General features: G+C 61.8%; 40 protein-coding genes and 2 pseudogenes. 15 read left to right on the top strand and 27 right to left on the bottom strand.

Translation table 11 applies throughout. The annotated features are described in order from the left end of the window. Positions 1-103 precede the first annotated feature (103 nt). From LVS58_RS21090 to hmpA, 10 genes are all read right to left on the bottom strand, one after another. Positions 104-487: a YkgJ family cysteine cluster protein gene (locus LVS58_RS21090; RefSeq protein WP_003248590.1), complete on the bottom strand. Its 384-nt coding sequence runs from the start codon at positions 485-487 to the stop codon at positions 104-106. Between the two features lie 160 nt (positions 488-647). Further along, positions 648-1,775, bottom strand: coding sequence for a hypothetical protein (locus LVS58_RS21085; RefSeq protein WP_233692666.1), 1,128 nt, complete (start codon positions 1,773-1,775; stop codon positions 648-650). Between the two features lie 112 nt (positions 1,776-1,887). Next, a complete protein-coding gene (alaC, locus tag LVS58_RS21080) occupies positions 1,888-3,096 on the bottom strand; it encodes an alanine transaminase (protein ID WP_021781745.1) in 1,209 nt (402 codons plus the stop codon). A 302-nt stretch (positions 3,097-3,398) separates the two neighbouring features. Then, entirely contained in the window at positions 3,399-4,286 is an 888-nt protein-coding gene (gene cyoE, locus LVS58_RS21075; protein WP_003248596.1) for a heme o synthase, read from the bottom strand. Positions 4,287-4,297: 11 nt separating this feature from the next. Then, a complete protein-coding gene (gene cyoD / locus LVS58_RS21070; RefSeq protein WP_003248599.1) occupies positions 4,298-4,630 on the bottom strand; it encodes a cytochrome o ubiquinol oxidase subunit IV in 333 nt (110 codons plus the stop codon). Next, positions 4,630-5,253, bottom strand: coding sequence for a cytochrome o ubiquinol oxidase subunit III (cyoC, locus tag LVS58_RS21065; RefSeq protein ID WP_010952048.1), 624 nt, complete (start codon positions 5,251-5,253; stop codon positions 4,630-4,632). The genes cyoD and cyoC overlap by 1 nt, the downstream gene beginning before the upstream one ends. Positions 5,254-5,256: 3 nt before the next feature. After that, on the bottom strand, positions 5,257-7,275 hold the full coding sequence (cyoB, locus tag LVS58_RS21060) for a cytochrome o ubiquinol oxidase subunit I (RefSeq protein WP_233692665.1): 2,019 nt from the start codon (positions 7,273-7,275) through the stop codon (positions 5,257-5,259). A 3-nt stretch (positions 7,276-7,278) separates the two neighbouring features. Continuing rightward, positions 7,279-8,220: a ubiquinol oxidase subunit II gene (gene cyoA / locus LVS58_RS21055; RefSeq protein WP_003248605.1), complete on the bottom strand. Its 942-nt coding sequence runs from the start codon at positions 8,218-8,220 to the stop codon at positions 7,279-7,281. Between the two features lie 559 nt (positions 8,221-8,779). Next, positions 8,780-9,286 (bottom strand): disulfide bond formation protein B, encoded by a 507-nt coding sequence (locus LVS58_RS21050; protein WP_003248609.1) that lies wholly within the window; start codon positions 9,284-9,286, stop codon positions 8,780-8,782. Between the two features lie 454 nt (positions 9,287-9,740). After that, complete coding sequence (gene hmpA, locus LVS58_RS21045) at positions 9,741-10,919, bottom strand: NO-inducible flavohemoprotein (RefSeq protein ID WP_233692664.1); 1,179 nt, start codon at positions 10,917-10,919, stop codon at positions 9,741-9,743. Positions 10,920-11,073: 154 nt separating this feature from the next. Between hmpA and norR the strand changes: the two genes are divergently transcribed. The 7 genes from norR to LVS58_RS21010 all read left to right on the top strand — a co-directional run bounded on the left by norR (position 11,074) and on the right by LVS58_RS21010 (position 18,489). Beyond that, complete coding sequence (gene norR, locus LVS58_RS21040; protein ID WP_233692663.1) at positions 11,074-12,630, top strand: nitric oxide reductase transcriptional regulator NorR; 1,557 nt, start codon at positions 11,074-11,076, stop codon at positions 12,628-12,630. Between the two features lie 172 nt (positions 12,631-12,802). Next, entirely contained in the window at positions 12,803-13,702 is a 900-nt protein-coding gene (locus LVS58_RS21035) for a chemotaxis protein (protein WP_233692662.1), read from the top strand. Between the two features lie 88 nt (positions 13,703-13,790). Beyond that, positions 13,791-14,102 carry a hypothetical protein gene (locus LVS58_RS21030; RefSeq protein ID WP_233692661.1) on the top strand — a complete coding sequence of 104 codons (312 nt, stop codon included), beginning with the start codon at positions 13,791-13,793 and terminating at the stop codon, positions 14,100-14,102. Next, a complete protein-coding gene (locus tag LVS58_RS21025) occupies positions 14,099-14,833 on the top strand; it encodes a YkgJ family cysteine cluster protein (protein ID WP_233692660.1) in 735 nt (244 codons plus the stop codon). Before LVS58_RS21030 ends, LVS58_RS21025 begins: the two co-directional genes overlap by 4 nt. Positions 14,834-15,033: 200 nt before the next feature. Next, positions 15,034-15,258 (top strand): hypothetical protein, encoded by a 225-nt coding sequence (locus tag LVS58_RS21020; protein WP_233692659.1) that lies wholly within the window; start codon positions 15,034-15,036, stop codon positions 15,256-15,258. 205 nt (positions 15,259-15,463) lie between these two features. Beyond that, a complete protein-coding gene (locus tag LVS58_RS21015) occupies positions 15,464-16,798 on the top strand; it encodes an OprD family porin (RefSeq protein WP_233692658.1) in 1,335 nt (444 codons plus the stop codon). A 200-nt stretch (positions 16,799-16,998) separates the two neighbouring features. Beyond that, the gene (locus LVS58_RS21010) at positions 16,999-18,489 is read left to right on the top strand and encodes a sensor domain-containing diguanylate cyclase (RefSeq protein ID WP_233692657.1); all 1,491 of its coding nucleotides are present in this window, start codon (positions 16,999-17,001) and stop codon (positions 18,487-18,489) included. Here LVS58_RS21010 and LVS58_RS21005 read toward each other — a convergent pair. Continuing rightward, complete coding sequence (locus LVS58_RS21005; protein WP_233692656.1) at positions 18,486-18,962, bottom strand: ferritin-like domain-containing protein; 477 nt, start codon at positions 18,960-18,962, stop codon at positions 18,486-18,488. The two genes, LVS58_RS21010 and LVS58_RS21005, sit on opposite strands and share 4 nt — an antisense overlap. 201 nt (positions 18,963-19,163) lie before the next feature. Between LVS58_RS21005 and LVS58_RS21000 the strand changes: the two genes are divergently transcribed. Continuing rightward, on the top strand, positions 19,164-19,385 hold the full coding sequence (locus LVS58_RS21000) for a DUF3820 family protein (protein WP_233692655.1): 222 nt from the start codon (positions 19,164-19,166) through the stop codon (positions 19,383-19,385). A gap of 58 nt (positions 19,386-19,443) precedes the next feature. Here LVS58_RS21000 and LVS58_RS20995 read toward each other — a convergent pair whose 3' ends face one another. From LVS58_RS20995 to ptsP, 3 genes are read right to left on the bottom strand one after another with little or no spacing between them, the layout of a single operon-like run. Next, entirely contained in the window at positions 19,444-21,186 is a 1,743-nt protein-coding gene (locus LVS58_RS20995; RefSeq protein WP_233692654.1) for a PTS fructose-like transporter subunit IIB, read from the bottom strand. Then, the gene (gene pfkB / locus LVS58_RS20990) at positions 21,183-22,130 is read right to left on the bottom strand and encodes a 1-phosphofructokinase (RefSeq protein WP_233692653.1); all 948 of its coding nucleotides are present in this window, start codon (positions 22,128-22,130) and stop codon (positions 21,183-21,185) included. Before pfkB ends, LVS58_RS20995 begins: the two co-directional genes overlap by 4 nt. After that, positions 22,131-24,983: a phosphoenolpyruvate--protein phosphotransferase gene (gene ptsP / locus LVS58_RS20985; protein WP_233692652.1), complete on the bottom strand. Its 2,853-nt coding sequence runs from the start codon at positions 24,981-24,983 to the stop codon at positions 22,131-22,133. 284 nt (positions 24,984-25,267) lie between these two features. Here ptsP and cra point away from each other — a divergent pair, with 284 nt between their 5' ends. Further along, positions 25,268-26,263, top strand: a complete 996-nt coding sequence (gene cra / locus LVS58_RS20980; RefSeq protein WP_233692651.1) for a catabolite repressor/activator — start codon at positions 25,268-25,270, stop codon at positions 26,261-26,263. A gap of 2 nt (positions 26,264-26,265) precedes the next feature. After that, positions 26,266-27,042 (top strand): TatD family hydrolase, encoded by a 777-nt coding sequence (locus LVS58_RS20975; RefSeq protein WP_233692650.1) that lies wholly within the window; start codon positions 26,266-26,268, stop codon positions 27,040-27,042. Positions 27,043-27,068: 26 nt separating this feature from the next. Here LVS58_RS20975 and ampE read toward each other — a convergent pair whose 3' ends face one another. The 3 genes from ampE to LVS58_RS20960 all read right to left on the bottom strand — a co-directional run bounded on the left by ampE (position 27,069) and on the right by LVS58_RS20960 (position 30,716). Then, positions 27,069-27,899 carry a regulatory signaling modulator protein AmpE gene (gene ampE / locus LVS58_RS20970; protein ID WP_233692649.1) on the bottom strand — a complete coding sequence of 277 codons (831 nt, stop codon included), beginning with the start codon at positions 27,897-27,899 and terminating at the stop codon, positions 27,069-27,071. After that, positions 27,896-28,468, bottom strand: coding sequence for a 1,6-anhydro-N-acetylmuramyl-L-alanine amidase AmpD (gene ampD, locus LVS58_RS20965; protein ID WP_004575862.1), 573 nt, complete (start codon positions 28,466-28,468; stop codon positions 27,896-27,898). Before ampD ends, ampE begins: the two co-directional genes overlap by 4 nt. 88 nt (positions 28,469-28,556) lie before the next feature. Then, positions 28,557-30,716 (bottom strand): DUF1631 domain-containing protein, encoded by a 2,160-nt coding sequence (locus tag LVS58_RS20960; RefSeq protein WP_233692648.1) that lies wholly within the window; start codon positions 30,714-30,716, stop codon positions 28,557-28,559. A 241-nt stretch (positions 30,717-30,957) separates the two neighbouring features. Here LVS58_RS20960 and nadC point away from each other — a divergent pair, with 241 nt between their 5' ends. Beyond that, the gene (nadC, locus tag LVS58_RS20955) at positions 30,958-31,806 is read left to right on the top strand and encodes a carboxylating nicotinate-nucleotide diphosphorylase (protein WP_233692647.1); all 849 of its coding nucleotides are present in this window, start codon (positions 30,958-30,960) and stop codon (positions 31,804-31,806) included. A 77-nt stretch (positions 31,807-31,883) separates the two neighbouring features. Here the strand turns inward: nadC and trxB are convergent, their stop codons facing one another. Next, on the bottom strand, positions 31,884-32,846 hold the full coding sequence (trxB, locus tag LVS58_RS20950) for a thioredoxin-disulfide reductase (protein WP_233692646.1): 963 nt from the start codon (positions 32,844-32,846) through the stop codon (positions 31,884-31,886). Positions 32,847-33,175: 329 nt separating this feature from the next. Here trxB and cysZ point away from each other — a divergent pair, with 329 nt between their 5' ends. Continuing rightward, positions 33,176-33,904 carry a sulfate transporter CysZ gene (gene cysZ, locus LVS58_RS20945; protein WP_233692645.1) on the top strand — a complete coding sequence of 243 codons (729 nt, stop codon included), beginning with the start codon at positions 33,176-33,178 and terminating at the stop codon, positions 33,902-33,904. A gap of 175 nt (positions 33,905-34,079) precedes the next feature. Here cysZ and LVS58_RS25380 read toward each other — a convergent pair. Further along, positions 34,080-34,493 (bottom strand): annotated as a pseudogene (locus tag LVS58_RS25380) (methyl-accepting chemotaxis protein); the annotation flags it as partial. 180 nt (positions 34,494-34,673) lie between these two features. Next, positions 34,674-35,267 (bottom strand): annotated as a pseudogene (locus LVS58_RS25375) (PAS domain-containing protein); the annotation flags it as partial. A 307-nt stretch (positions 35,268-35,574) separates the two neighbouring features. On the opposite strand from LVS58_RS25375, the gene LVS58_RS20935 reads away from it, so the two are divergent. Next, positions 35,575-36,747: a glycosyltransferase family 4 protein gene (locus LVS58_RS20935; protein WP_233692643.1), complete on the top strand. Its 1,173-nt coding sequence runs from the start codon at positions 35,575-35,577 to the stop codon at positions 36,745-36,747. Here the strand turns inward: LVS58_RS20935 and LVS58_RS20930 are convergent. From LVS58_RS20930 to LVS58_RS20920, 3 genes are all read right to left on the bottom strand, one after another. Further along, a complete protein-coding gene (locus tag LVS58_RS20930; RefSeq protein WP_233692642.1) occupies positions 36,744-37,553 on the bottom strand; it encodes an RHS repeat-associated core domain-containing protein in 810 nt (269 codons plus the stop codon). The genes LVS58_RS20935 and LVS58_RS20930 overlap by 4 nt on opposite strands. A 125-nt stretch (positions 37,554-37,678) precedes the next feature. After that, the gene (locus LVS58_RS20925) at positions 37,679-38,161 is read right to left on the bottom strand and encodes a glutathione peroxidase (RefSeq protein ID WP_233692641.1); all 483 of its coding nucleotides are present in this window, start codon (positions 38,159-38,161) and stop codon (positions 37,679-37,681) included. A gap of 145 nt (positions 38,162-38,306) precedes the next feature. Next, entirely contained in the window at positions 38,307-38,792 is a 486-nt protein-coding gene (locus tag LVS58_RS20920; protein WP_003247325.1) for an FKBP-type peptidyl-prolyl cis-trans isomerase, read from the bottom strand. Between LVS58_RS20920 and LVS58_RS20915 the strand changes: the two genes are divergently transcribed. Next, positions 38,791-39,093 carry a DUF3565 domain-containing protein gene (locus LVS58_RS20915; RefSeq protein ID WP_010952015.1) on the top strand — a complete coding sequence of 101 codons (303 nt, stop codon included), beginning with the start codon at positions 38,791-38,793 and terminating at the stop codon, positions 39,091-39,093. The genes LVS58_RS20920 and LVS58_RS20915 overlap by 2 nt on opposite strands. 31 nt (positions 39,094-39,124) lie before the next feature. Further along, entirely contained in the window at positions 39,125-41,212 is a 2,088-nt protein-coding gene (gene pta / locus LVS58_RS20910) for a phosphate acetyltransferase (protein ID WP_233692640.1), read from the top strand. 79 nt (positions 41,213-41,291) lie between these two features. On the opposite strand, the gene LVS58_RS20905 is transcribed toward pta, so the two are convergent. From LVS58_RS20905 to LVS58_RS20890, 4 genes are all read right to left on the bottom strand, one after another. After that, entirely contained in the window at positions 41,292-42,011 is a 720-nt protein-coding gene (locus LVS58_RS20905) for an OmpA family protein (protein ID WP_233692639.1), read from the bottom strand. Between the two features lie 109 nt (positions 42,012-42,120). Beyond that, positions 42,121-42,765, bottom strand: coding sequence for an MBL fold metallo-hydrolase (locus LVS58_RS20900; protein WP_233692638.1), 645 nt, complete (start codon positions 42,763-42,765; stop codon positions 42,121-42,123). Between the two features lie 334 nt (positions 42,766-43,099). Next, positions 43,100-43,792, bottom strand: a complete 693-nt coding sequence (locus LVS58_RS20895; RefSeq protein ID WP_010952009.1) for a sensor histidine kinase — start codon at positions 43,790-43,792, stop codon at positions 43,100-43,102. Beyond that, positions 43,789-45,396, bottom strand: a complete 1,608-nt coding sequence (locus LVS58_RS20890; RefSeq protein ID WP_003247330.1) for a tetratricopeptide repeat-containing response regulator — start codon at positions 45,394-45,396, stop codon at positions 43,789-43,791. The genes LVS58_RS20895 and LVS58_RS20890 overlap by 4 nt, the downstream gene beginning before the upstream one ends.

Below are 45,396 nucleotides of genomic sequence, written 5' to 3'. Positions count from 1 at the left end.
AGTATCTACATTTGTTTCGGGCCAGTGCGGCCTCCGCCAACGTGCACCACCGCCTTGTTAGGCGTTCGCCCGCGATAGGCCGATGCAGGCTAACGAAATACGCTCAAGCCACCTCAGCCCCATCATCCGGCCAATGCGGCTCGTTGGCCTCTGGCGGAGTCAACGGTGGCAGGCCATACGCCGCCCGCGCATCATCACAGCTTGGGTTATGCACCCCACCCTCCCACGACGCATCAAACTCGCGGCACGGGCTGGAACGGTTGGCGTAAATCGTACAAGCCACCTCTTTACCGATCTCGCCCTGAAGGCTGACGCAGCGGCAGGGCTTGGCATCGGTGCCGATCATGGCAACGCGCGTGGGGTTGATCTGTACCACCAGGTCGTCCGGCACTACGCCCCCGGCAGACTGGCATTCGCCCCAGAAGAAGGACACACGGAAATACCCGCAGCAGGCGCCGCAGTCAAGGCAAGGGTTATATTCAGACATGATGTCACGGAGGGAAGGTTGTTGTTATCGGGGCTGGCCCGCGGCGCCATTTTTAATCTAACAAGGGGCCGCTGGATAGAGGGGGAATGCAAAAAAAATGGCCGCTGATCCGGCCACTGAGCAAGGGCGACCAGTGCGTTCACCGGCCGCCTCCCTTCAGCTAGCAGATGGGCTGGTAGGTTTCAGCGTCCCAGCGTTGTAAACCCAGGCCTGCGCTCGGCTTGTAGTCACCTCCCTGTACCTTGCTGAACTGCGTATGCACCTCACCACAATGCACCAGACGATCATTTTTATCGCCCTCGGTAAGCACCGTGTAGGACTCACTGCGCATGGCCTGATACTGCCTGTCGGCAGCTGCCATGACCTGGTGATACGTCATCAACTGGCCGATGCTCAAGGCCAGACGTTTGACCAGGTGCACGCCCCAGCGGGTCAGGCAAACCTCGGCAAAGTGGCGAACGATCAGCCCAGGTTCGGCCAGCACCTTGCCATTGCCTGCGCCATCAGCCGAGGCGTTGCCCACCAGCGTGGCATGGCGGCCCGGCATCGGATAAACGCATATCCGTGTCCCCTTGGCGACGGAAGGGATCACGCAGGCAAAACCTTTGGAACGCTCATCCCTCGAGTAGAAGCCTACATACTCTTTGACGTTTTCCGACAACGTTACGCGCTCGGCTTGCACGTTACCGACGCCAGGCACCGGGTCGATGGCAAATATGTTCACCGGTATGCCCCGCAATACAGGGTCTTGCGCCATGGCATTGGCCAGCATGTGGCAGCTGATCCCTCCCCTGCTCCAGCCCACCAGGTTGACCTGGGTTGGCAGGCGCGGTTTGCGGAACATGCTGATGATGCGCTCCTGCAGTTCCTGCGGGGTTGGGTGACGATCGCCGTAGTCGTAGGTTCGCCAGAACCATGAGGCGGTGGAGGAAACATCCGGAATCGGTACACCGGCAGCTTTCAGCCGCTCGTATTCTTGCTCACTGAGTTTGGTGCGCCGCCAGCTGCTTTCGCCTTTGATGACCTGCAGCACATGGTTGACGTTCTCCTCCCAGCCACGGCCAAACAGCTGGCCGGTCCAGTTGAAATAGCCGCCGGGCTCGACGAACAGGTTGTCATCCTGAAGGTTGCCGCTGCCTGGGCCGTCGACGGCGATCCAGTGGGCGAATTCCCGGCTCTGGTCATTGCTGGCCAGGGTCGAGACCAGCTCGCCATTCCAGAAGTTGGGATTGGCGTCGTCGAAACGGTGCGAGCCAGTGCCGCAGAAGTAGGCGGTGAAGACACTCATGGGGGATCTCTTTGGTGAGAAATGAGTGGCGAAGGTAGGCGTGCGGGTAACCAGAAGGCAGGCGGAAAGCCCACCCAGGAGGCAGAGGGGGCTGCTTCGCAGCCCCATGGGCTTACTTGCGAGCCAAACCATCAGCCCGGAACATTTGCCGGATCCCGCGGATGGCCTGGCGAATACGGTCCTGGTTCTCGATCAAGGCAAAGCGCACATGGTCGTCCCCATAGTCACCAAAGCCGATCCCCGGCGAGACACAGACCTTGGCCTCGGCCAGCAGCTTCTTGGAGAACTCCAGCGACCCCAGGTGCGCATACTCCGGCGGGATCTTCGCCCACACATACATCGACGCCTTGGGGTTCTCGACCATCCAGCCCAGTTCGTGCAGCCCTTTGACCAGCAGGTTGCGACGCTGGCGATACTGCTCGGCAATGTCGCGCACGCATTGCTGGTCGCCTTCCAGCGCGGCAATGGCTGCGACCTGTAGCGGGGTGAACGTGCCGTAGTCGTGGTAGCTCTTGATCCGCGCCAGGGCGCTGACCAGCTCGGGGTTGCCGACCATGAAGCCGATGCGCCAGCCGGCCATGTTGTAGCTTTTGGACAGGGTGAAGAACTCCACCGCAATGTCCTTGGCACCCGGCACCTGCATGATCGACGGGGCTTTCCAGCCGTCGTAGACGATATCGGCATAGGCCAGGTCATGCACCACCAGCACGTCGTATTGCTTGGCCAGGGCTACCACGCGCTCGAAGAAGTCCAGTTCCACGCACTGCGCGGTCGGGTTGGACGGGAAGCCCAGGATCATCATTTTCGGCTTGGGGATGGACTCGCGAATGGCCCGCTCAAGCTCGTTGAAGAAGTCCACGCCAGGCACCAGCGGCACCGAACGCACCTGGGCACCGGCGATCACTGCGCCGTAGATGTGGATCGGGTAGCTGGGGTTGGGCACCAGCACCGTGTCGCCCTGGTCGAGGGTGGCCAGCATCAGGTGGGCCAGGCCCTCTTTCGAGCCGATGGTGACGATGGCTTCGCTTTCCGGGTCGATGTCGACCTCGTAGCGGTCCTTGTACCAGTTGGAGATGGCCCGGCGCAGGCGCGGGATGCCGCGCGAGGTGGAGTAGCCGTGGGTGTCTTCACGTTGGGCGACCTGTACCAGCTTCTCGACGATGTGCGGCGGGGTGGCGCCATCGGGGTTGCCCATGCTCAGGTCGATGATGTCCTCGCCACGTCGGCGGGCGGCCATCTTGAGCTCGGCGGTGATGTTGAAGACGTAAGGGGGGAGACGATCGATGCGCGCAAAGCGGCGCGGCGAACCTGGGTTGGCCATGGCTTCCTCTGAGGACGTAAGCGCCCGGAACCGTCCGAGCGACGTTGGCCGATGTGGCGGCCTGAATCAGAAGATAGTGCCGAAACATGATGCCTGTAAAGGGTAATTTCCTGTTTTGTTAGATTTTTTCAGATCTATTATTTGAAAATTAGAAATTATTATTTTTCTGTGCTGGCAACTTCGCGGGTAAACCCGCTCCTACAGGTTTCCCACTGTCCCCGAGCGAAGAGGCCTGCACAGGAAAAACACCCAAAAAAAACCCCGGCGCAGAGGCCGGGGCTTTCGTGAAACAGGCAGCAGTTTCAGCGTGCGTAGGTCATCAGCACATCCGCAGCAGTCTGGCTGTCCACGCCCATCATCACGCTCAGGGCAGTGACGGTAAGGATGGAGAAGCCGAATACCTTGCGGGCCCACTTGCTGTCGTCCTCGGCCTTGTAACCACCCCAAGCCATGTACAGCCAATACAGGCCCATGGCAGCGGCCACGGCCAGGTAGCCGAGGCCGGCGTAACCACCGAGGGTGAGCATCAGGGTGGCGAGCACGAAGGCCAGCACGTACAGCACGATCTGCTTTTTCGCCGCGAGGATGCCACGTGCCACCGGCAGGACCGGAATGTTGGCAGCGCTGTAATCCTTGAAGCGGAAGATCGCGATGGCAAAGCTGTGCGGCATTTGCCAAAGGCTGAACATCACCAGCAGGGTTACCGCAGCCAGGTCGAAGCTGTTGCTCACGGCGCAGTAGCCGATCACCGGAGGCATGGCACCCGACAGGCTGCCGACCAAGGTGCCGTGCACCGATTTACGCTTCAGCCACAGGCTGTAGAAACCGACGTAGACGACAAAGCCAATCAGTGCGCAGAACGCAGACAGCGGGTTGGCCTGGACATACAGCAGGCTGAAACCCGCCACCCCGAGCAGGGTGGCGTAGATCAGCGCGAGGGGCAGCGACATGCCGCCCTGGACCATGACGCGGTTCTTGGTGCGCTCCATCTTGTGGTCGATGTCACGGTCGATGCAGTTGTTGAACACGCATCCGGACGCAACCACCAGCGAAGTACCGATCACCACCGCCAGGAACAGGGCGAAATCCACATGGCCCTTCGAGGCAAGGAAGAAACCGCCTGCCACGGAAAGCACGTTACCGAAAATGATCCCCGGTTTGGTGATTTGGATAAAGTGCTTAACGGACATGCAGTCTTACCTCACTTGGCCAACATTTCGAAGTGGATGCTGAACATGATCCACAGCGACAGGCCGACAAGCAGAGCGATCACCAGGGTGGTGAACAGGAACGTCGAAACGTTGTTGCGTTGCTCTTTCGAGCGGTCCATGTGCAGGAAGTAAACCAGGTGAACAACTACCTGGATCACGGCCATGGCAACAATGATCAGAACGGTCAGGTTCTTCGGCAGGCTGGCGGTCATGGCCAGGCCGAACGGGATCGCAGTCAGGATGATCGACAGTACAAAACCGATCATGTACGACTTGACGCTGCCGTGATTACCTTCGTGATGAGTGTCGTGTGCGTTAGCCATTACAGAACCCCCAGCAGGTAAACGACGGTGAATACGCAGATCCAGACCACGTCCAGGAAGTGCCAGAACAGGCTCAGGCAGCTCATGCGGGTCTTGGCGGTCGGCGTGATGCCGTGCTTGTTGATCTGGTACATCATGATTGCCATCCAGATCAGACCAGCAGTCACGTGCAGACCGTGGGTACCTACCAGGGCGAAGAAGCCCGACAGGAAGCCACTGCGCTGCGGGCCGAAGCCCTCGCTGATCAGGTGATGGAACTCATAGATTTCCATCGCGATGAAGCCTGCACCGAACAGGAAGGTCACAGCCAACCAGCCCAGTACGCCAGCTTTCTTGCCATCGAACATCTTCAGCATGGCGAAGCCGAAGGTGATAGAGGACAGCAGCAGGAACAGCGTTTCAACAGCTACGAAATCGAGCTGGAAGATGTCATGACCCGACGGGCCGCCGGCAAAACTGCCGGACAGCACCGCGTAGGTGGCGAAGAGCGACGCAAACAGGATGCAGTCGGTCATCAGGTACAGCCAGAAGCCCAGTACGGTCATCTGGCCCGAGTCGTGGTGGTGGTCGTCGTGCCCATGGTCGTGACCATGAGCAGCGCCGTGCATTACTTGACTGGACATTGATTACACCCGCTCAAACGATTCGACACGTGCGCCGGCAGGCAGAGCACCTGCTTTGGCCAGCGCTTTCATACGCTCGCCTTCGATGCGCGCCACTTCTTCGGCCGGAACCATGTAGCCCTGGTCGTCACGTGCAGCGTGGCGAACGAAGACAGCGATGGTTGCAACCAGGCTCGCGCCAACCAGCCACCAGATGTGCCAGATGAAGGCGAAGCCGAAGACGGTCAGGAACAGGCCCATGAACAGACCGGTAGCGGTGTTGCTCGGCATGTGAATGGCTTCGTACTTGGCCGGGGCCTTGTACGCAACGCCTGCTTCCTTGGCTTCGTGCCAGCTGTCCAGACCAACTTTCTCAGGCATGTGAGCGAAGTTGTAGAACGGAGGTGGCGAAGAAGTCGACCATTCCAGGGTACGGCCGCCCCATGGGTCGCCGGTCACGTCCAGGTTCTGGTTGCGGTCGCGGACCGAAACGAAGATCTGGATCAGCTGGCAAGCGATACCGAACAGGATCAGCACAGCGCCGACAACGGCTACGTACAGGTAGGGTTCCCACAGTGGGTTGTCGGAGTGGTTCAGACGACGGGTCATGCCCATGAAGCCCAGGGCGTACAGCGGCATGAACGCAACGTAGAAGCCCGACAGCCAGAACCAGAAGGCAGCTTTGCCCCACTTCTCGTTCAGGGTGAAGCCGAAGGCTTTCGGGAACCAGAAGGCGAAGCCGGCGATGTAGCCGAATACCGCGCCACCGATGATCACGTTGTGGAAGTGCGCAATTACGAACAGGCTGTTGTGCAGGACGAAGTCAGCACCCGGAACGGCCAGCAGTACGCCGGTCATGCCACCGATGGAGAAGGTGACCATGAAGCCCAGGGTCCAGAGCATTGGTGCGGTGAAGCGCACACGGCCCTGGTACATGGTGAACAGCCAGTTGAACAGCTTCACACCGGTCGGAATGGAGATCAGCATCGTCGCCAGGCCGAAGAAGGTGTTGACGCTGGCGCCGGCACCCATGGTGAAGAAGTGGTGCAGCCATACAGCAAAGCCGAGGATGGCGATCGCGCCCGATGCGTAAATCATCGAGTGGTGGCCGAACAGGCGTTTGCCAGAGAACGTCGAAGTCACTTCCGAGAACACGCCGAAGGCCGGCAGGATCAGGATGTAAACCTCAGGGTGACCCCACGCCCAGAACAGGTTGACGTACATCATCGGGTTCCCACCAAGCTCGTTGGTGAAGATGTGGAAGTCCAGATAACGGTCAACAGTCAGCAGAGCGAGTGCAGCAGTCAGGATCGGGAACGAAGCGACGATCAGTACGTTGGCCCAGGTGCAGGTCCAGGTGAAGATCGGCATGTCCATCAGCTTCATGCCAGGTGCGCGCATCTTCATCACGGTGACGAGGAAGTTCACGCCGGTAAGCGTCGTACCCAATCCGGATAGCTGTAGCGCCCAGATGTAGTAGTCGACACCCACCCCAGGGCTGTACTGAATGCCCGCGAGCGGCGGATAGGCAACCCAGCCGGTCTTGGCGAATTCACCAACGCCCAGCGAGATGTTGACCAGCAGCACGCCTGCCAGCAGCAGGTAGAAGCTCAGGGAGTTCAGGAACGGGAAGGCAACGTCACGTGCACCGATCTGCAGAGGAACCGCCAGGTTCATCAGGCCGGTGAAGAACGGCATCGCCATGAAGATGATCATGATCACACCGTGAGCGGTGAAGATCTGGTCATAGTGTTCAGGCGGCAGATAGCCTTCGGAGCCGCCGGTTGCGGCAGCCAGCTGGGTACGCATCATGATGGCGTCGGCAAAGCCGCGCAGCAGCATGACCATCGCGACGATGATGTACATCACGCCGATCTTTTTGTGGTCGACAGTAGTCAGCCACTCGCTCCACAAGTAGGTCCACTTGCGGAAATAGGTGATAAGACCGACGACAGCGATACCGCCGAGCGCGATCATGGCAAGCGTCACCATGACTATCGGCTCGTGATAGGGTATCGCCTCCAGGCTTAATTTACCGAACATCTCTTACTCCTCTGCACCGGCAGCTGGTTGCATACTCGATTCCACACCCTTGGTTGTGGCCAGATCTTTGCTGCCTGCTTCTTCGTGGCTACGACCGCGGTTCATGCCTTCGTACTTGTCGACGATCAGCTGGAACTGCTCTGGCGAAGCCTCGCTATACAGCGCGACCGGGTTGTTTTCGCTTGGTTTGGCCAAGGCGTCGTATTCGGCCTTGTCCAGCTTCTTCGGCGACTGCTTGACCTCAGCGACCCACTTGTCGAAGTCTTCCTGAGAGGTGGCAGTAGCCTTGAATTTCATGCCGGTGAAGCCAGCACCGCTGTAGTTGGCGCTGATACCGTCGAATTCGCCATTTTCGTTGGCGATCAGGTGCAGCTTGGTGGTCATGCCGGCCATGGCGTAGATCTGGCCGCCCAGGCCCGGGATGAAGAACGAGTTCATCACGGCGTCGGAAGTGACGCGGAAGTTGACCGGAGTGTTAGCTGGGAAGACGATCTTGTTGACCGTGGCAATGCCCTGTTCCGGGTAGATGAACAGCCACTTCCAGTCCAGCGCGACCACGTCGATCTGAATCGGCTTAACGTCCGAATCCAGCGGACGATAAGGGTCCAGCTTGTGGGTGGAGTGGTAGGTGACGTAACCCAGGGCGATGATGATCAGGATCGGGATGATCCATACCGCGGCCTCGATCTTGGTCGAGTGCGACCAGTCAGGGGTGTAGGTGGCTGCCTTGTTGGAAGCACGGTACTTCCAGGCGAACGCCAGGGTCATGATGATCACAGGGATTACCACCAGCAGCATCAGGCCGGTAGCGATCAGGATCAGGTTCTTTTGCTCAATGCCGACCTGGCCCTTCGGGTCGAGCAGGGTCCAGTTGCACCCACTGAGTAAAAGCATGCCTAAAAAGGGCAATATGCCAAACAGTCTGGGGTAACGCTTTTTACTCATCTCACGACCTCTAGATCAGCTTGCTTCAATGCAATTTGTGTTTTGGTAGCCAACACTTCGTCCTGCCAAGTGAGGCATTTCGCGCCCGTACTCGCTCCTGCCTGGGGTCCGACTGCAGGACCTTGGCTTCAAGCGTGATAGCGGTGCTTATGGTTTCGTAGGCAACAGGCCTGTACTTCAGACCAAGTCCATTTGGTGCGGGAAAACGCGGAGGGGTGTCCGCCCGGTATCGCCGTTGGGCGAAACTTGACGAAGTCAGCAAAAAGGAGCGCTGAGGCTTCCTTCAATCCTGCGACTCGCAAGCAGTGCCGAACGGAAATTGGGGGCGATTGTAGATAGGTCGCCAACCCTTGACTATGACTTATTGAGCAACAGTCTTTTACAGAATACGTAACAATGCTGCTCAATAATTCAACTTCGCGACAGTTTGTCGCACCCCGCTTGCTAGGCCTCAAAGCCGCATTCTGCAAGGCTTCCGGGTTGATCTGGATCAAGCGGTGCGCAACTTTTCCCTCTTCGCATGCGGTGCAAAAGACCCCAAGCAATTCGGTACTTTTGTCTAAGCCTGGCGCCGATTGCGGTAGATACCGAGCGGGACCAGGACGGCGGTCAGCACGAACGCCACAAGTGCCCATTGCGCCAGCGACAGGCCGAGGATCGGCGGATACGGCGTGCTGCAGAAGCCGTCGACCTGAAACGCCAGTGGCCACAGCTTTGCCAGTGGCAGGTCATCCACGATCGGCTGCAGGGTATCGATACCGCAACTGACCATGGGGTTGGCGAGTATATACACATGGTTGCCAGCCGCAACGATTCCGCCAATTGCACTGAGCACCACCAAGGCCTCGAAGAACGTCAGGCTGCGGCGCCCGGGCATCGCCGCAGCGATGAAGGCAAACACCGCAATGAACAGCAACGCATAACGCTGCAGGATGCACAACGGGCAGGGTGCCTCGCCGAGCACCACCTGCATGTAGAGGGCGCCCCCGATCAGTGAAAGGCAGATCAGCCCCAACAGCACCAGAAAGCGCCGTTCCCGATTCAGGCGCGATGTTTGTTCGTTCATTGCCGGTTCCTTCGATGGATAGTGGCAGCGTGGTCCGCCTGCCTGGGCGCAAGTCTACACGCTGGGCATGGCCTGTGAGCATGCCGAGGGAGCGTCGCGCAAGCACTGCGCAGGGCTATCCAGTGTGGCTGAGACCGGCCGTAACGGCGTCGGTTCAACGGCGGGCGGCAAAAAAACGGCTGCCCAGGTGCCGCGCAGGGGCAAGCCCCTCGACACCCGGGAGTGAAGGATACCGTGATTAAAGGATGATTAAGGATGAAAACGCAGCGCCCGGTTTCATCTTTCCTTTATATATAAGCAGAAAGGTGTGCTGCAGCGGGGGACGAGTACTTATAAGCCTGTACCGGCCCCTTCGCGGGTAAACCCGCTCCTACAGTTACGGCACCACATTCAAGACCGGTGCAATGCCTGTGGGAGCGGGCTTGCCCGCGAAGCGGCCGGCACAGGCGCTACATCACTCCAGCGCTGCCGCCGGCCCGAAGAACTCGTAGCGGCTCTGCTGCTCGGGCACACCCAGGCCCTTCAGCTGGCGCTTGACCGCCGCCATGAAGCCCTTGGGCCCGAGGAAGTAGGCGTCCACGTCACGCTCCTGCGGCAGCCACTCGGCAAGCAGGTCTTCACTGAGCAAACCCACGGCATCGGCCACAGCGCCACCTTCCGGCTCGGCATAGCAGTAGAAGCGCTTGAGCTGTGGATGACGCGCCGCCAGGCCATCGATCCAGTCCCGGAAGGCATGCACCGCGCCGTTACGCGCACAGTGGATGAAATGCACCTCGCGCCGGGTTTGCAGTGCTGCCTGCAGCATCGCCAGGGTCGGGGTAATGCCCACCCCTCCGCTGATCAGCACCAGCGGCTTGTCGCTGGCTGCCAGGGTGAAGTCCCCCGCAGGCGGGAACAGTTGCAGGGTATCGCCCACCATCAGCTCATCGTGCAGGTAGTTGGAGACCTTGCCGCCCCCCTCGCGCTTGACGCTAATGCGGTATTCCTTGCCGTCGCACAGCGCCGACAGGGAATAATTGCGGCGCTGCTCGGCACCGTCAATGTCCAGTTTCAGACCGATGTACTGGCCAGGTTCTGCCTTGAGCACCGGCATGCCATCCACCGGGGCGAAGTAGAACGAAACGATCTCGCTGCTTTCCTGCTCGCGGCGTACCAGGCGGAATTCACGGGTACCGCGCCAGCCACCCTCGGCCTCTTCCTTCTCTTTATAGAGGTTTTCTTCAGCGCCAATCAGAATGTCGGCCAGCTGACCATAGGCCGCGCCCCAGGCGTCGATTACCGCAGGGGTGGCAATGTCCTTGCCCAGCACTTCCTCGATGGCGCGCAGCAGGCAGCTTCCGACAATCGGGTAGTGCTGCGGCAGAATCTGCAGGGCAACATGCTTGTTGATGATCTGCCCGACCAGGCCGCCCAGTTGCTCCAGCTGGTCGATATGGCGGGCATACATCAACACGCCGTTAGCCAGCGCACGCGGCTGATCGCCACTGGCCTGGTGGGCCTGGTTGAACAGCGGCCGTACCTCAGGGTACTCGCTGAGCATCATCTTGTAGAAGTGGGTGGTCAGCGCTTCGCCGCCGCTTTCCAGCAGCGGTACAGTGGCCTTGATGATTGCACGTTGTTCGGCATTGAGCATTGCAACAACTCCTGAGCCTGTGGCTTCAAATGACTGCCCCTGCCATTACAGCAATCGTGCCAACTTTTATCGCCAGTAAAATCAGGGGGTTGATGCAGGTCATGTCAAAAAGACACGCCCTTGCGTATAGTCATATCGACCCATAGGAGTCCATATGACTACAAAGCCACTGCTCACCACCCTGCTGCCTCTGGTCAGCGACCTGTCCCGCGATTTGCCCGACCAGGAACGCTACCGCCGTCTGTTGCAAGCCATGCGTGGCCTGCTGCCGTGCGATGCTGCAGCACTGCTGCGACTGGATGGTGAATGGCTGGTGCCGCTGGCAGTGGATGGCCTTAGCCCCGACACCCTCGGCCGGCGCTTTCGGGTCAGCGAGCACCCGCGTTTCCAGATACTGCTCAGCCGCCCGGAACCCACCCGTTTCGCCAGCGATTCCGAACTGCCCGACCCCTACGATGGTTTGGTCAATGCCCCCGATGCCGACCTTGAAGTGCACGACTGCATGGGCTGCCCGTTGATGGTCGATGAGCGCCCATGGGGCCTGGTCACCCTCGACGCCCTCACCCCCGGGCAGTTTCAGAGCCTGGAGCTGGATGCCCTGCAGGCCTTTGCCAGTCTGGCTGCCGCTACCGTCACCGTGGCCGAGCGTATCGAACACCTGGCCCTGCGCGCCGAAGACGAACACCATCGCGCCGAGCTCTACCGCCAGGCCAGCGGCCAGGATAGAGAGCTGATTGGCCAGAGCCCCGCGCACAAACGCCTGGTGGAGGAAATTCGTCTGGTCGGCAGCAGCGACCTGACCGTGCTGATCACCGGCGAAACCGGAGTTGGCAAGGAGCTGGTGGCCCAGGCCCTGCACCAGGCCAGTAACCGTGCCGACAAGCCGCTGGTCAGCCTCAACTGCGCCGCGCTGCCCGACACCTTGGTGGAAAGCGAACTGTTCGGCCATGTGCGCGGCGCCTTCACCGGCGCGCATGGCGAGCGCCGCGGCAAATTCGAGCTGGCCAACGGCGGTACGCTGTTCCTCGACGAAGTGGGCGAACTGCCACTGACGGTGCAGGCGAAACTGTTACGCGTGCTGCAAAGCGGCCAGCTGCAGCGCCTGGGTTCGGACCGCGAGCACCGGGTGGACGTGCGCCTGATCGCCGCCACCAACCGCGACCTCGCTGCCGAGGTGCGCATGGGCAACTTTCGCGCCGACTTCTACCACCGCCTTAGCGTATACCCGCTGCACGTGCCGCCGTTGCGCGAGCGTGGGCGAGACGTGCTGCTATTGGCGGGCTACTTCCTCGAACAGAACCGTTCACGGCTGGGCCTGAACAGCTTGCGCCTGAGCCATGAGGCCCAAGCCGCGCTGATCGCCTACGACTGGCCAGGCAACGTGCGCGAACTGGAACACCTGATCGGCCGCTCGGCACTCAAGGCGTTGGGCCAGCACCCTCATCGGCCGCGTATCCTCACCCTCGAAGCGATCGACCTGGACCTGCGTGTGTCGCCAGCGTGGCCAGGCACGCTGCCCTCCCCCGCTGCACCGCTGCAAGTGGTCACCCCGCCTGAAGGCGGCTTGCGTGAAGCCGTTGATATTTACCAGCGACAGGTGATCGAAGCCTGCCTGCAGCGGCACCAGGACAACTGGGCAGCAGCGGCGCGCGACCTCGGTCTGGACCGCGCAAACCTGAGCCGTTTGGCCCGCAGGCTAGGGATTCGCTGAGGCCTTTCTGAAGGCGTTGCGCGAACAGTGGTCGTCATAGGCCATAGCAGGGGCAGCCTTGTGCTGCTCCAGGGGTCATGAGAAAGCCTGAGCGATTGACCAGTAACCGTCCTAAAGCCCGACCAAAACAGGCCGATAACCGGTTATCCCCTGCTCCCCACCGAAGGTCACCATGGCCACGCAAAATGCCCGCGCGGATTCGCTATCCCTGCTGCTGTTCACCCTGCGCAGCGGCAAGCTGATGGCAATCAACCTGCTCAAGGTCAGCGAGATCATCCCCTGCCCGCCGCTGACCAAGCTGCCCGAGTCGCACCCCCACGTAAAAGGTGTGGCAACCCTGCGCGGCCACTCACTGTCGGTCATTGACCTGTCCCGCGCCATTGGCGAACAGCCACTGGTCGACCCGCAGGGTGGCTGCCTGATCGTTACAGAGATCAGCCGCTCGCGCCAAGGCCTGCATGTACAGGCAGTCAGCCGCATCGTGCATTGCCTGAGTACCGACATCAAACCGCCACCCTACGCCTCGGGCACCCGCTCGTTCATCACCGGTGTGACGCGCGTGGACAACACCCTGGTGCAGGTGCTGGACATCGAAAAAGTCATACACGCCATCGCCCCGCCTGTCGCCGAGCCAGCGCATGGCACCTTGAACGAAGAAGACGCCAGCCTGCTGGCCGCGGCCAACATTCTGGTGGTGGACGACAGCCAGGTGGCCCTGCAGCAGTCGGTGCACACCCTGCGCAACCTCGGTATCGAATGCCACACCGCGCGCAGCGCCAAGGACGCCATCAACGTGCTGCTGGAACTGCAAGGCACCGCGCAGGAGATCAACATCATTGTCTCCGACATCGAAATGAGCGAAATGGACGGCTACGCCTTCACCCGCACGCTGCGTGAAACCCCTGACTTCCAGCACCTGTACATACTGCTGCACACCTCGCTGGACAGTGCCATGAGCAGTGAGAAAGCGACCCAGGCCGGGGCCAATGCCATCCTTACCAAGTTCTCCTCGCCAGAGCTGACCGATTGTCTGGTGGTGGCTGCGCGTACCGTGGTGTTCGCCGAGCACTGATATATTCAGCGACAAACTCCCCGGCTTGCCGCCGGGGGTGACTCGGGCATAATTCGCGCCCCTCGCAAGAAAATTGCCGGAATCGCGTATGAAGCTTCTCAGCCCTATCTTGATCAGCTGCGCCCTCTTCAGCGGTATTGCCCAGGCCTCCAGTAGCCAGGCCTGGAACGAGCAGCGTCAGCAGATGCTCAAGGCTTGCCTGTCCGCCAGCCAGTTCAAGGACGCCCATGCCCGCGGTAAGCCCGCCGAGTTTGATGACCAGGTAGGCATGAGTGCCCTGCTGATCGAAGGCGTCTACCCACAGAAGCACATGCAGCAGCGCACCGGCACCGAACTGTGCCTGTACGACCGCCAGCACCAGCGTGCTTTCGTCAGTGAATGGAGCCCGGAAGCCAAGTGACCGACCGCTTACGTTTCGGCTGTACCGGCTGCGGCAAATGCTGCACCGGCCACCACGTGCCCTTGACCCTGGCCGAAGCGCGCCGTTGGGCGGACGATGCCGGCCAGGTGGTGGTACTGATCGAGGCCTTCGTCATGGACGGCCCCGGCATGCCGCCGGAGCAGCGTGACCATGTGCTGCGACGCTCCCATCCAGTGCATTGCGGCGAGGGCGAGGCACGCGTCTCGGTCACCTTTGCTGCATTCAACCCTGGACGTTGCCGTAACCTGGACGCCAACGACCTCTGCACCATCTATGAACAGCGCCCGCTGGTCTGCCGCATCTATCCGGTAGAAATCAACCCGCATATCCCACTGCGGCCAGACAGCAAGGACTGCCCGCCTGAGGCCTGGCAACAGGGGCCGGATCTGATTCATGGCGCGCAGCTGGTCGACGTGGAACTGCAGGCGCTGGTACAGGCTTCGCGCCAGGCCGACCGCGATGACATTGCCGCCAAGGTGGCGGTGTGCCAGGCGTTGGGCATGACGACCAGTGCGCTCAAGGGTAACGGTTTTACCGCCTACTTGCCGGATATGGGTGCGTTTGCTGCGGCGCTGGCGCAGGTACAGGGGAATGAAGGGGCGCAGTGGACCTTGCATGTGCAGGATGAAGCGCTGACGGCAAGCTTGCAGGCACTCGGTTTGCGCACAACCCATGAAACTCCGGTTTATTACGCGTTTATCGGTTTCTAACCTGACCACTTTGACCAGGGCGGCGCACTGTGCAGGCGCTCTAACACGGGACTTTCGCCGAAGGTCCTATTGATTTCTGCAATGATCGTTACCTTTTGCGCAACAGTGCTTATCGCACTTCGCTCTGTATCGAGTGCATTGAAAGGGCTAACTTTACCCCTGTCCTCATTAGCACTTGCACCGCAAGAAGGTAGTTTCAAATGTCCAACAGTATGGGTATTGCCAGCGTCTTCGTCCTGTCTTCCCTGTTGTTGTCGCCCCTGGCCATGGCCGAAGAATCCCCGGCTTTCGTTACCCGCAATGCAGCATTCGCGGCTGTCCACCAAGAGGCCCGTGACGCTGTAGCCGCAAACAAGGCAGATACCGCAAAAGACGCGAAACAGACAGCCTCCAAAGAAACCGTCGATGCCAATGCCGACAGCTGATCAAGCGCTGTCGCTGCTCTTATTTTCCCTTGGCTACGCCGTGGGCACCTCCGGTGCCGATATGTTAGCCTTTTAAAGCCGCTGCCGATCAGCGGCTTTTTTTATGTGCTTTAACGCTCAGCCCGGCTGTAACGTGTACCTATAAAAAAGACGCACATTCAAATATAAAAACTGCCCCACCGTCAGACCAAAGGAGCTAGTACCGGTGCCTTCCGCGTTTCGTTTTACCCCGCTTTTCATTGCGTTGACTGCAACGATCCCTTTCGCCGCCCAAGCAGATGAAGACAAGGCTGATGGCTTCATTGAAGGCTCGTCCTTCAACCTGCATTTTCGTAATGCCTACTTCAACCGCGACAACCACAACTCCGGCGTGCGCGACACCCGCGAGTGGGGCCAGGGCGCGGTAGCGCGTTTCGAGTCGGGCTACACCCCAGGTGTGGTCGGCTTTGGCTTGGATGCTCATGCCATGCTGGGCCTGAAGCTCGATGGCGGTGGCGGCCATGCCGGCACCAGCATCCTGCCCGAACACATCAAGGACGACGGCGAACTGGGCGCTGCCCCGCATTCGTTCTCCACTGCCGGTGCTGCGGTCAAGCTCAAGGCCTTCGACACCGAGCTCAAAGCCGGTGACCTGTTCCTCACCAACCCGGTGATCGCCGGCGGCGAAACGCGCATGCTGCCGCAAACCTTCCGCGGTGTAAGCCTGACCAACACCAGCATCGACGGCCTGTTGCTCGAAGGCGGCCAGGTCAGCTTCACCCACCCGTACAACCAGAGCGGCCACCGCCGCATCGACACCTACTACGGGTCACTGGACGAACACGACAAGAGCAAGCACCTGAACTGGGCCGGCGCGTCGTGGAGCGGTACCGAGCACATCACCGTCAACCTGTACGCCGCCGAGCTGAAGGACATCTGGAACCAGTATTACGCTGACTTCGACTACACCTATGTGGTCAATGACCTGGTCAGCCTGAACCCAGGCGTGCACTTCTATCACACCCAGGACACCGGCCAGGCCCTGCTGGGCAAGATCGACAACAACACCTACAGCGTGCACTTCACCGTCAACGCAGGCTTCCACAGCGTTACCGCCGCCTACCAGCGAGTGAACGGCAACACGCCATTCGACTACATCAACCTGGGCGACAGCGTGTACCTGGACAACTCGCGCATGTACTCGGACTTCAACGCGCCGAACGAGCGTTCGTGGAAACTGCAGTACGGCTATGACTTCGCCGGTGTCGGCATGCCTGGTTTGACCACCTCGCTGTCGTACTCGCGCGGCGAGGCCGACCTGACCAAGGCTACTCAGGACACCTCTCACTACGACTACTACCGTGAAGATGGCAAGAACGCCATGCACTGGGAACGCGACCTGGACGTGAAATACGTGTTCCAGGAAGGTGACCTCAAGGACCTGTCGGTGCTGGTGCGTTATGCCACCCACCGCGGCAGCCAGGGTTATGCGTCGATCGACAGCAACAGCGACAACGATGAAGTGCGGGTAATCGTCGATTACCCACTGAACGTGTTCTGATCTTTTGCTGCCAGTGTAGGTGCGGGTTCACCCGCGAAGAAGGCTTCGCCGATATTCGCGGGTAAACCCGCTCCTACAGGGGCACACGGCAAATCGAAAAGAACAGTACACCGTGCTTCCGTCGGACAAATCTTGTCCAACAATCCCTGCTTCCCTAGAATACTGCCGCCGCGAATGGCCCTGCCCACGCAGTAGCGAGCATGCCCACCCAATCCCCGCGTTTCGCAATCTACAGGTCGCACCCCGAGCTGATCCTCAACCTGGGCAGTTGCCTTGCCGTGGTCGCCATCGTGGCCATCGTCAGCTACCTGCTCGCCCGCGAGCGCGAAAGTGTCGAGCAGTCGGCGGTACGCTCGTCGAACAACATCGTCCAGCTGATCGAAAGCGACATCCTGCGCAACGTCGAACTCTACGACCAATCACTGCAAGGCCTGATCTGGGCCGTGGGGCGTAAGGAACTGCCGGAAATCCCCGGCCCGATACGCCAGCGCCTGCTATTCAATGAAGCCTTCGTGGACCGCAAGCGCGGTGACGTGCTGTGGCTGGACAAGCAAGGCAATATCGTCGGCGACTCCACCAGCAGCGTGCCGCGCAAGGCCAACTTCGGCGACACCGGGGTGTTCAAGGCCCACCAGCACAATGCCCACCTCGGCTTGCTGGTGGGGCCCCCTTTCAAGGCCAAGCTTGGCGACCTGGACTGGTGTATCAGTTTCAGCCGACGCATCTCCGGCCCCAATGGCGAGTTCGCCGGGTTGGCAGCGGGTGCGCTGCGCCTGTCGTACTTCAATGAGTTATTCCAGCGCCTGGACATTGGCAACGACAGCAGTATCAACCTGTTCAATACCGACGGGCAGTTGCTCGTCCGCCAGCCCTCCCGCGCGCAGGACCCGCTGATTGGCACCTACTACACCGAACGGCCCAATTTCAAACGCATCCTCAGTGAACAGAGCGGTAACTTCACCGCCCGCTCCCACAGCAGCGGCAAGCCGCGCATATTCACCTTCGCCCGGGTCGCGCAATTGCCCCTGATCGTACTGGTGGTGCACTCGGCCGACGAGGTGTTTCAGTCCTGGCGCCGCACCGCCATTCTGGTCAGCGTCGCCACCGGCGGTCTGTGCGTGGGCATTCTGTGGTTGACGTTGCTGCTTGGTCGCGAACTGCGCCGCCGCCACGAAGCCGAAGAAAACCTGGCCATGCTCGCGTCCACCGATAGCCTGACTGGCCTGGCTAACCGCCGCAGGCTGGACCATGTGCTGCGCCAGGAATGGGCCCGCGCCCAACGCAACCGCAAGCCGCTGGCGATACTGATGGTGGACGTGGACCACTTCAAGGCATTCAACCAGCGCCATGGTCATGCCGGTGGCGACCATGCCTTGCGCGAAGTGGCCAAGGCCATCGAGGCCTGTATTCGTCGCCCCGCAGACCTGGCTGCGCGCTATGGTGGGGAGGAGTTTCAGGTAGTGCTGCCAGAAACCGACCTGGCCGGGGCCCAGCTACTGGCTGAACGCATCCGCGCCAGCGTCGAGGCGCTGGCGCCGTTTGCAGATGATGCCCACGCTGTGACCGTGAGCATCGGTATTGGTCTGTCCGACACCCAGCACGACCTTGGCAGGGTGCTGGGTGCCGCAGACGAAGCGCTCTACCGCGCCAAGGCCAAAGGCCGGAATCGGGTAGAGGGCCCGCTCGATTAGGAGCGGGCGCGAGCAGCGTTGCGCAGGGCCTTGACCTGGTCATGGTTGCGCTGCACGCCTTGCAGCTGCTTTTCCACCAGGCTGTAGGTCATGTCGCTGGCAGTGCGGCCCAGTTTCACCAGCTTTTCGCGGGCTTCCTTGTAGGCCTTGAGGGCGTGGTCCTCGCCTCGCTCCACCTCGTTCAGCACGGCTTCTTCGTCCTTGCCGGTGACCATCGACTTGAGGTTGACCCAGCCGCGGTGCAGGTCGCCACTGATGCTGGTAGAGGTTTCCGGATCGCCGCCCAGGCGGCGCACTTCGCCCTGCAGCTCACTGGCAGCGTTGGCGCAGTCGCCCGCACGCTGAACGAAGAACGCTTTCAGTTCGGGGTTCTTCACATCATCGGCCGAGGCCTTGAAACCTTTCTCGCCATCCTTGCTGTACTCGATCAGGTCGTTGAGTACGTCGATCACGTCTTTGTTGGGGTTGCTCATGGTCGAACTCCTTGGCAGGTGATAGTCCCTTAGAGAATTGCAGTGTTCGTGCCACGCTCTCAAAAAAAATAAATTTCTTGTTAATCAATAACTTATTGATAGGTTGGCGGCGATCGGTAACGGCGTTCTGCATGATTGCCGCTTGGGGCTTCGTGCAGATTGCAGTATGGTCGGCGCCTTTCCACAGCCAGGTGCGCGCAGATGAAGCCGGAAACCCTCGAACTACTGGTGACCCGCAGCATGCCGTTCGGCAAGTACCAAGGGAGGATCATTGCCGACCTGCCCGGTGACTACCTGGCGTGGTTTGCGCGCAAAGGCTTCCCGGCAGGGGAACTGGGCGGGTTGCTGGCGTTGATGCATGAGATCGATCACAACGGGCTGGGTGATCTACTGGTGCCGTTGCGGCACAAGCATGGGCGCTGAAAGGCCAGCGCGGGCTCTGTGGGAGCGGCCTTGGGTCGCTCCCACAGACGAGGTTTGCTCAGACACTTTTAGCAGGCGCCACCGCCAACTCTACCCGCTCGCTCTTCTTGATCACGGCGTACACCACCGCCGTCAGCAAGCTGCCCGCCACGATCGCCAGCAAATACAGCAATGCATGGTTGATCGCGTTGGGGATCAACAACACGAACAAGCCGCCATGCGGCGCCATCAGCTTGCAGCCAAAATACATCGACAATGCTCCGGTCAACGCCCCCCCGGCGATACTGGCCGGGATCACCCGCAACGGGTCCTTGGCGGCAAACGGAATCGCCCCCTCGGAGATGAAGCACAGCCCCAGCGCCAGCGCCGCCTTGCCCGCCTCGCGCTCGCTCTGGGCGAACTTGCGCCGGGCCAGGAAGGTGGCGATACCCAGGCCGATCGGCGGCACCATGCCGGCGGCCATGGTGGCCGCCATTGGCGCGTAGCTCGACGAGGCCAGCAGCCCTACCGAGAAGGCATAGGCGGCCTTGTTGATCGGCCCGCCAAGGTCGACGCACATCATGCCGCCCAGCAACAGCCCCAGCAGGATGGCATTGGTGGTGCCCATGCTGTCGAGGAAGTGCGTCAGGCCTTCAAGCATCGCCGCTACCGGCTGGCCGATCACGTAAATCATTACCAGGCCGGTGAACAGACTGGCCAGCAACGGAATGATAAGGATCGGCTTGAGCGCTTCCAGGCTGCTAGGCAAGCGCGCCCATCGGGCAATGGCCTTGGCGCTGTAACCGGCGAGGAAACCGGCGACAATGCCACCGATAAAGCCGGCACCCAAGGTACTGGCCAGCAGGCCGCCAATCATGCCGGGGGCCAGCCCGGGGCGGTCGGCGATGGACCAGGCGATATAGCCCGCCAGTAGCGGAACCATCAGTTTGAAGGCCGCTTCACCGCCAATCTGCATCAACGCCGCCGGCAAGGTACCCACCTCTTTGTAGGCCTCGATACCGAACACGAACGACAGGGCAATCAGCAGGCCGCCGGCCACCACCATCGGCAGCATGAACGACACACCGGTAAGCAGGTGCTTGTACACACCGGTTTTCTCGCCCTTGGTCGGAGTGGTCGCCGCTGCAGCGTCGGCACCGTTTTCCACCGTCGCTTGCGCCAAGGCTTTGTCCAGGGTGGCGCGGGCCTGCTTGAGGGCAATGCCGGTACCACAACGGTAAATACGTTTACCGGCGAAACGTGCAGTGGGTACTTCAATGTCGGCGGCCAGCAGCACCACGTCCGCCGCAGCGATGGCCTCAGCGGACAAGGGGTTGCGCGCACCGACCGAGCCCTGGGTCTCGACGGTGAGCTGGTGGCCCAGTTGCTGTGCGGCTTGCTGCAAGGCTTCTGCGGCCATGAAAGTATGGGCTACGCCAGTCGGGCACGCAGTGACGGCAACGATGCGAGCGCCAGCACTGCCAGCTGCGGCGGGGGTGCCTGTCACAGCGGCCAGCAGCTCGGCGTTGGCCGCCGCTTCGTCGAGAAAGCCTTCGCGATCAGCCAGCGCCTGGGACGGCGTGCTTTGGTACAGGCGCTTGCCAACGAAGCGGGCCAGGTCCACCGGCCCGGTGCTGACCACAAGCACCCAGTCAGCCTCGGCGATCTGCGCAGCGCTCAGTTGCCGCTCGGGGTGTTCAGTATTCTGCACTTCGACGCTGGTGCTCCAGCCACGCCGCTGGGCAGCGGCGGACAGCAAGCGTGCGCTCAGTACACTCGATACCTGGCCGTTGGGGCACGCGGTGACTATGGCAATGTTCATCGGCAACCCTCTTGTTGTTCTGTCAGTTGCACGGCCGCTTCCAACTGCGCCAGGTGCTCGCGGTCATGGATGCCGAAGCCAACCTGGGTAACGGCCTGGGCGGCGATGGCAGTGGCCCGGGTCAACGTCTGCGCAGGCGCCTCGGCCAGCAGCAGGCCGTGGACCATGCCGGCCACCAGCGAATCCCCCGCCCCCACCGTGCTGGCAACCCGCACCTTGGGTGGGCGGGCATGCATGGCCAGATGGCGACTGAACCAACTGACGCCCTGCTCGCCCGCAGACACCACCACGTGTTCAACGCCACTGGCCAGCAGGCGCTTGGCGGCGGCGCGCTGTTGCGCCAGGTTATCCACAGCCAGGCCCAGCACTTCGCCCAGCTCTTCGGTATTGGGCTTGACCAGCCAGGGCGCACTCTGCAAGCCGACACGCAGGGCTTCACCACTGCTGTCCAGTACTATCTTCAGGCCTAGGGCCTTCAACCGTTCGAGCAACTGGCGGAACCAGTCGGCACTGATTCCACGCGGCAGGCTACCAGCCACCACCACGGCATCGTGACCTGGGGCAATCTGTTCCAGCCTGTGCAGCAGGGCGCTGCGTGCCGCCTCGTCGACCTCCGGGCCCTGCCCGTTGATGTCGGTAACACGGCCATCGGCCTCGACCAGCTTGATATTGCTGCGGGTTTCGCCCGGCACACGGACAAAGCAGTCGGTAAAACCGCGACGGTCGATCAGCGCCTCGAAGGGCTGCAGATTGTCGCACCCGAGGAAACCGCCCACGGTAACGCTGTGCCCCAGGTCGGCCAGTACCTGGGCAACGTTCAGCCCCTTGCCCGCGGCGTGACTGTGTTGCGCCTGGCTACGGTTGACCTGCCCTGGACGCAGAGTGTCCAGGCCGATGGTGATATCCAGCGCAGGGTTCAGGGTAAGAGTGAGGATCTTGGCCATTCAGTAACGCTCCACCAGCGCGCGAACGGCTGCGGCGCTGTCCTGTTGCAGGGCCTCGCGCGCCAGGGCGCGGGCTGTCTGATGATCGGCCTGGCGAACCAGTGCCTTGACTTCGGCAATGCTGCGCGCGGAGACGCTGAGTTCGTCAACGTCCAGCCCCAGCAGCACGGCCACCGCCTGCGGGTCGGCCGCCAGCTCGCCACACACGCCCACCCACTTGCCATGGGCATGGGCGGCGCGCACGGTCATGTCGATCAGGCTCAATACCGCCGGGTGCAGGCCATCGGCCTGTGCCGACAGGCTGGGATGGCCACGGTCGATGGCCAAGGTGTATTGAGTCAGGTCGTTGGTGCCGATGCTGAAGAAGTCCACTTCGCGCGCCAATTGCGCTGCCAGCAGGGCCGCTGAAGGCACCTCGACCATAATGCCCAGTTGCAGGTCGGCTACCGGGATTTCTGCACGCAGGCGCTCCACCATGGCCCGGGCCTCACGCCACTCGTGCACCTGGCCAACCATGGGGAACATGATACGCAACGGGCGCTGGTCGGCGGCCCGCAGCAACGCGCGCAACTGGTCTTCCATCACTTGCGGGCGCTGCAGGGTCAAGCGCACGCCGCGCACGCCGAGGAAGGGATTTTCCTCGGTAGCGATCGGCCAGTAGGGCAACGGTTTGTCGCCGCCAACGTCCAGGGTACGCACCACCAGCGGGCGCCCATCGAGGCCATCGAGCACGCGGCGGTACTCGGCTTCCTGGGTAGCCACATCCGGCGCTTGGGGGTGGGCCATGAAAATCAGTTCGGTGCGCAGCAGGCCTACACCTTCGGCGCCCTGCTCCACCACCTTGGCGATACCGTTGCTATCGCCGATGTTGGCAAACACCTCCACGGCATGCCCATCACGGGTAATGGCCGGCTCGAAGCGGTTGGCCCAGGCGGCCTGCAGGCGTTGCTCGCGCAGGTCGCGCTCGGCCAGCGCCTGCTGCAGCTCATTCGCTGGCGGTGCAACGCTAACCACGCCACGCTGGCCATCGAGCAGCAGCGGCGTCCCCCCCTCCAACAGCAGTATCGATGCACCCGCGCCGACCACTGCTGGGATGCCCAAAGCCCGGGCGACGATGGCACTGTGGGCCGTGGCGCCGCCCTGGGCGGTGACAATGCCGGCAACCCGGTTGGGGTCCAGGCGGGCGACGTCGGATGGACCGACTTCGGTCATCACCAGCACATAGGGTTGCTCAGGTTCAGCCTGCGCCTGCACACCACACAACTGCGCCAGCACGCGGCGGCCAATATCGCGCAGGTCAGCGGCGCGCTCGGCGAGCAGCGCATCGTGCAGGGCCTCTTGCTGACGGGCCGCAGCTTCGATCACGGCCATCCACGCGGCCGCAGCGCTTTCGCCCTGGGCCAGGCGTTGTTCGACATCGTCGGTGAGGGCCGGGTCGGCAAGCATTTCCTGGTGGGTGACGAAAATTTCGCCAATGGCCTTGTCGCTGCGCAGGACCAACGCCTGCAATTCGCCATTGACGGTAGCCAAGGCTTCGCGCAGTTTCTGCCGCTCCAGCGCGCACGACTCACCCCGCAAGGGATAGTCGAACTCCCGCTCGACACAGACATGCGCCGGGCCGCTGGCAATGCCGGGGGCGGCGCCTACACCCTGGATACGGCTGCCGGCCGCTGGCGCTTGCAGTACCTCAGGAACGTCATCGGCAATGGGCGCGACGCTCTGCGGTAGCGGTTCCACCTCTTCACCCAGGCCTTGTTCGATAGCAGCCAGCAGCACCGGCAAGGCATCGGCAGCGATGCTCGGTTCGGCGACCAGTTCCAGTGCCTGACCACGACGTGCGCCGAGGCTGAGCAGCTTGCTCAGGCTCTTCACCGATACGGCTGGCTGCGCGCTATCGACCAGGCGCACACGGATTTCCCCTTCGAAGCCTTTGGCCAGTTGTGCAAGCACCTTGGCCGGTCGCGCATGCAAGCCATGTGGGTTGGCCAGCACGACACGTGCGCTAGGCCAGTCCGCCGGCACTTCGCCGCCCAGCACTTCCAGTACCGCACGGCTACTGGTGGCCTGGTAGAGCACCTGCCCGCGGCCTTCGATCAGCACTTCGCACAGACGCTCAAGCAGGGCCTCGTGAGCAGCACCAAGGCTGGCCAGGCAGAACAGACCGTTGAGCGGCTGGTCGCGGTAACGCAGCGGCTGCTGCGGGGTGATGAAGGCGAGGCCCGGCTGACGAACCTGGCGCTCGCTGTGCAGCCACCACAGGCCCTCACCCAGCGGCAGCGGCTCGGCCTGCTGCAGCACGGCGGCAAAGCCACTGTCGACACAGTCGGCACGTTGCAACAGGCGAGCGCCGCGCCACGCCAGTTCGTCGAAGTCTTCTGCCGGCACGTTCAGCCCGACCAGTTGCGCATCCAGCGCCAGCGCCTGGGGCGCGCCCTGCAGCAGCTTGAGCAGCGCTTCGGCAGAGCTGGCCCGGCGCAAGGCTTCGGCCAGGTCAGTCTCGCCCAGCGCACGGGTCAACAGTTGCAGCAGGCGCAGGTGTTCGTCGGAGCGGGCGGCAATACCAATGGCCAGGTAGACCATTTGCCCGTCACCCCAGTCGACTCCCTCGGGGAACTGCAGCAGGCGTACGCCGGTGGCATACACCAGGTCACGTGTTTGCGGCGTACCATGGGGAATGGCGATGCCCTGGCCAAGGAACGTGGAGCCTTGTGCCTCCCGGGCCTGCAGCCCTTGCAGGTAACCCTCGGCGACCAGGCCGTCCGCAACCAGCCGATCCGCCAGAAGGCGCAATGCCTCGGCCTTGTCGGCGGCCTTCTGGCCCATGGCTATCTGCTCATTGGCGAGCTCGAGCATGACCTTCTCCTTTTGCAGTTCCCGTTCGGGTACTGGAGTATTGTTGTGAAATTCACATAAAGGGCCAGTTCAGCAGCCTTGCGCGGGTGGCAGCCGAGGCAGAAAATTCGGCAGCTGAAACGTTTAATCTGACCAGGCGGCCACGTTACTCGATAATCTGCCCAGTAAAAAGCCCCATCCTGTCGGACAATTGCGACAATGGTCGTCTGCGCGTGATGCCTGTACCGGGTCAAACTACCCGGTCCGGCCTTACAGCCAGTCCCGGTAATAACAAGGAAAATTCGGTGAAACTCAGCGATATCGCCCGTCTGGCCGGTGTGTCCGTGACCACTGCCAGCTACGTCATCAATGGCAAGGCTGAACAGCAGCGCATCAGTAACAGTACTGTCGAGCGGGTACGCGCGGTGGTCGAAGCTCACGGCTTCACCCCCAACCCGCAGGCTGCTGGGCTGCGCAGCCGGCATACCCGCACCCTGGGCTTCATTCTCCCGGATCTGGAGAACCCCAGCTACGCCCGCATTGCCAAGCAACTGGAGCAAGGCGCCCGCGCCCGCGGCTACCAGCTGCTGATCGCCAGCAGCGACGACCAGCCAGACAGCGAGCGCCAACTGCAGCAACTGTTCCGTGCGCGCCGATGCGATGCGCTGTTCGTTGCCAGTTGCCTGCCGCCAGAAGATGACAGCTACCGCGAGCTGCAGGACAAAGGCCTGCCGGTGATTGCCATCGACCGCCGTCTGGACCCCGCACACTTCTGCTCGGTGATCAGCGATGACCGCGATGCCAGCCGCCAGCTGGCGGCCAGCCTGCTCCGCTCGGCCCCTCGCAGCATCGCCCTGATAGGCGCACGCCCCGAACTGTCGGTTAGCCAGGCGCGTGCCGGCGGATTCGACGAAGCCCTGCAAGGCTATACCGGCGAAGTACGCCGCTATCAGGGCGAAGCGTTCAGCCGTGAGTGCGGCCAACGCCTGATGCAGCAACTGATCGACGACCTGGGGGGCCTGCCGGATGCTCTGGTGACTACTTCGTACGTGCTGTTGCAGGGCGTGTTCGACACCCTCCAGGCGCGCCCGGTCGACTCGCGCCAACTGCAGCTGGGTACCTTCGGCGACAACCAGTTGCTCGATTTCCTGCCGCTGCCGGTCAATGCCATGGCCCAGCAGCATGGCCAGATTGCCGCCACCGCGCTTGAACTTGCACTGGCCGCCATCGAGGAAAAACGCTATGAACCCGGCGTGCACGCTGTTGGCCGCACCTTCAAGCAACGCATCTCTGCGGCTTGACCATGCGCCTGATCGACACCCACACCCATCTGGACTTCCCCGACTTCGACGCCGACCGTCCGCGCCTGCTGGCCAACGCGACGGCGCGTGGGCTGGAGCGGATGGTGGTGCTGGGGGTGTACCAGGCTAACTTCCAGCGGGTGTGGGAGCTGGCCTGTACCGAGCCGCGCCTGTTCGCCGCGCTTGGCCTGCACCCGGTCTACCTCGACCAGCATCGCCCTGAGCACCTGGTGCAACTGCGCGAGTGGCTGGAGCGCCTGCGCGACAACCCGCGGCTATGTGCCGTGGGTGAGTTTGGCCTGGACTATTACCTCACAGACCTTGACAAGACCCGCCAGCAGGAACTGTTCGAAGCGCAACTGCAGATGGCGTGCGACTTCGAACTACCGGCCCTGCTGCACGTGCGCCGCAGCCATGCCCAGGTGATTGCCACACTCAAGCGCTACAAGCCAGCGCGGGCGGGGGTGATTCATGCGTTTGCCGGCAGCTACGAAGAGGCCCGCGAGTACATCAAGCTAGGGTTCCTGCTTGGGTTGGGCGGTGCGGGTACCTGGCCGCAGGCGCTGCGCCTGCGCAAGACCCTGGCGCGGCTGCCACTGGACAGTGTGGTGCTGGAGACTGATGCACCGGACATGGCACCGGCGATGTACCCGGGGGTACGCAACAGCCCGGAGCATCTGCCGGAAATTGCCGCGGCGCTGGCACAAGTGATGGGGTTGGATGTCGAGGTGCTGGCACAGGCCAGCACCCGCAATGCTTGCACGTTGTTTGGCTGGTGAAACGCAGGTGAACGGGATTCCCCGAATCAGACCAGAACGGTCCACAGCGCAAACCCGGCATACCACAGCACAGCACAGCGCAACAGCAATTCCCACAGACTGTCCAGCCGCCCCAAACCGCGCTGGCTGTCCTCTTCTTCGGGAATGTCATCGGCAATCCGCCCCACTCGAGCCACCAGGTGCCCTGCGCTGATGTGCCAATTGAGCACCTCGTGCAGCATCACCCGTGTCACCGCGAGGAAGTTGCCCACCAGAGCAAAGCTCAACGCCAGCGCCCGCACCGGCAACCAGTCCATGATGTGGCGCAACTGCTCGGCACGCGCCTTCAAAGCCGGCTGCTTGCTGTGCTCACTACACAGCGCCAACAATCGATAAGCCAGCGCAGCGCCAGGGCCCAGTACGAAATACCAGAAGATCACCGCAAAAAAGCCCTGGTACACCTGCCACAGCAAATTGCCCTGCACCCGTACCAGCAGGCTGTGGGGTTCATCGGCCACCAGGCCCAGGTCACGCTCGGCTGCGTGCAGCGCCGCCTGATCGTCCCCTCGCCGCCAGGCATCACGAAACGCCCCCAACGATGCCTTCGCATCGCCGCGGCCCAGGCTGTAGATCAGCACCAGCAGGTGCACCGGCAACGCCAGCAAACCATACGCCACCGGCTCCAGCACATGCAGCAGCAACACCAGCAGCGCTACCGGCGCCAACACCAGGATGGCCAACGTCCACCACGGGTGCACCCTGCCGCTGCGCTCCAGACGCACCAGTTCACCAAGAAAGAACCCGTCGCGCTGCACCTGATGGCGCAGGGCCGAAAACTTCTCGACCCACAGCGCCAGCAACAACACCAGAAAACTCATGCCTTGTCCTCGTTGTGCTGCAGCGCCTGGCGATAGCGCGGCCAGTCGAAGGCCGGGCCGGGGTCGGTCTTGCGCTGCGGGGCAATGTCGCTGTGGCCCTGAATGCGGTTAAGGTCGATGGCCGGCCAGGCACTGCGAATGTGCCGGGTGAGTTGCTCCAGCACCGCATACTGGGCATCGGTATAGGGCAGGTCGTCGGTGCCTTCCAGTTCGATGCCGATGGAAAAGTCGTTACAGCCTTCGCGCCCGTCAAAGCTCGACACACCCGCATGCCAGGCACGGTCATGCAACGACACGAACTGGGTCACCGCGCCGTCACGCTCGACGAACAGGTGCGCCGACACGGTCAGGTGGTTGATGCTGGCAAAATACGGGTGTTCATCAGGGGCCAGGCGGTTCTGGAAGAATTGCTGCACCTTGCCCGTGCCGAAGCAGGCCGGGGGGAGGCTGATGTTGTGGATCACCAGCAGGGAAATCGATTCGCCTTCGGGGCGCGCATTGAAGTTCGGCGAGGGGCAGTGGGTGATTCCGATTCCGTGGAACCAGCCAGTGGCACGGTCCAATTGCATGGGCAGATCCTGAAAAACGCCGTGAACATGCCCACAGTATGCCCTGCGGCCAACGCCGTGTGCATGTGAATGATTGTAATGCGTCTGCCTACTGCGCCTGCCCTTGCCGCAAACTCTCAAGTACCGACTCCAACGCCCGTTCGAATAACTGGCGGTCATCCAGCACGCGCACCTCGTGCCGCTGCAGTGCCTGGGCCAGGCTGGCGCTGCTCCACTCGCGCACTTTCATGCCGGTGCGGTTGGCAAACACCAGCCTGTCACTGCGGTCAATGCGCGCGACCAGCTTGCAGCGCAGGGGTTCCTCCTCGTCGAGCACCTCGACCCAGGTGCCGATGCGCAGGCGTTGAGCCTGGCGCAGCGCTGCAGCCTGCCCGTCGGTAGCGTGCAGAGGCACGCAGGCGGGCTCTTCGGCAATCGCCAGCACAATCTCTTCGGCCACCCGCACATCGCCCAACGATTGGCCTGCCCCGCCAGGCGGCGCCTCTTTACCTGCGCAGGCCCGCAGGTGCAACTGTTCCAGTTGCAGGAAGAACTCGCGGGTCGCCACCGCGTCCAGGGCTACGCTGACCAGGCCATCGCGCAGCGCCTTGAGCAAGGCTGGTACCTGCTGCAGCAAGGCTTGCGGCTCATGCGGCGGCGTGATGCTTTCCAGCAGCATGTCCATGGTGTGCACTGCGTCGCGCCAGGCCTGTGATGCCTCGCCCTGCTTCAGCCAAGCCAGCAGCAGTACCTGGCTCCAGGTCTGCACCAGCATGTGCACCACCACCTGCGGCAGTACCCGGCCACGCAGGCGCTGGTTGAGCACGTGCTGCACCTGCTGCCTGGCCTGCATTGCCCGGGCACGGCCTTCTTCGGCGTCGCGAGTGCGTTGCTCCAGCAATTCGTTACGTCGCCGTTCGTCCTGATTGAATGCCAGGAAGTCGTCGAGCAACTCGGCGAACAGGCTTGCATCATCGGCAAAATCATTGAGCAGGCGCTGGACGATACGCTCTACCCGCACGTGCAAGCTGTCACGCCGGCCTTCGCTGCCGCACTCCCAGCCAATCGCGGCGCCGGCGATTTCGTTGAGCAACCGGCGAGCCGGGTGGCTCCCCCGGCTGAACAGCCCCTTGTCCAGTAATGCCACCTTGAGCAGGGGAATATGGAGGCGCGTAATCAGCGCCCGCAGGCTGGCCGGCAGGTTGTCGTCGTTTTGAATGAACGCGAACAGCAGGCCAACCAGGTTGATCATGTCTTCGTCAGCCACATGAAGGCGCCGACGCGTGCCGCTGCGCACACTCACCCGCAACAGCAGCTGTTCAAGCTGCTGGCCGAGCTCGAAGTCATCGGTCTCGTGCGTGGCGGGCACGTAGCGCTGCAAATGCGAAAGTAGCCGGAGCAGGTCGGCTGTGCTGATCGGCTGGGCGGCAGCCACCGCATGCAAGCGCGGAGCGAACTGCCCGCGCGCCGGTGCCAGCAGCGCCTGCAACGAGGCGAACAACGCCTGCCCTGCGGCGTCCGCCCCCACCTCCTGGCCAAGGTTGGCCGGCCCAGGACGCACGCGCATGCGCCGGTCTTCGGCACGCCGGCGCGGCGCCGGTTGCAGTTCGGGCAGTACGCCGGCAGCAGCCAGCAACTGGTTGGCTTCGCCATAGATCACATCGACATCACGCAGCACATAACGCTCGAACAGCTTCAGCAGCACCAGCTTGACCCGCAGGCCCACGCCCAGATTACGCCCAGCGTCGAGGAAGTAACGGCACAGCGCGGCTGGCCCAAATGGGTTGTGCTGCTCGTACAGGGGACGGTCGAGCAATGCCTGCAGGCGCAGCCCCAGTTGCTGCAGGGCAATGCCATCGCGTGACCGCACCCGCGCCACCATACCCTCAACGGCGGCGGCCCGCTCCACTTGAGCCTTGCTGCGCGGATTGCCCGGCTCGACCAGGTTTGCCAGCAAGTCGACCTTGCCGGTTCGCAGGACAGCATCATGGAACGTATCCAGAAAACCACGCTCGATGCTCTTGCGCTTCAGGCGCAGGTCACGCATGGCCTCGAAGTACAGGTTCTGGTCACCGCGGTCCAAGGCCTTGTCGGCCATTTCGAAGAGCACGTCATCGGCATTGTCGAACAAGTCCTGCAGGCCCTGACGCAACTGCAACGCGGCCCTGTCGCGCACCTGCAGCAACAAGACAGGAAGGCAAGGATGAGGCGTGCGCCCCCCTCGGTCGATGGCTGCCGCCAAGGGCACCACCTTGCCTTCTTTTTGCATCCTGGACTCCTTGCAGGGTGTCTTGCCCGAAAGGGCTGGAAATCGTCAAAGCTATGACGCCAAATACTGGTCGTTATTATCGGTAAAAAATCGTATAGCTACCAGCGCCGTTTCGCTGCTTGGTAAAGACCCTGATCTGCTCCGATTACTCACGACGCCCGACCAAAGGTCAGCGCCATGGCGGCTGTACACACCGGCCCCCTGCCCTATAATCGCGGGCAACTAGCTTGTGGAGCCGACCATGCCGAACCTACGCCTTGCCGACCTGACCGCTGAAATTGAAGCCAACGTGCGCCGCGCGCTGTTGGAGGACATCGGCAGTGGCGATATCACCGCGCAACTGATCCCGGCCGAGCGCCTGGCCAAAGCGACAATCATCACCCGTGAAAACTGTGTGGTCGCCGGTACCGCTTGGGTCGACGCCGTATTCCGCCAGCTCGACCCGCGCGTTGCAGTGCACTGGCAGGTAGCCGACGGTGAGCAGGCCACTGCCAATCAGCCGCTGTTCCACCTGGAAGGGCCGGCCCGTTCGCTGCTCAGTGGGGAGCGCAGCGCACTGAACTTCCTGCAGATGCTGTCGGGGGTCGCCACCCGTGCGCGCTTCTTCGCCGACCTGGTAGCCGGCACCCAGGTGCGCCTGCTGGACACTCGCAAAACCCTGCCGGGCCTTCGCCTGGCGCAAAAATACGCCGTGACCTGCGGTGGGTGCGACAACCACAGAATAGGCCTGTACGACGCCTTCCTGATCAAGGAAAACCACATCGCCGCCAGCGGTGGCGTAGCCGAGGCTGTGGCCGCAGCGCACCGCATTGCGCCGGGCAAGCCGGTGGAAATCGAGGTCGAAAGCCTGGACGAACTGCGTCAGGCGCTGGCCGCTGGCGCGGACATCATCATGCTCGACGAGCTGAACCTGGATGAGATGCGCGAAGCAGTACGCATTACCGCTGGCAAAGCCAAACTTGAAGCCAGCGGCGGGGTCAACGAAACGACCCTGCGGGTGATTGCCGAGACAGGGGTGGACTACATCTCGATTGGCGCCATGACCAAGGATGTTAAAGCGGTGGACCTGTCGATGCGACTGAGCCTGTGAGCTGATTGCAGACAATAAAAAACCGGCGCTTGGCCGGTTTTTTATCAGGGCCGCAAAGCAGCCCCGGCTTTCTCAGATCAGAACGCGGCGTTGGCCAAACCGTCCAGGTAGCGCTCGACATCCAGCGCCGCCATGCAGCCCGCACCGGCCGAGGTGATGGCCTGGCGGTAAACGTGGTCAGCCACGTCGCCAGCTGCAAACACACCTTCTACGTTGGTAGCGGTGGCGTTGCCTTCGCGGCCGCCGTTGACCACCAGGTAGCCGTCCTTCAGGGTCAGTTGGCCTTCGAACAGCGAAGTGTTCGGGATGTGGCCAATGGCGATGAACACGCCGTCGACCTTGATTTCGTCGCTGCTGCCGTCGTTGTTCTTCAGGCGCGCACCGGTTACGCCCATGTTGTCACCCAGCACTTCGTCCAGGGTGGCATTGAGTTTGAGCTCGATCTTGCCTTCGGCCACACGGGCGTTCAGCTTGTCGACCAGGATCTTCTCGGCGCGGAAGGTTTCGCGACGGTGTACCAGGGTCACTTTGCTGGCGATGTTGGCCAGGTACAGTGCCTCTTCCACGGCAGTGTTACCACCGCCGACCACGGCGACCGGCTTGTTGCGGTAGAAGAAACCGTCACAGGTGGCACAGGCCGAAACACCCTTGCCCATGAAGGCCTCTTCCGACGGCAGGCCCAGGTAGCGAGCGCTGGCGCCGGTGGCGATGATCAGCGCATCGCAGGTGTACTTGCCGCTGTCACCCTGCAGGGTGAACGGCTTGTTGGCCAGGTCGACCGCGTTGATGTGGTCGAAGACGATTTCGGTTTCAAAACGCTCGGCGTGCTCTTGCATACGCTGCATCAGAGCCGGGCCGGTCAGGCCGTGGGGGTCGCCCGGCCAGTTGTCGACTTCGGTGGTGGTGGTCAGCTGGCCACCCGCCTGCATGCCGGTGATCAGCAGCGGCTTGAGGTTGGCACGGGCGGCATACACCGCAGCGCTGTAACCGGCAGGGCCGGAACCGAGAATGATGACGCGCGAATGACGTACTTCAGACATGTCGAACTCCTGTCGAGCGGGCCGCAGGGCCGGCATCGGTGTGCCGGCTGCGCCAGCCATGTAATTAAAAAGGACCCACGCAGCACTTGGGGAAGGCTACAACGCGCAGGCCCGCAAAGCGAAAAGTTGAGCGCACTGTAGCGAGGTCGCAAAGATTAAGGAAATATCCTTAGACAATCCACCTCATAGGCATCGCCTATGCTGCGATTTGATCGATAACAAGCCCCGGGCGCTTTTGTTACATCCCGTTTCCCGCCCCCGGCGTGCCTTTCGTCAGCGCGGCAAACTCGGTAAGGTCAGCGCGTTTTCCTTCTCTGCGGAGTATCTAGATGCAAGCCCCTGTCCTCTCTGGCCCCCAATACCTGCGCGAAGGCCTGAAACTGGTGCTGAGCCCCAACCTGCGGTTGTTCGTGCTGCTGCCACTGGCGGTCAACCTGTTGCTGTTCGGCGGCCTGATCTACTTCGCCGGCCACCAGTTCGGCCTGTGGCTCGACGCCCTGATGCCAACGCTGCCTGACTGGCTGAGCTTCCTCAGCTACATCCTCTGGCCGCTGTTCGTTGCCTTGCTGGTGCTGATGGTGTTCTTCACCTTCACCCTGGTGGCCAATATCATTGCCGCGCCGTTCAACGGTTTTCTGGCAGAAAAGGTCGAGGTGGTGGTGCGTGGCGAAGACACCTTCCCAGCCTTCAGCTGGGGCGAGCTGGCAGCCATGGTACCGCGCACCTTCAGTCGCGAAATGCGCAAGCTGGGCTACTTCCTGCCACGCGCCATCGGCCTGTTCATCCTGTCGCTGATCCCGGTGGTGAACGTGGTGGCTGCGCCGCTGTGGCTGATCTTTGGCGTGTGGATGATGGCCATCCAGTACATCGACTACCCGGCGGATAACAACAAGATGAGCTGGCAGGACATGCTGGCATGGCTGCGCAGCAAGCGCTGGCAGTCGCTGGGCTTTGGCGGCATTACCTACCTGGCGTTGATGATTCCAGTGGTGAACGTGCTGATGATGCCGGCGGCAGTGGCCGGGGCTACATTGTTCTGGGTGCGGGAGCGCAACTGACACCCGGGCCGTGTGCGATTGCGCGGGCCCCTGTGGGAGCGGCCTTGTGTCGCGATAGGGCCGCAAAGCGGCCCCAGCAATCTGTGCATCGGCGCTGAAATCTGGGGCCGCTCTGCGGCCCTATCGCGACACAAGGCCGCTCCCACAAAAAAGCAGAGCGTGCCTGGCCTGGGTTTCACTGCCCCAGCCGGCTGGAAAACTGCCCCACTACGTCCACTACCCGCTTGGCCCCGTCCTGGATCTCGACAATCACGCTGCCCGTCTCATCCGCCAGGGCCAGCCCCTGTTCGGCCTGGCGCTTGCTGGTGTCGATGATCGCCACTGCCGCCTGCGCCAGTTGTTCGTTCTGCTGTACCACCCGGGCGATTTCTTCGGTGGCGGTGCTGGTGCGAGAGGCCAATTGGCGCACTTCGTCGGCAACGACGGCAAAGCCCCGCCCTTGCTCGCCCGCACGGGCGGCTTCGATGGCCGCGTTAAGGGCCAGCAGGTTGGTCTGCCCGGCAATGTCGCTGATGGTCTTGATGATCGAGCCGATCACCCGCGACTGGGTATCCAGCGCCTGGATGCCGTCGGCCGCCTCTTGCATCGAAGCCTCCAGTCCACGCATCACAGTGACCGTCTGAGTGACCACTTCGGTGGCCTTGCGAGCACTGACATCGGTACCCAGCGAGGTGTTGTAGGCGACATCTGCCGCCTCGGCCACTGCCAGCTCCTGGTTGACCTGATCGGTGATCACGGTGGCGAACTTGACCACCTTGTACAGCACATCGTGGGCATCGAAGATCGGGTTGTACGAGGCCTCCAGCCAGATCACCCGGCCATGGGCATCGATGCGCTTGAAGCGCTCGGCAACATATTCGCCACGGCGCAGCCGATCCCAGAACGCTTGGTAGCCGGCCGAGTTGACCTCCTGCGGTTCGCAGAACATGCGGTGGTGCTTACCGCGAATCTGCTCCAGGCGATAGCCGACGGTGGACAGGAAACGCTCGTTGGCAGTGAGAATGTTGCCGTCGAGGTCGAACTCGATCACCGCAGTAGAGCGCATCAGTGCCTTGATCAGGCTTTCGTGCTCGCGTGAGGTTTCGATGGTTCGGGTGAGGTCGCTGGAATGCAGGGTGAAGTACTTGATGCGCCCCTCGCTGTTCTTCACCGGCTGCAGGATCGAGCGCAGCCAGGCTTCCTGACCATCGCCACGCAGAAGACGAAACGCACCGTTCAGGTGTTCGCCACGGCTGATCGCGCTTTTCATGCGCTGGTAGAAGTCCAGCGACTTTACATGGGCAGGGACTATGTCCTCGATATTGCGTCCAAGCAATTGTTCGGCACGGTAGAGCATCTCGCTCTCGAAGTTGCCGTTGACCATCTCGATCCGTCCCTGAGGGTCGAGCTGCAGCACCAGCATCTCGCTGTCGAGACTACTCTTGACCTGTTCGATGGACATCAGGTCTTCGCGCAGTTGCCGGATTTCTTGCTTGAGCTTGTTGTTGAACATCACCGCTCTCCTGGAGCGCATCACGTAGTCGAATGCATCTTCATCGGCTGCCCGCCACACCTTCTTGAGTGCTGTGCGAGGAAATAATCATGAAGGCGAAAGTGCCGGCAGTCAGGCGTCATCTTTACGTCACAAAGCGGTCACATCAGCGCAACCCGGCAGGCGGAAACTTTTTGTCATGAATACACCTGCCCTACGCATTACCCTGGTCAGCGAAACCTTCCCACCCGAGATCAATGGCGTGGCCAACACCCTTGGCCGCCTCAGTGAAGGGTTGCGCCAACGTGGCCATGAGGTCGAGGTGGTGCGCCCGCGCCAGGCCGGCGAAGGGTACGCGCACAACGACCCGCACCTGATGCTGTGCCGTGGCTGGGCGCTGCCTGGCTACCCTGGTTTGCAGTGGGGCGAGGTGTCGATGCACAAGCTGTTGCGCCGCTGGCGCCGACAGCGCCCGGACGTACTGTACATCGCCACCGAGGGGCCGCTGGGGCTCAGCGCCCTGCGCGCGGCCCGACGCCTGGGAATCGCGGTCGTCAGCGGCTTCCACACCAATTTCCCGCAGTACTCCGGCCAGTACGGCCTGGGTTTGCTGGCACGCCTGCTCACCCACTACCTGCGCTGGTTCCATCGGCGCACGGCAATCACCCTTGTGCCCAGTGTCAGCCAGCGCCTGGAGCTAGAGCGCCGTGGTTTCGAGCGCCTGGAGCTGCTAGCACGGGGTGTCGATGCTCGCCTGTTTAACCCGGCCCGGCGCAGCCAGACGTTGCGCGAAAGCTGGGGCCTCGGCCCGGACGATATCGCGGTGTTGCATGTCGGGCGGCTGGCTGCAGAAAAAAACCTGGGACTGCTCCGTCCCAGCCTTGAGGCATTGCAGAAGGCGTATCCACAGAAGTGCGTACGCCTGATCCTGGTGGGCGACGGCCCACAGCGTTCAGCCCTCCAAGAGCAAGTGCCGGATGCAGTGTTCTGTGGTGCCCAGCGTGGTGAGGTGCTAGCCGAGCACTATGCCAGCGGCGACCTGTTCCTGTTCCCGAGCCTGACCGAAACCTTCGGCAACGTGGTGCTCGAAGCCATGGCCTCCGGATTGGCGGTGGTTGCATATGACGAGGCAGCCGCGGCGCACCACATACGCCACGGCCACAGCGGCGCATTGGCCATGCCTGGGGACCAGGCGGCGTTCATGGATGCAGCCTGCTGGCTGATGGAAGAAGAGGAAACGTTGCGGCGGGTACGCCTGAATGCTCGCCAACATGCCAGTCGCCAAGGTTGGCCGGCGATTGTCGAGCAGTTTGAAGGCTATCTGGACCGCGCGAACGCACGGCAGTCGATTCTTCTATACCCCCGCAACTAGCGAGGTTCGCGGATTTCCACCGCTATATCGCCGTTCTTACCTACCGTAAAGGTATATCGGGTTGAAGGCTCTACAATAAATTTTTCCTGGACTGTCAGATCCCTGCGAACCGCGTCGTTAAGCAGCGCCTGATTTATTACAATTCGTTCTTGTGCGAAATCCCTTTGGGCCGCATTTTGTGGCACATCAGGAAGTGTGTTGAGCGTGCGGCGGTGTTCTATCAGGTTGTTCTGAGCGCTGACAACTCGACGATCCAGCTCTTGTCTTAGGTTAATCTCGCTAGGGGGAATAAGATGCTTACCCTCTCTGAGAAATATTTTTTCAGCATTCCCAGCAGCAACGGCATCATGATACTTGATCATTTTCCAGAATAGGCGCAGACGGTTGAACATATGTCCTGTAGGGTCAGTGCCATTGACTGGATCTCCAGCACCATAGCCATAGGCATTTATCCCTCCCTTGCCGAAAGGGCTCCAGCTGTCGGCTGAGTAGAATCGCATGAGCTTCGGGCTATACAACCGATAACCATTACCCAGCAAATATCCCTCGGTTATCACGTCTTGCACCTGCCCGGTAAACCCTGGCCCCCAGGGCTCGATAGCGTGAAGTCCATAAGGCGTGTAGCACCGTAGTGCTATCGAATGCCGTTGTTCCGACAGCACCGATGTGTTGACATCCGTTGCCAGTAAAAAAGCCTGTATTCCTTCCTGTATCACAGCCAAAGGATGGGTACTTGCCTCGACAATACGCCGCTGTACCGCCCCAGAGTTAATAAGCGCTAGTCGCGAGTCTTGATAGAAGAACATACACACCCCCGGCGCCAATCAATTCACTGCCATCAAAGGGCAGCGTCTTGAATGGGATTAAGCAATGCAGAGGAGATTATCGCAACTGACAAAATTATCAGGGCCGCTTTCACGCGGCCCCTGAATCAGGCCAACGCCTTCTCGATCGCCTGCACCACCGCCGGGTCATCCGGCGCCGTGCGCGGCGAGAAGCGCGCCAGCACCCGCCCGTCCTTGCCTACCAGAAACTTCTCGAAGTTCCAGGTAATGTCACCAGGAAATTCAGCCCCCTCGCCCGCCAGCAGGCGGTACAACGAATGACGTTGCGGCCCGTTGACTTCCAGCTTGCCGCCTAGCGGGAAGCTCACACCATAGTTAAGGCTGCAGAATTCTTGGATTTCCTTTTCGCTATCCGGCTCCTGCCCGGCAAACTGGTTGCACGGCAGGCCAAGCACATTGAAGCCCTTGTCCTTGTAGATCTGGTAGAGGTTTTCCAGGGCCTTGTATTGCGGCGTCAGGCCACATTTGGAGGCAACGTTGACCACCAGCACCACTTGGCCCTTGAAGGGTGCGAGGGGCAGCTCTCCGCCGTTCAGCGCTTCCAGTTTCAGGTCGTGAAATGCACTCATGATGAAATCCCCTCTCAGGTTCCCGGTTGCCGTGCAGGCGAATTTCGCCCACTAAAAAGGCGCTCGTCCAAACCGTTCACCTCCCGTAGGAAGGCAAATCGGCTTGCCCGAGCGCCTGGCGACTTTCTGAGCTTAGCGCAGAAAATCAGTGGTGATGGCCACCTTCACCATGGATGTGACGGTGAGCGATTTCTTCGTCGCTGGCATCACGCACGTTCACAACCTTGACCTGGAAGGTCAGGCGCTGACCAGCCAGCGGGTGGTTGCCATCAACGGTGACGTCGTCGCCGTCGATGTCGCGGATGGTCACGATCTGCATCTGGCCGTCCGGCGCCGAAGCGTGGAACTGCATGCCCACTTCCAGCTCGTCGACACCTTCGAACAGGCTACGGTTCAGGGTGCTGACCAGTTCGGCCAGGTACTCGCCGTAGGCCTCTTCAGGTTCAATGGAAACGTTCAGCTCGTCACCAGCCTGCTTGCCTTCCAGGGCTTTTTCCAGGCCCGGGATGATGTTGCCGGCACCGTGCAGGTAAACCAGCGGCGCGCCACCGGCGGAGCTGTCGATGGTCTCCCCGGCGTCGTTGGTCAGGGTATAGTCGATGGAGACAGCCTTGTTGGCGGCGATCAGCATGGGGCAAGACCTTTTGCAAAAGAATGTAGAGCGGACAAGTGTAACCTTGCCATCGTCCGATTGCGAACGCGGTGCAGACGAGCAACGGCCCATCAGTCGGATCAACGGCTTTCATCAGGACGAAGAAGGCCACTGGGTGGCGGAACTTTCGTGCGGCCATACCCAGCACCTGCGCCACCAGCCGCCGTGGCAGGCGCGCCCCTGGGTGCTCGACCCGGCACAACGTGCGCAACACATCGGCCAGCCTTTCGCTTGCGGCTGGTGCGCACAAGGGGCCGATAGCGCTACCCTTGACCGTTAATTTCTTGCACCGCTTATTTCGAGAAGCACGCATGCAGACATTTTTCATTGCGCCGACCGACTTCGGTGTCGGCCTGACTTCGATCAGCCTAGGCTTGGTGCGCACCTTGGAGCGTGCCGGCCTGAAGGTCGGCTTCTTCAAGCCTATCGCCCAGCCCCACCCGGGTGACACCGGCCCTGAGCGCTCCACCGAACTGGTCGCCCGCACCCACGGCATCAAACCACCGGTCCCCCTGAGCCTGGCCCACGTCGAGCGCATGCTGGGCGATGGCCAACTGGACGAGTTGCTTGAAGAAATCATCCGCCTCTACCAGCAAGCCTGCGTCGGCAATGACGTGGTGGTGGTCGAGGGCATGGTGCCCACGCGCCACGCCAGCTACGCAGCGCGCGTCAACCTGCACCTGGCCAAGAGCCTAGATGCCGAGGTAATTCTGGTGTCGGCCCCGGAAAACGAAGTGCTCAGCGAGCTGTCTGGGCGGGTCGAACTGCAAGCCCAATTGTTTGGCGGCCCACGCGACCCGAAAGTGCTCGGGGTGATCCTCAACAAGGTGCGCACCGACGAGAGCATGGCGGACTTCGCCACCCGCCTGCGCGAGCACTCGCCCTTGCTGCGTGGTAACGACTTCCGCCTGCTTGGCTGCATCCCCTATCAGCCCGAGCTGAACGCACCGCGGACACGCGATGTGGCCGAGCTGCTCGGCGCCCAGGTGCTCAATGCCGGCGACTACGAGCAGCGGCGCATGAGCAAGATCATCATCTGTGCACGCACGGTGGCCAACACGGTCCCGCTATTGACCTCGGGTACCCTGGTGGTAACCCCGGGGGACCGCGACGACATCATCCTCGCTGTCAGCCTGGCAGCGATCAATGGCGTACCCCTGGCCGGCTTGCTGCTGACCAGCGACAGCAAGCCTGACGTGCGTATCCTTGGCCTGTGCCGCGGTGCACTGCAGGCCGGCCTGCCGATCCTTTCGGTCAGCACCGGCTCGTACGACACTGCCAACCAGCTCAACTCGCTGAACCGCGAAATCCCGGTGGACGACCGCGAGCGTGCCGAGTTCATCACCGACTTCGTCGCCAGCCACCTCGACGCGGCCTGGCTGCACCAGCGCTGCGGCACGCCGCGCGAACTGCGCCTGTCACCGGCAGTGTTCCGCTACCAACTGATCCAGCGTGCGCAGCAGGCCAACAAACGCATTGTCCTGCCGGAAGGCGCCGAGCCACTGTTGGTGCAGGCCGCTGCCATCTGCCAGGCCCGCGGCATTGCCCGCTGTGTACTGCTGGCCAAACCCGAAGATGTCGACGCCGTGGCCCGCGCCCAGGGCATCACGTTGCCGCCAGGGCTGGAGATTCTCGACCCCGAACTGATTCGCGGGCGCTACGTGGAGCCCATGGTCAAGCTGCGCAAAAGCAAGAACCTCAACGCACCGATGGCCGAGCAGCAGTTGGAAGACCCCGTGGTGATCGGCACCATGATGCTGGCCCTGGACGAAGTGGACGGCCTGGTCTCGGGCCTGGTGCACTCCACGGCCAACACCATCCGCCCGGCCCTGCAGCTGATCAAGACCGCACCCGGCTCGAGCCTGGTCTCGTCGGTGTTCTTCATGCTGTTCCCCGAGCAGGTGCTGGTGTATGGCGACTGCGTGATGAACCCGCACCCAAGCGCCGCCGAGCTGGCGGAAATTGCCCAACAGAGTGCCGAATCGGCGCAGGCCTTCGGCATCGCGCCACGGGTGGCGATGATCAGTTATTCAAGCGATTCGGTCAGCGATGAAGAAGTCGAGAAGGTGCGCGAAGCGACACGCCTGGCACAGGGCGCGGCGCAGGAGCTATTGATCGATGGGCCGTTGCAGTATGACGCGGCGGCCAACCCGGCGATTGCCCGAGAGCTGGCGCCGGGTAGCCCGGTGGCCGGGCGCGCCACGGTGTTCGTATTCCCCGACCTGAATACTGGCAATACCACGCACAAGGCGGTACAGCGCAGTGCCGACGGGGTCAGCCTGGGGCCTATGCTGCAGGGTTTGCGCAAGCCGGTGAACGACTTGCCGCGTGGGGCGCAGGTTGACGATATCGTGCATACCATTGCCCTGACGGCGATTCAGGCCAGCGTGACGCGCTAAAAGCAGAGGCTTCTTTGAACGCCTTGTGGGAGCGGGACTGCCCGCTCCCACAGCGCCGCAACGCGGCCCTGAAGGTCAATCAGGGATACTGCTGAACCTGGCCTTGCTGCTCATACTGCTGACCCGGAATCGGCTTCAGGTTCACTTCCACACGGCGGTTCTGCGCACGACCATTGGCATCAGCGTTGCTGGCGATCGGCTGGTCCGGGCCCATGCCACGCACAGTGATACGCGAGGCATCCACCCCCTGCGAAGTCAGGTAGGTACTGACCGCCTGCGCACGGCGCTGGGACAGGTCCATGTTGTGCTGGCGGCTGCCAGTGCTGTCGGTGAAGCCGACCACTTCGATGGTGTTCTGGTTGAATTGCTTGAACGAGCCCGCCAGGTTGTTCAGCGGCGAGTAGAAGCTTGGCGCGATGTTGGCCGAGTCGGTGGCGAAGGTGATGTTGCCCGGCATGATCAGCTTGATCTGGTCACCCTGACGCTGCACTTCAACACCCGTGTTGGCCATCTGCGCGCGCAGTTCGGCTTCCTGCTTGTCGGCGTAATAGCCATATCCGGCTGCAGCGGCACCCACTGCGGCAGCACCGATCAGTGCACCCTTGCCACGGTTGTTGTGGTCGATGGCTGCGCCGGCGATGGCGCCGGCCAGCGCCCCCAGGCCGCCGTACTTGGCGGTCTTGCTCATCCCTGTGGAACCCTGCGCCTGCCCCTGGTTGTCGTAAGGGTTCTGGCCGGCACAGCCGGTCATCAGTGCAGCGGCGGTTGCGACGATAATCAGACGACGCATGGTGAACATGGACAAGCTCCTACTGAAATTCATAAATGCGGCAGATCCCAAGGGGTTCTATGCCAGCCTTGGATCGCATCGGCAACGAAAAATTCCATGAAAGTGCCTTCATGTGCCATCAGGCACGCACGAATGGGTTTTCGCGCATCTCGTCGCCCAAACGGGTGTCGGGCCCGTGGCCGGTCACCACGATGGTCTCTTCGTCCAGGCGGTACAGCCGCTCCTTGATGGAACGCACGATTGCCCGCTGGTCGCCCCCCCACAAGTCGGTGCGGCCAATACCTCGGCGGAACAAGGTGTCACCGGCAATCAACAATTTGGCGTCGGCGAACCAAAAGCTCATCGAGCCTGGGGTATGGCCTGGCGTGTGCAACGCCACACCGCAGCCGCAGGCCAGTTCTTCGTCATCGCCCAGCCAGCGGTCCGGTGCCGGTACCGGGGTGTAAGGTACGCCGAACATCTGGCACTGCATCTCAAGGTTGTCCCACAGCATCTGGTCGTCCTTGTGCAGGTGCAGCGTGGCGCCGGTCAGCTCCTTGAGCTTGCCTGATGCGAGGAAGTGGTCGAAGTGCGCATGGGTGTGGATGATGCTCACCAGCGTCAGGCCGTGCACCTGCAGGCGGGCAAGGATCTTGTCCACATCACCACCCGGGTCGACGACCATGGCTTTCTTGGTCAGGGGGTCGCCGATCAGCGTGCAGTTGCACTGCAAGGGGCCGACGGGGAAGGTTTCGCGGATGAGAGCAGGCGGGGCTTGGGTCATGGTGTTCTCGCAGGTGAAGCTGGGTTCTGCTGAGAGCCTGACAGGAAAATGGCGTGGGTGCACGAGGTTCATGTCTTGAGCGAAGTGGCGCCTGTGAGACCGAGCGCCGCCCGCGCGGCGCATCGCGAGCAAGCTCGCTCCTACATTTGTTTTGGGCCAGTTATTCCTGAGGCAGAGGTGCGCGGCCCCTTGGTGTCCACCTCGATATTGTGTGGAACAAACAAGGCGGTCGCGCGCTAGGGTGCAGGCAATACTGGCCCGAAACAAATGTAGGAGCGAGCTTGCTCGCGATGCGCCGCGCGGGCGGCGCTCGATCTCCCAGGCGCTAAATACCTTAAGGCAAAAACAACCTGAACAACCCGCCCCCAAGCGCCCCGCCGTTGGAGATCTCGATCCGCCCGCGCACCCCGCCGCTTTCATGCAACGCTGCGATCCGCGCCGCAAAATACAGCCCAAGGCCGGTACTGCCGCTGGTCGAGTCGATGCCCTGAATGTAATCCTCCTGGCGCTCGAGCATGTGCTTTGGATAACCCGGGCCGTCATCGTTGACGCAAATGGCCAACTGGTTGTCGGCTTCTTCGATGGTGATCAGCAAGGCGTGCCCGGCAAAGCGGGTGGCGTTGGTGATGACGTTGGCGATCACCGAGGCCACCAGTTCGCGGTCGAAGAAACCCAGCGGGTTGTCGGTGTCGATGCGCCAGGTGGCGAGAATGTCGTTGTGCTTGAGGACTTCCTCGTGCGCCGCCAGCTGGGCTTCGATGAAATCATCCAGCTCATGGTAGTCCGGGCATACCGGCAACTGGTTCACACCCAGTTTGTACAAGCCCAGCAATTGCACCAACATGCCGTTGAGGTGACGAAATTCATGCTCCATGATCCCCTGTTCGGCACCGCCGCGCAGTTCCTCGGGCAAACGTTCCACCCACTGGCTGTGGGACTGGATCAGCGCCGACAACGAACTTTTGAGGTCGTGCACGGTGGAGGCGATCACCGTGGAAAAATCCAGCCCCTGATTGTCTTGATTCATGCGCCGAACACTCGGATGTGCAGTTTGCGGTAACGGTCATAGCGATTGTCGCTGGCAGGGATACCGGCCACGCTGGTCAAGGCGTCGCGGCACTCCTGCATGATCGCAGGCTGAGGGTTGTCACCGCCGATGCGCAGCAGCGCCTGGGCGGTGTTGAGGGCGATGCTGATGTTCTTCGGCTGTAAACCCAATGCCTTGCGGAACAGTTGCAACGCCTCGCCAAGCTGCCCTCCCTGGTAACTGCGCACACCCTGCCTATTGAGGGTGACCGCTTCGGTAATGGCGTTGAGCACGCTGGGGTCATCCGTCAGCTTGCCCACTTTCTCCATGACCTTGGGGTCATCGCCATAACTTTCCACACAGTTCTTCAGCACGCCGATGGCGGCGGCTTCCTGCCCCATCGCCTGCAATTGCGCAGCGACAGTCAGGGCCGAATCGACAGAGAAGAACTGGTTCATCTTGTCCAGGCGCTGAATCGCCTGTTCTGTCAGCTTGCCGGCCGTTTCCGGGTCGCCTGCCTGCTGCAGGCTGGCAGCCTTCATCATCCGCGCACGCACCTGCAGGCCTTGGTCTTCGGGGTTTTCCTTGGCCACTTCGCTGAGCGTGGTGTTGATCTCGACCCGGGTACGGGCGTCCAGACCGAAGCCTGCATTCTTGCTCATCAACGCCTGCACCAGGCCAAGGTTGTTTTCGGCATCCTTGTAGCGCGAACTCTGCCCCTGGTTCACCGCATGGCGGAACGCCTTTGATGCGCTCTCGAAGTCTTCGTTCTCCAGCGCCAGCTTGCCCAGCGTCGATTGCCGCCGCACCGACAAAGGCGACAGGCGCACGGCTTCTTCAAGCAGGTTCTGCGCGCGCCGGGTATCACCCTGAGCCACCAGTACCTCGGCCATGCCATCGTAAAGCCCTGGCATGATCGGGAACGCCTTGAGCGCCTGCTCGTATACACCCTGGGCCTGGGCATTCTGACCACGCTTGTGCATCAGTGCGCCCAACGCGGCGTATACCCACGGCTGCGGACGGCTGGCCAGGATGGCCTTGAGGAATTTTTCCAGTTCCTCGAAACGGTTGAGGTTGCGCAGGGCATCGGCCCGGTAGCGCAAGCACAAGGGGGCCAGGCGTGGATCCTTCTTGCACAGCTCGGCGCAGGCCGCCAGTACTTCGGCCGGACGGTTGCGGTCCAGCGCCTGCAGGATCGGTTTTAGCAACGTCTTGCGCTGGAACAGTTTCTCGACGCGCTGGGCAAGGCCAACCCGGTTGAACGGTTTGGTCAGGTAGGCATCGGGCTCGTGCTCGATGGCGCTGAGGACAATCGCCTGGCTGCTCTCGGCTGTGACCATGATGAACACGCACTCATGGCTGATGTGCTTGTCGATGATCAGGTCTTCAAGCACCTGTTGCCCGTTCTTCTTGCCATCGCCCAGATGGAAGTCCTGCAGGATGAAGTCATAGCGCTTCTGCGCGCACATGCGCAGCGCCTGCTCGCCGCTGTCAGCGGTGTCCACGTCGCGCACGCCCAACTCGCGCAACATGGAACGGGTCGACGTACGAAAGTCGGTAAAGTCGTCGACGATCAGAAAGCTCTTTTGCCCGTACTGCAGCAT

It is taken from the genome of Pseudomonas sp. JR33AA (genome assembly GCF_021378985.1).
Taxonomy (GTDB): domain Bacteria; phylum Pseudomonadota; class Gammaproteobacteria; order Pseudomonadales; family Pseudomonadaceae; genus Aquipseudomonas; species Aquipseudomonas alloputida.
The sequence above is the reverse complement of the archived record's forward strand: the minus strand, read 5'-3'. Positions and strand labels throughout refer to the sequence as shown.

Coding starts and splice junctions, on each gene's coding strand:
- cyoA (WP_003248605.1), bottom strand. CDS start 8,220: ATGAGTAAAAAGCGTTACCCCAGACTGTTTGGCATATTGCCCTTTTTA.
- pfkB (WP_233692653.1), bottom strand. CDS start 22,130: ATGGCCAAGATCCTCACTCTTACCCTGAACCCTGCGCTGGATATCACC.
- alaC (WP_021781745.1), bottom strand. CDS start 3,096: ATGGCCAACCCAGGTTCGCCGCGCCGCTTTGCGCGCATCGATCGTCTC.
- LVS58_RS20925 (WP_233692641.1), bottom strand. CDS start 38,161: ATGAGTGCATTTCACGACCTGAAACTGGAAGCGCTGAACGGCGGAGAG.
- cyoD (WP_003248599.1), bottom strand. CDS start 4,630: ATGGCTAACGCACACGACACTCATCACGAAGGTAATCACGGCAGCGTC.
- LVS58_RS20975 (WP_233692650.1), top strand. CDS start 26,266: ATGCGCCTGATCGACACCCACACCCATCTGGACTTCCCCGACTTCGAC.
- ampD (WP_004575862.1), bottom strand. CDS start 28,468: ATGCAATTGGACCGTGCCACTGGCTGGTTCCACGGAATCGGAATCACC.
- ptsP (WP_233692652.1), bottom strand. CDS start 24,983: ATGCTCGAGCTCGCCAATGAGCAGATAGCCATGGGCCAGAAGGCCGCC.
- LVS58_RS21000 (WP_233692655.1), top strand. CDS start 19,164: ATGAAGCCGGAAACCCTCGAACTACTGGTGACCCGCAGCATGCCGTTC.
- LVS58_RS20900 (WP_233692638.1), bottom strand. CDS start 42,765: ATGACCCAAGCCCCGCCTGCTCTCATCCGCGAAACCTTCCCCGTCGGC.
- LVS58_RS21010 (WP_233692657.1), top strand. CDS start 16,999: ATGCCCACCCAATCCCCGCGTTTCGCAATCTACAGGTCGCACCCCGAG.
- trxB (WP_233692646.1), bottom strand. CDS start 32,846: ATGTCTGAAGTACGTCATTCGCGCGTCATCATTCTCGGTTCCGGCCCT.
- LVS58_RS21085 (WP_233692666.1), bottom strand. CDS start 1,775: ATGAGTGTCTTCACCGCCTACTTCTGCGGCACTGGCTCGCACCGTTTC.
- LVS58_RS20915 (WP_010952015.1), top strand. CDS start 38,791: ATGGGGCAAGACCTTTTGCAAAAGAATGTAGAGCGGACAAGTGTAACC.
- LVS58_RS21090 (WP_003248590.1), bottom strand. CDS start 487: ATGTCTGAATATAACCCTTGCCTTGACTGCGGCGCCTGCTGCGGGTAT.
- nadC (WP_233692647.1), top strand. CDS start 30,958: ATGCCGAACCTACGCCTTGCCGACCTGACCGCTGAAATTGAAGCCAAC.
- LVS58_RS20935 (WP_233692643.1), top strand. CDS start 35,575: ATGAATACACCTGCCCTACGCATTACCCTGGTCAGCGAAACCTTCCCA.
- LVS58_RS21020 (WP_233692659.1), top strand. CDS start 15,034: ATGTCCAACAGTATGGGTATTGCCAGCGTCTTCGTCCTGTCTTCCCTG.
- LVS58_RS21030 (WP_233692661.1), top strand. CDS start 13,791: ATGAAGCTTCTCAGCCCTATCTTGATCAGCTGCGCCCTCTTCAGCGGT.
- LVS58_RS20920 (WP_003247325.1), bottom strand. CDS start 38,792: ATGCTGATCGCCGCCAACAAGGCTGTCTCCATCGACTATACCCTGACC.
- LVS58_RS21005 (WP_233692656.1), bottom strand. CDS start 18,962: ATGAGCAACCCCAACAAAGACGTGATCGACGTACTCAACGACCTGATC.
- cyoB (WP_233692665.1), bottom strand. CDS start 7,275: ATGTTCGGTAAATTAAGCCTGGAGGCGATACCCTATCACGAGCCGATA.
- norR (WP_233692663.1), top strand. CDS start 11,074: ATGACTACAAAGCCACTGCTCACCACCCTGCTGCCTCTGGTCAGCGAC.
- hmpA (WP_233692664.1), bottom strand. CDS start 10,919: ATGCTCAATGCCGAACAACGTGCAATCATCAAGGCCACTGTACCGCTG.
- cyoE (WP_003248596.1), bottom strand. CDS start 4,286: ATGTCCGTTAAGCACTTTATCCAAATCACCAAACCGGGGATCATTTTC.
- LVS58_RS20895 (WP_010952009.1), bottom strand. CDS start 43,792: ATGAATCAAGACAATCAGGGGCTGGATTTTTCCACGGTGATCGCCTCC.
- cyoC (WP_010952048.1), bottom strand. CDS start 5,253: ATGTCCAGTCAAGTAATGCACGGCGCTGCTCATGGTCACGACCATGGG.
- LVS58_RS20930 (WP_233692642.1), bottom strand. CDS start 37,553: ATGTTCTTCTATCAAGACTCGCGACTAGCGCTTATTAACTCTGGGGCG.
- LVS58_RS20960 (WP_233692648.1), bottom strand. CDS start 30,716: ATGCAAAAAGAAGGCAAGGTGGTGCCCTTGGCGGCAGCCATCGACCGA.
- LVS58_RS20905 (WP_233692639.1), bottom strand. CDS start 42,011: ATGTTCACCATGCGTCGTCTGATTATCGTCGCAACCGCCGCTGCACTG.
- LVS58_RS21050 (WP_003248609.1), bottom strand. CDS start 9,286: ATGAACGAACAAACATCGCGCCTGAATCGGGAACGGCGCTTTCTGGTG.
- ampE (WP_233692649.1), bottom strand. CDS start 27,899: ATGAGTTTTCTGGTGTTGTTGCTGGCGCTGTGGGTCGAGAAGTTTTCG.
- LVS58_RS21035 (WP_233692662.1), top strand. CDS start 12,803: ATGGCCACGCAAAATGCCCGCGCGGATTCGCTATCCCTGCTGCTGTTC.
- cysZ (WP_233692645.1), top strand. CDS start 33,176: ATGCAAGCCCCTGTCCTCTCTGGCCCCCAATACCTGCGCGAAGGCCTG.
- LVS58_RS20890 (WP_003247330.1), bottom strand. CDS start 45,396: ATGCTGCAGTACGGGCAAAAGAGCTTTCTGATCGTCGACGACTTTACC.
- pta (WP_233692640.1), top strand. CDS start 39,125: ATGCAGACATTTTTCATTGCGCCGACCGACTTCGGTGTCGGCCTGACT.
- LVS58_RS20995 (WP_233692654.1), bottom strand. CDS start 21,186: ATGAACATTGCCATAGTCACCGCGTGCCCCAACGGCCAGGTATCGAGT.